The following is a 54533-nucleotide window of genomic DNA, read 5'->3' on the forward strand; positions in this document are numbered from 1 at the left end:
GGATTAGTCATTTTCCATTAACTCTACGTTTACTAGTTACTCGAAATGCTTCAGATTCCTAAAATCAAAAAATCAGCAAAAATGAGTGTGTGTATTGAAAAATACATACGCTGAGGTGCCGAGTAATGTGTAAAAAATCCTTAATTAAAAGTAATCAAGGCCCAAATATTAATAAATTGAAGTGATATGTGTTAGCCGCTGTTTACTCATTAATGAATGTTCATAAGATCAATGAGTCGCTTGATTTTTTCAATGTCGCTTGGATCAACGTATACCTTTTTTGCATTTTTAATGATATTCTCAGTCACTTCCTGCATGACGCCTTGATCTAAATCATCGGCGGAATCCCAACGTAAAGGGACATTGTATACATGAATCGTGCCATCTCCATTTCCATGATAAGTGACTGATCCATCCACTAATCGAGAACCTGCTAACTGGATCACATCTTCTGGATAGCTGGCACTGGTGTCATCATGAGGATTGATCAGTTCGCCAGCTGAAATGTGTCGAACATTCAATTCATCTATCTCTTGATTTGGCCCAAGCTGCAGCCATACTCGGGCATATTCGATTTTCTCGGAAGAATATGCTGCCAATACATTGTTTTCTTTGCCTTTCTCCGCGTTCTTTACTTCTTCTGAAGAGATTTCGCTTGATGTATCTGTTGCGGATACTTCTGATTCTGTTGTTGGCTCTGATTGAGCTTTGCCTATTATGTCGCTGTCTTCAGTCTTATTGTGATTTTCTTCAGATTGTACAGCAGAATCAGTATTCAAAGGTTGTTTTGATTCTTCATTCTTACTGCCCGTACATCCAGCAAGCAATAAGGCGATCAGCAGCAAGGCAGCATTGCAGTAAAATATCTTTCCGAGTTTCCTCATTCTTTCATTCCTCTCCATCAACTAGCTTTCAGCTTCATATAAAAGTCATTCATCTAAATATTACCATCAAATAGTGATGATCGTTTGAAATTTGTTAAAAAAAAGAACCGTTTTTGGATCAATCTTGTCCATGTTACGGAGGCATCGCAGGAAGTGACAGCAACTCTATTAGAATAACCAATCTTAATTCGTTTTTTTTCTTGATGAAAGAGTTGCCATTTTTCATCAAGGAACTACCATTTAGAGCTGTGCAATGTTTGTTGTTTTCTTGTTTCATCAATAATTTGACATGTAGCTAGTGCACCATTAGGAGTCAGTGTATGAACTTCAAAGTTTTGGAACGAGTGGGATAGGATATAAAAAAGAGACCAAGCATTGCTTGATCACTAAGTAAAAATGATTTTCTTATTTCTCTCACTAGCTTTTTCAGGCAGAAACGCCAAACTGACGGAGAATGTCATGCTCAACGGACATTATGCCCCCTGTCCTTAAATAAACATTTAAAATGAATATGATTCGCCATCATCAGGCACTAAGACATGAGAGGGGATTCCTTTTTCATGAATAAACATTATTAATTCTTCTCTTGATAATCCCCAATGGTTTACAGCTTCCATGTGGCTTACGATGATTTTTGCGTTTGGAGCAGCCTTATACGTTTCATAGATATCTTCTTTACCCATGACGAGAGAACCGCCTTCATAGAATTGATTATCGCCGCCGTTCACTACAATGATGTCCGGCTGATGTGTTTCAATCTCTTCTTGAACCGCATCATACCAGACTGTATCTCCGGCGATATATAACGTTTTCTCACTTTCGTGTTTGAACACAACACCGCATACAAGCCCTGTAAGTTTTAATATTTCTCCTCTTCCGTGTTCGCCTTTGGTTTTGATTAATTGAATGCCTTCAAAGACTGTGTCTTTTGTTAACACTTCGACATTTTTGAAACCGGCATTTCGGATTTCTTTAGCATCTTCTTCATTTTGGGAGAACAGCTTGATATCTTTTGGCAATAAGTCTTTAGCTGCCTTATCCCAATGATCATCATGTAAATGAGTGACAATGACAGCATCAATATGATGAATAATATTGTCGGCAGAAGTCGGCAAATCAACCAAAGGATTGTTTTGATCCTGCCTTGGCGCATTTGGGAATGGAGGATAAGCACCTTTCTCAGCTAACATTGGATCTATTAAAAACGTTTTGCCTGCATATTTGATAACAAGTGTCGCATTACGAATTTGTTGAATGTTCATGTATAGTACTCCTTTTCTTTAATATGCGTATAGTTTACATGTAGCCGCTGTATAAATACATGGAACAAACCAAGTCTTTTTGTCGATTGACTTGATTTTTGAAAATATGTATTTTATCTTGTATAAATTGTCACTAAGGCAGAATAGGGGTACATTAAAAAAAGCGAATTGAAAAGTCATGTGCTGGATTGCGCCTTTATAGAAAGATGATGAAACAGGATGATTTTTTTAATTGGATATCGAAGGGATTTGATTTCATGTTGGATCACACAGACATGCAAATACTAGAAGAGTTATCTAAAAATAGCCGTATTACGATGAAGGAACTAGGCGAGAAAGTTCATTTAACAGGGCAAGCAGCTGCCTTGAGGGTTGCTAAATTAGAAGATAACGGGGTAATTGAGGGATACACAATCAAAGTGAACCAAGTGAAATTAGGGTGTTATATACATGCTTTGCTTAATATCTATACGAAAAGCACCCATCATCATCCATATCTGTCATTTATCAAAACACAAGACAAATATGTCATCAATAATTATAAAATTAGCGGGGATGGCTGTTATCTTCTTGAATGCAAATTTCCGTCTAATGAAATATTAGATCAATTTTTAGTGGAATTAAACAAGCATGTCAATTATAAATTATCGATTGTGATTAACAAATAAAAGACCCTTTTCACTTTTATAAGGGCTAAGCGGGGATAACCTGTGGGGATCAAGTCCTCTCTTGAGTGATACCAAGGGTTACTGGCCCTTGGTATTTTTTGCCCTCATGTATTTTTGAAGTTTACTCTAAAGGTTTGCCTTACTTTGCAAATCGCCGAGCAGCAGCCACGCACACGATAACAGCGATATTCACTGCAACGAGTGTCCAGCCCACCTTCTCGTGCAGAAGCACTGACGCAAGCAACAGTCCAAAGAAGGGCTGGAGAAGCTGTAGCTGCCCAACCGCCGCAATTCCGCCTTGGGCAAGACCTCGATACCAGAACACGAAGCCGATCAGCATGCTGAATAAGGATACATAGGCAAGACTGAGCAGCGCAGGAACGCCAATGCCTGACCATGAGTCCGGTGTAAAAAAGAACGACAAAGGCAGCATAAGAGGTATCGATAGAACAAGAGCCCAAGAGATTACCTGCCAATTCCCCAGACGCCGAGAAAGCCTAGCACCTTCTGCATAACCAAGACCGCATACGACGATAGAAGCCAGCATGTATGCGTCGCCGATCGGGGATGATCCTCCCCCTTGGATCAGAGCGAATCCTGCTACTAGTAAGCTGCCAGCCGCAGAGAAAATCCAGAAAACTGGGCGGGGGCGTTCGCCTCCGCGCAGGACGCCGAAGATCGCCGTCGCAAGCGGTAGAAGCCCAACGAAAACAATGGCATGTGCAGATGTGACATACTGAAGCGCTAAGGCTGTCAGCAACGGGAAACCGATCACCACGCCGAATGCTACCACCAGTAGTGAAATGATGTCTCTTTTGGCAGGATGCTGCTGCCGGAAGATGAGAAGGAGACCTCCAGCCAATATACCAGCGATCGCAGCACGGCATACGGTGAGGAACAGCGGGTCGAAGTCCGACACAGCTAAACGGGTTGCAGGCAGCGAGCCACTGAAAATAAGTACGCCTATAAAACCATTTATCCAGCCATTTGTAGTTTTGTTCATTGCAATCACCCCAAATTTATGTCTTTTTCATGATCTGGATTTTCTTAACAAAACCAGTATCTAAGGATTACAATGACTATAAACTGGAATTGGCCTTTTATAAACAGCCAGTTTTCATAAAAAAATACATACCAGTTAGGAGAACAACGTGCAAATGGATATCACGCCTTTTTTGAATAGAAATCTGGATATTCCGCTTTATCAGCAGCTTTACCGCTATTTCAAAGAAAACATGCATCAGGGGCGTATTCAAAAAGGAATGAAGCTCCCTTCAAAAAGACTCCTGGCGAGTCAGCTTTCCATCAGTCAAACGACTGTAGAACGTGCCTATGAACAGCTTGCTGCTGAGAGCTATATCGTGAGTAAGCCAAGAAGCGGTTGGTTTGCTGATTATCATGATTCTGATTTTGCCTATCGTAAAATACCAAGCGCACCAAGTAAAGAAAAAGCACAAGAACTTACACAATGGATTGATTTTCATTATGGAAATGTAGATTCTTCTTACTTCCCTTTTTCCGCATGGAGAAGAAGCATGGTCAATAGTTTAGACCAATATGGCCACGAGCTTTATCGGCCGGGACATGTTTTAGGAGAGTTTGAGCTGAGAACGCTCATTACAGAGTACCTGTATCAATCACGCGGTGTTCATTGTGCCCCTGAACAAGTCATCATAGCTGCCGGGAACCCTATTCTCCTGCAAATCCTGTGCCAGGTTTTTGAGCCGAATATTTTGATAGGATATGAGGACCCAGGTTATCCAAGAGCACGCAGGATTTTTGAAGCCAATCGTATGAATATTCTTCCTATACCAGTCGATGATGAAGGAATCTGTATACAGAAGATTAAAGAACAGCAGCCACACCTTGTATATGTCACGCCTTCTCACCAATTTACGCTGGGAACCATTATGACGATTAACAGAAGAATTGAACTGCTCAAATGGGCGGCTGAAAATCAATCATTCATCATAGAGGACGATTATGACGGGGAATTTAGATACACAGGACAGCCGGTCCCATCCTTGCAAGGGCTTGACCAGCATCATCGTGTCATTTATATGGGCACTTTTTCTAAGTCTCTTCTTCCCTCGCTGCGTATCAGCTATATGGTTCTTCCTTCGCCTCTTATAAAAAAAGGCCATGAGATCACGTCCTTATATAAGCAAACGGTGTCCTGCCACAGTCAGCTCACGCTAGCCGACTTTATAAAAAATGGAGAGTGGCAAAAACACATCAACAGGATGAGAAAGCTTTACCGTAAAAAAAGAGCCATCTTACTAGACACGGTGCAAAAAGAATTGGGGGAGCATGTCAGAATTCGCGGAGAAAACTCTGGACTTCGCATCTTACTTGACGTTTATTTGCCATTTAGTGAAAAAGAGTTAATTGAGAAGGCAAAGGAATATGGAGTGAAAATTTATCCTGTATCTCTTTCCTACAAAGACCATCCTCCTACAAAAACGGTCTCACTTGGATTTGCGGGGGTTTCTGAATTCAACATACGAGAAGGCATCAAAAAACTGAGAGTTGCTTGGGAGATATAAGGAGCTTTCAGCTACTTTATTCAGGAGGAACGTTAATGGCCCTCTTTTTATGTATTGATTAGAAATCTTTTCACATCGAATTATTTTGTTACAATAACTATAAAAATAAAATAATACTGCTTCAAGTAGCGTAGAATTTAATGAACACGGTTCTCGCGGAACTGAGATTGGCTGGCATGCGTGGGGTTTAAAAGCTTATACTACAGTTGGTAGCAACCGTGGTATGCTTTTGATGTAAAAATAAAAAAGGGCAACAAATGAATGTTACCCTTTAGGAAAACGGAATCACGTAAGAAAAGATTAACGGGGGTTAATAACCACCTGTGTTTCAGCAGATGTGCTGCCCAACTCTAGCCCTTTTGTAACAGCAGCTGTAATAGTATATGAGCCTGCCCGCGGAAGTGTCTTGCGAACCATGACTAGTTTGAATTCAGTAGCTGATAACAGGTCAAGCGTAAGTGGAAGTATAATTTTTTTCCCGTTATTTAATATTTGAGTTTCTTTAAGTGTTCTTCCGTTAATGGAATCTCTTGTATTCGCATGGAAGCCCTCAGGAAGAATAAATTCTACAGTACCAAGTGAGAGAAGAGCATTTGGTTTATATGTCACTTCAATATCCGAAGTTGTCCATTCGGTGCTGCTGTCAATCGTTTTTGCTTCGATAGATGCGTGCAAATTCGTTTGATAATCTGTGTTAGATGAAGCCTCTACATGTCCTCCTGTTTCTAATGACACTTGCGCATTGGCTTGTCCAGGGAACAAGACTGAAACTAGGACTGCTGAACTGATGAATAAAGAAGAAATTAATGAAGTTCTTTTTAACATGACATTTTTCCCCCTCAAGATCACTGTTGAAATTAGTCAGAGCGTCCTCTGCAGAAAAAGAGTAGTTTGTCATAATTCGCGAATTACCTTATCTTTTTCTTAAAATTAATCTAGCATTATTTTCTATGAAAGTAAATTATTTTTTTGGAATTTTATAATTTTTATTTCTCTGGTAATGCGTATGAAATTCGAAAGGTGCAAAATACCTGTTTTTGAAGAAGAAATACCTCTTTAGAAAGCATAAAATAAGTTAATGGTCTTGTTTGTTGGTTGGGTATAAAGATTCAGTGCGAGGTGATATCTGATATCAATTAGAGTGTCTTTTAGTGAAATTTTACTTTGTGTAGGGAAAATATAGCAAATAAATTAACTTAGCTGAATATTTTCTACTGTATTATTACGGAAATTAAATAAAAACACAGATAATAAAATTAGAAAGAATGGGGCATTTGAAGGGTCAATATTGACTGCCCTTCATAATTAGGATTCGGATAAACCATAATATACAATATTGTAAGCATGCTGATGCATATCAGAAAGATATCAGAGAAATTCCACAATTAGTGAAAAGGTATCCGTGTTGAATCCTTCAGATAAAAATTAAATGTATGGTATATTTAAAATAAGAATATATTTGAAATGAGGTATCGCATGAAGACAACAAAAAAACAAAAGCAATTCAAAATAAAAATGATATTCCAAATCATTATGGTTATCATCGGTGGGATTATAGCGGCATATGGATTAGAAACAGTCTTAATTCCAAACAGTGTCTCTGATGGAGGGGTGACAGGTCTAAGCATTGTTGGATCACAACTATTTAATCTACCGCTGGGAATTTTAATTGCTGTTATTAACATTCCATTTGTCTGGTTAGGGTATAAACAAATTGGCAAAGGCTTTGCACTATTATCTATTATTGGAATCATATCACTCGCCGCGGGGACAAGTGTTTTCCACCACACAGCAGCTATCATTGAGGGAGATACCTTGTTAATTACCGTTGTCGGCGGGATTATCCTAGGATTCGGAATGGGGTTGGCGCTGCGAAATGGCGGCGCGTTAGATGGAATTGATATGCTGGCTGTGCTGTTATCCCGAAAACTGCCATTCGGAACAAGCGATCTCATTCTGTTCTTAAATCTTTTTGTGTTTATTTTTGTTTCCATAGTATTTGGCTTACAAGGGGCATTACTTTCGGTCATCGCTTACTACATTGCATCAAAAGTCATTCATGTCGTTGAGGAAGGCTTAAGCGGCTCTAAAATGTTCCAAATTATTACAACTCAGCCTGAATTGATGGTAGAGACCATACGTGATCAATTAGGCCGAAGCGCCACATACAAAGAAGCTTACGGGGGATTTTCCCACGAGAAATTTAAAGAAATCACATGTGTCATTAACCGCTTAGAAGAAACCAAACTAAAGGAAATTATTAATGATATTGATAAAACAGCGTTTGTTACCGTTTATGACGTAGCTGAAGTGAAGGGCAGCAATTTTAGAAGAGTCAATCATCATTAAAAAAATAATCTTTTTAACGATAGCTCTCGGAAGATTAGACATGACACCAGTCATGTTCTCTACGGATAATCCTTATTTTCAATAAGTGAGTTGGCAAAAAGCATATGCCAAAATAGTAGGCATTGCATTTCCGCCTTCCTATGCTGAATATTGCACTAATGGAATTAGTGATCAAGGCAATAGTGAAAATCCTGTTCTTATCGGACAGGATTTTTTTCATTTTGTAAACTGCCTGGTTTATATAATAGAGGAATAAATGAATGCGGCTATATGCCGTAATGGCTAAGGGATATACAAAGTGAAGATTTCATCTTTAATTCGACATAAACAATTGTTTATATAAATAAAAACTTATATAATGGCAGAGTAATCTAAGGAATTGAATTGCTGATCTTTATGATTTCAATATATTGATTTGAAGGAGGGGGTCATTTGATTAATGGTTCAAAAATAGGCGTTGCAGCGATGACCCGTTGTTTAAAAACACTTAGTGATCCAACAAGGCTTGTGATGATGAAATTATTTCTTGAAAAAGAGTATTGTGTCTGTCAATTGGTTGATATGTTTGAAATGAGTCAGCCTGCCATAAGCCAGCATTTGCGAAAATTAAAGAATGCGGGATTTCTAAATGAGGATAGAAGAGGGCAATGGCGGTATTATTCAATAAATAGTTCATGTCCTGAGTTTGCTACATTGCAATTTCTTTTACTTCAAATCGATCAGGATGACGAATTGTTAAAGCGCATCAAACAGAAGGAAACACAATCGTCTTGCCAGTAAGGAGGTATTAGATTGACTTCAGTCATTTTGGCGGTATTGATATTTTTAGTAACTTTGGTCTTGGTCATATGGCAGCCGAGAAATTTGTCTATAGGGTGGTCAGCTTGTGGAGGCGCTGTTTTAGCTCTAATAGCCGGAGTTGTCAATTTTCATGATGTCTTAACTGTGACAGGCATTGTTTGGAATGCGACATTGGCATTTGTGGCCATCATTATTATATCGTTAATCCTCGATAATATCGGTTTCTTTGAATGGGCAGCGCTTCATATGGCGAAGGCTGCAAAAGGAAACGGTGTGCGGATGTTCGTTTATGTATCTATATTAGGAGCTATCGTCGCCGCATTTTTTGCAAATGACGGTGCAGCACTTATATTGACACCGATTGTATTAGCGATGGTCAGAGCATTACATTTCAATGAAAAATTAGTTTTTCCTTTTATCATTGCCAGCGGGTTTATTGCAGATACGACTTCGCTTCCATTAGTCGTGAGCAATTTGGTCAACATCGTTTCAGCAGATTATTTTCATATTACGTTTATTGATTATGCATCCAGAATGATTGTCCCGAACTTGTTCTCGTTACTGGCGAGTATCATTGTACTTTACCTTTTCTTTAGAAAAAGCATACCAAAACGTTATGATTTGACAGAGGTTAAAAAACCTGTTGAAGCCATAAAAGATCAAAACATGTTCAAACTATCATGGTATATCTTAGGCCTGCTGTTAGTTGGATACTTTGCAAGTGAATTTTTCTCTATTCCTGTATCAGTTGTAGCGGGTATCATTGCCATCTTTTTCTTAATTGCAGCACAAAAGAGCCCAGCCGTTCAGACAAAGAAAGTATTGAAAGGAGCACCATGGGCTATCGTGTTCTTTTCCATTGGCATGTACGTTGTCGTGTATGGTGTCCGCAATGCTGGATTGACAGATGTTCTTTCAGATGTGATTCAAGCCGTCGCTGACCAAGGGGTGTTCGCAGGTACAATTGGAATGGGCTTTATCGCGGCGATTCTTTCGTCCATTATGAATAATATGCCAACTGTCATGATTGATGCACTGGCTATTGCAGGCACAGATACACATGGGGTGATGAGAGAAGCGCTCATATATGCAAATGTCATCGGTTCAGATTTAGGACCTAAAATCACGCCAATTGGTTCCTTGGCGACACTATTATGGCTCCATGTCCTTTCACAAAAAGGTGTGAAGATTTCCTGGGGCACGTACTTTAAAACAGGAATCATTCTGACAATCCCAACATTATTGATTACACTTGTCGGCTTGTATCTATGGCTGATGATTATCCATTCTTGTTTCTAAAAGGAGAAGATAAATATGTCAAAGAAAACAATCTATTTTTTATGCACTGGAAATTCTTGCCGCAGTCAAATGGCTGAAGGGTGGGGAAAAGAATACCTTGGTGACAAGTGGAACGTGTACAGCGCAGGAATCGAGGCTCATGGATTAAACCCTAATGCTGTCAAAGCAATGAAAGAAGCGGGTATTGATATTTCCAATCAAACTTCAGATATCATTGATCCGGACATTTTAAACAATGCTGATTTAGTTGTTACTCTCTGTGGTGATGCAGCTGATAAATGCCCAATGACGCCGCCGCATGTAAAACGCGAGCATTGGGGATTTGATGATCCGGCAAAAGCACAAGGAACAGACGAAGAAAAATGGGCATTCTTCCAAAGAGTCCGTGATGAAATTGGAGAACGCTTAAAACAGTTTGCTGAAACAGGGGAATAAAAAATAGATATACTCAGCTTTTCCTTTGGTTTATATAAATGTGTTGTTTAACAGGTGTCTGCGGGCTAAGCGCAGGCACCTGTTTTTTGGGTTTAACTTGTCTGTGATCCATGAGCTGTCCGTTTAAAAGCGAAGTTATTTAGCTTGTGGTAGAGGGAATTTGATGTTGGTAACAGAACCTTGAAGGAGACGCTGTTTGAAGGGAGTTGTCAGTTTGCAGGAGTTAACAAAAGAAAAATATAACGGCTTAAAAACATTGATTGATGAAACATGTTGCCCGACATTTTGTCTATTCAATATTAGAACAAACCATTCCGGGAGTCGTTTATGTCGATGACCAAACATTCCCTAGATCGTTTTTTATAGGGACTGAATCAGGAATTTATTTTATTGCAGGAGACCAAGGGAATCGAGCTTTTAATAATTTCATTGCAGGATATTATGAAGAACAAGCGAAATCAACAAGACGGTTTACCCTGTTTTCTTCTAACGATATATGGGATAGGGTCATGAAAACAATAATGAGAAAGAAGGAGTAAGATTCGTTACAATCTTACTCCTTCTCATTATCTTGAAGTTGCTTGATTCCCCATTGCAATAGAGATGCGATTCCAACTGTTTATCTGATTGATGATGAGAACTAGGTCAACATATTGTTTTTCATCATAATGTTCCCGCACTCGATGATATAGCTCATCAGGAACCCTTTTAGATGGAATGAGCGTGATGTGTTCAGATAGTTCGAGCGCTGCTTTCTCTTCAGGTGAATAAAAATCACATTCATTCCAAGCAGGTAAGCAGTAAATTCGCTGTTCCGTTTCCCCCATTTTGCGGGCATCAGAAGTATGCATATCTAAGCAGAACGCACAGCCGTTTATTTGAGAAACTCTGATTTTAATTAGCTCTCTCGTCGTTCGGTTAATTGAAGATTGTTTCGTGTATTTCTCCATATCCATCATCATCTTCATACCTTCAGGTGCAACATCATAGTAGGATACTCTTTGACTCATAAGGCAAGACTCCTTTCCTTAAGATACATAAATTGTATCCCGGCATTGATCATTTTACCAATGTACAGTTCGTATGGCGTCTATTTCACGATCTTTTGGCAAGAAGCTGCTTAGAAAAAAAGTAAGGATAGCCAACAATGATGAGAGGAGCTGCTAATGCAAGGAGTATCCATGAATCTGAGTGACTGTCTCTAATGACCCCAATGAATATACAAGTACCAATTAGAAAATATAAAAAAACACCTAAAAACCAATACATATTCATTCCTCTTTTTCTTTACACGTTCTCTTTGATTGAGCATTTTTGTTTCTATGCTCGTCTGTTTTTTCGTTCACATTGCTTAATCGATCAAGGCACTGATTTCTTAATACTTTCTCAGTTCGAATTCCTTTTCTTTTTAATGATAAAATGGTGAGATCAATCGATTTCAATGATGATCATTCCTTCAATGAATAGTGAGTTCCTCATTATTTTAAATGTAAAGTTGAAAAGATAAAACGTACATAAAGGCAGAATGCTTATGTACCTTTGGGCAATGCGAACATCTAATGGTTCACAGCACCTTGGTATTGTTGTGTTCCTTCTCTTCCTATAAAATGATTGGATAAATGTATGTTGCACGTTCAATGAAATGGGTTCGATTTTCATTAGTCTTTGTTCGGTTAAATTGGTAAAGGAAGTGGATGAGGTTTGCAGATAATGAATCCTATCAAAGAAAAATACTACCCGCATGATAGGCGGGCATTAAATATGCTTGCACTCAGAGTGCCGGGCCTGGCTTTTATTCTCATGATCTATATAGCCTCTATCGTGCTGCAATTTCTTAATGAGGGCTGGTCTATTTTATTGCTTCATGTGTTTACAATATTGACCGCCATTTTTGCTTTGCTGCATTGGCACTCATACCGCTGGGTTAAGAAAAGGGTGATTCTGTATTTCGTCGTACAAGGTTTTATCACTTTTACACTTGCTAATCTCATGACTGGCTTTTTAGTGCTGATCCTCATTGGCCTTTATGCATTTTTGATTGGACAGATTATAGGAATGGCAGACAGAAGAAAGACGTTCCTCATTCTTTATTTATTGCTTCTGCTGTCAATCAATGTACCAAATCAGATTCACAAAGGTGAATACTTGCATTTTCTTGTCATTGCCGTACCTATTATGATCGTGATTATTACTTATGCTGCTACATTTTTTTCCCAAGTTGATGAAAAGATAAAAGCGCAGCTGACTCTTGAAAGACTGGAGCTGGCTCATCAGCAGGTAGAACAGCTGACGCTGCAAAACGAGAGACAGCGTATGGCCCGGGACTTACACGATACGCTTGCTCAAGGGCTGGTCAGTTTAAATATGCAGCTGGATGCGATTCATGTTCATCTCGCCAATGGCAACATAGAGAGAGCAAAAGAAATCATTCAACAATCAATGAAAAGAGTGAGAGGTACATTAGCGGACGCGCGTTCAGCGATTGACGATCTACGCAGCAAATCAGAAGAAATCGGTTTTTTAAAAGAAAGAATTACTTCACTATTGGATCATTTTCAAGAGTCGACAGGCATGGGTGTGTTTTTAGACTACAGATTACATCAGGTGTTAGACGTTCGTACAGCTGAAAACTGTTATTACATCATTGGGGAGTGCATAACGAATGCAGCAAAGCATGCTGAAGCAGATACGATCTCGGTATCCATTTGGGATGATGATAAGAGAAGGCTCCATTTAACTGTGAAGGACAATGGCAAAGGATTTGATGTAGAAAAGGGCAAGAAAAAGAGAGGACATTATGGGCTTCTCGGCATAGAAGAACGCGTCAGAGCAATGAAAGGCCAATTCAATATAAAGAGTGCAAAATCTAAAGGAACACAAATTGAGATCACTGTACCAATTCAGGGAGAGATGCAAGATGAATAAGGTTTTAATCGTTGATGACCACCTTGTGGTGAGGGAAGGTCTGAAGCTTTTAATTGAAACGAATGATCACTACACCATCATAGGAGAGGCGGAAAACGGCAAATCAGCAATCCGCCTTGCAGATGAATTAAAACCGGATGTTATTCTCATGGATTTGTATATGCCAGAGATGAGCGGGTTAGAAGCCATTAAACAAATCAAAGAAAAACACGACATCCCCATCATTATTTTGACTACGTATAATGAAGATCATCTCATGATCGAAGGAATTGAATTAGGGGCGAAAGGATATCTATTGAAGGATACGAGTTCAGAAACCCTTTTTCATACAATGGATGCAGCAATAAGAGGAAACGTGCTGTTGCAGCCTGATATCTTAAAACGTCTGCAAGAAATCCAACTGGAGCGGATGAAAAAGCAGAGCAGTGATACGCAGCTGACAGAAAAGGAAGTCATTGTTTTAAAAGCAATTGCTAAAGGCCTCAAAAGCAAAGCGATTGCCTTTGACTTGGGTGTCTCAGAGAGAACTGTAAAGTCCAGGTTAACGTCCATTTACAATAAATTAGGCGCGAATTCAAGAACGGAAGCCGTGACGATTGCCATGCAAAGAGGCATTCTGACATTAGACACATAACATCAAATTTGAAATTTGCCCAAACGTACATGCCCGAATGTACGTTTTTTTTATTTCATTGTCCGCTACAATGAGAAAGATTATGATCAAGCAATGTGTTGAAAGGAGATTATTATGTCAAAAATGTTATATAAATTAGGAGGATGGGTTGCTTGCCATCGCATAAAAGTAATATGCGCGTGGATCGTTGTGTTAGTTGCTTCGATAGGTCTTGCAATTACGTTAAAACCAAGTTTTTCTGAGGATATGTCCATACCTGACACACCTTCGGAAAAAGCGATGGATGTCATTCAAAAAGAATTTCCTCACGGCCCTGATAAAGGGAGCATACGGGTGATCTTCGGAGCTGAAGATGGAGAGAAACTTACAGCAGAGCCAGCCAAAAAAGCAATCGAAAATACGCTCAAGGAAATCAATAAAGATGATTCCGTAGACTCAATTGCAAGTCCTTTTGTGACAGGAACAATCGCGAAAGGCGGCACAGTTGCCTATGCTGACATCAAGTTTACATCTTCAGCAGATGATATAAAAGATTACTCTATCGAACATGTAAAAAACAGTTTGAAAATAGCTGATGCTGAGGGCTTGCAGACGGAGCTAAGCGGAGATATACCAGGAGCCGAGATGGAGATAGGCGGCGTATCTGAAATTGTCGGCATTATCTTGGCCTTTGTCGTTTTAGCCATTACATTCGGCTCCTTATTAATAGCAGGTTTGCCGATTTTAACTGCGCTAATTGGTTTAGGTGTAAGTATTGGACTGGTGTTGATTGGGACACAAGTATTCGATATTGCTTCCGTCAGTCTATCATTAGCTGGAATGATTGGCCTTGCTGTTGGGATAGATTATGCTTTATTTATTTTTACGAAGCACCGCCAGTTTTTAGGCGAAGGCGCACAAAAAAATGAATCAATTGCGAGAGCGACAGGAACAGCTGGGAGTGCAGTTGTTTTTGCCGGACTTACTGTGATCGTTGCACTTTGCGGATTGACTGTCGTTAACATTCCTTTTATGTCTGCAATGGGGCTGACAGCAGGGCTTACCGTACTGATGGCTGTTCTCGCTTCAATCACGCTTGTGCCTGCCGTCTTGTCGGCAGCGGGAAAAAGGATGGTTCCGAAATCAAACAAGAAAAAAGAAAAACAAAAAGCTGAAACAAATGTCTGGGGACGCTTTGTCACAAAAAATCCTATCATGTTAAGTGTATGCAGCATTCTCATTTTGCTTATTATTAGTATCCCATCTATGCATTTGGAGCTGGGCTTGCCTGATGCAGGGATGAAAGCGAAGGATAATCCAGATCGCCGGGCTTATGACATGCTTGCCGACGGTTTTGGCGAAGGATTTAATGGCCAATTAACAATCGTAGCGGATGCCACAAGTGTGACAGAAAATAAGGCGGAAGCCTTCGCAGATGCAGTGAAAGAAATAAAGGAACTGGACCATGTATCAAGTGTCACTCCTGCAAGGCCTAATAAAGAAGGGAGCTTTGCCATCATTACGGTAGTTCCAACAACAGGCCCAAATGATGTGGCAACGAAGGACCTGGTAAAGGATGTACGCAGCTTATCAGATAAAAACGGGGTAGATTTGCTCGTTACTGGATCGACTGCAGTGAATATTGATATTTCAGACCGCCTTAATGACGCGATACCGGTGTTTGCTGTGCTCATTGTTGGGTTTGCGTTTGTATTGCTGACAATCGTATTCCGTTCGTTGCTTGTGCCTCTTGTTGCTGTTGCAGGATTCATATTGACGATGACAGCCACACTTGGAACCTGTGTATTTGTTTTACAAGACGGTAATCTCATCGACTTTTTCAAAATACCTGAAAAAGGGCCGATACTCGCGTTCTTGCCAATTTTATCTATTGGGATACTGTTTGGATTAGCCATGGATTATCAAGTATTCCTTGTAAGCAGAATGCGTGAAGAATATGTGAAAACAAAAAATTCAGTCCAAGCGATTCAAGCTGGTTTAAAACACAGCGGTCCTGTTGTCACCGCAGCCGGCCTGATCATGATATTCGTTTTTGCAGGATTTATCTTTGCTGGTGAAGCGTCTATTAAAGCAAACGGATTGGCTCTATCCTTTGGTGTGCTCTTTGATGCATTTATTGTACGAATGACACTGATTCCAAGTGTCATGAAGCTGATGGGGAATGCAGCCTGGTATTTGCCGAAATGGCTAGACAAGATTATTCCGAATGTGGACATAGAAGGGCATCAACTCACGAAGGAAATACAGCCAGAAATAGATCATGAACAAAAGAAGAAACAAATCATGTAATAGAAAAAGCAGATCTTTTATGATCTGCTTTTTTGCTTAACGTTTATTCCCTGATATGATGTAGGCGATTTTATAGCCTTTCAATATGGTAGTATTTAGGGTGTGAAGCCGGCAGTTAAAAGGAGAAGACGTTATGGCACAATCGCTCATTTGCGATATGGTTGAAACTTTGTATCAAACTGAAAAATTAGAATGGTCACTAGAGATGCTTTCGATTATGTAAGGACACTTGGCAAATGGGATATGGCCCTCCCTATCGAGAAATACATGAGGTGTTCCTTTTATTTGAAAGGTTAGTAGCTAATATCAATCAGGGGAAAGGCGTATTATATTCTCATGTTAAAGGATGTTCGGTTATTTTAAAAACAATTATTCAATTTTATAGCGAGTATTGGCTTAATAGAATATCATAAAGCAATTGTGAGTTTACAGGGAGGAACTGAAACATTTAGTATTCAACAAATACATACACTGAATAAAAGTGATTTCTTTAATACTATTCTGCAAAAATACGTCATTCAACATGCAGTTGTCGGAGACCGTCTATCTGACATAAATGCGGCTAGGCTAAAACATTATGAATGCCAAAAAAACATACCAATGGTTTGGTATGTTTTTGGGTTACAGCATTCATTTTAATATCTTTTAACACATAGCGATCCAAACTAGCCTAGATAATGTTATTCTTAAATATCTAATGATTCTGTTGAAGAAAGCGTAACACTCGTAAATGGGTCTCTATTTATTATACACAGGATTATTGGGATCCTTACAGCGATCTTGTTTTTTGTATGGATTTTGTATGGTACATTAAATATGTTGCTCAAAGGTGTGAATCAAATTTGCGGAATGTGTTTCGAGGTGGATTATGTTATTTGAACTTAATAAAAATATGTAAGACTGAAACAAGCTTATGATTTTAGAATCAACGCCGTGCCAATGCAAATAGCACGCAATGTTTGCTGGTCATTTAAAAAAGTATTTACGGTAATCGGAGGATTTATCATGTCAAAGAAAGTTTCTTCTTCCTATATCATCATTATAGGATTAATGCTATTTGCATTGTTTTTTGGAGCAGGAAATCTCATTTTCCCGCCTATGCTTGGTCAAATGGCCGGAACAAATGTATGGATCGCAAACGCTGGCTTCTTAGTGACAGGAGTTGGCTTGCCGTTGCTGGCGATGACAGCATTTGTTTTTTCAGGTAAACATAATTTACAATCGCTAGCCAGCCGTGTGCATCCGGTGTTTGGAATTGTGTTTACGACGATTCTTTATCTGGCAATCGGGCCTTTTTTCGCAATCCCGAGATCTGGGAACGTATCGTTTGAAATTGGAGTGAAACCTTTTTTATCAGATGATGCAGACCCTGTTCCATTAATCATATTTACAATACTATTTTTTACAGTTGCATGTCTGTTATCGCTCAACCCTAACAAAATCATTGATGTAGTCGGGAAATTTTTAACGCCTATTAAATTGACATTTATCGGATTGCTTGTAGTGGTAGCTGTTGTCCATCCAATCGGAACCATTCAAGCACCATCAAAAGGGTATACATCACATGTGTTTTTTAAAGGCTTTCAGGAAGGATACCTGACTCTGGATGCCCTTGTAGCGTTTGTGTTTGGAATCATCATCGTGAATGCAATTAAAGAACAAGGTGCTGCCACCAAAAAACAGCTGGTATTGATATGTGCAAAAGCAACTGCGATTGCTGCGACACTTTTAGCCCTTATCTATACTGCCCTTTCATATATGGGGGCCTCCAGCGTTGAAAAGCTGGGGCTTTTAGAAAATGGAGCCGAGGTTTTGGCTAAGGTTTCATCCTTTTATTTTGGATCCTATGGTTCCATCTTTTTGGGCTTAATGATTACAGTAGCCTGTCTGACAACAAGTGTCGGACTGATTACAGCGTGCTCTTCCTTTTTTCATGAATTATTTCCAAACATTTCGTATAAAAAAATTGTTGTGATTTTAGCGGTGTTTAGTACGCTTGTCGCAAATATAGGGTTAACACAGCTCATTAAGGTATCGATGCCTGTCTTAATGATGATGTATCCAATCGCGATTTCCTTAATCTTTTTAACGTTTTTACATTCTGTATTTAAAGGGAAGGCTGAAGTGTATCAGGGCAGTTTACTGTTCACGTTTATCATAAGCCTATTTGATGGTTTGAATGAAGCTGGGGTGAAAATTGAAGTCGTGAATCGTGTTTTCACTCAGATTCTTCCTATGTACAGCATAGGGCTCGGATGGTTCATTCCAGCTATTATAGGGGGATTAGGCGGCTATATACTGAGTATGTTCCGAACAAAAAACTGTGATTAGCGCTGTGATAAAACGAATCAAGGATAAGCAGCGCCACTCATCTTCATAGATATTATTGATTTCCCTGGTCGGGGAACTAAAAATTGAACAATCACTCAGATCTGCAGGTGGAATAAAGCTTTTGTCCGCCTGCTTAATTGGGGGGAAGAAGATGGCTGATCAAAGAAAAGCTTTGTGTATGAGATTAGCACAAATAGACAAACATGAAATATCGATACTTCGTGAGTTCCAGTTGGAACGGGAGAAGATCTTTTCAAGCTTAAGAGCATTAGAAAGGTCTAGTAAAGAAAAGCAGCGCCCATCTCAAGTCGCGCTCGTTGAGCAAACAGCAAATGATGTAAAGACATATCATATAACATCAAAACCAATCCAACAGAAAAAAAGAAGGCAGGGCAGAGCTGAATCAAAAGCTTCTCGTGAAGCAGCGTTACACATATTAAAGCAGCAGGATAAGCCAATAAGCAGTATTGAGCTGAAAAGAAAGATTGAGAACGAAACCGGTGTGCACATCTCTAATATGACATCATTTATGAATACTTTAATGAGAATGCACCCAGAGGTGAAAAAACCTTACAGAGGACAATATAAAATGATTTGATTCTTGCACGGTATTCGGTTTCTGAATTCGAAAAACTGCATAATCTTGTCTAGTGCGAAATCGCATCATGAAACTTTTTTACAATCAAAGAACATTTTCATTTTGATACCAAGGGTTGTGAATACCTTGGTATTTTTTGTGCGCGTGTTGTAGAGTGAACGGCTGTCCGAAACCTGCCGCCTAGTCATTAGGATTGGTTCATGTGAAAAAATAGTGCCCCATTACAGAGGCTCTATTTTTGTGAATATCAAATACGGATCCACCACTCACCATCTGTTTCACTGATAAAGCATGACGGCATTAGTGAGTGTTAATTTATTGAAGCATGTGTTGAAGGCCGCCATTAAAAGCGCAATCCACATACATGAATCACGAAAATAACAACAGGCGGAATCAACATAGAGGGCAGCAGATTTAGCGTTTTAAACTTCTTAATTCCAAGAATGCTTAACCCTGAGCTGAGGATGAGTATGCCTCCAACAATTGTGATTTCATTTATGAGATCTGTATTGATTGCGCTCTCCATCACTTTAGCAAATAAATAGATCGAGCCCTGCCAGGCAAACAATACAATGGCAGCCGCTGCGATTCCAAAACCAAAAGTCGAAGCGAGCACAATGGAGGTAATCCCATCTAACATCCCGTTTGTCAGGAGATACGTATAGTTTTCATTCAGAGCCGCTTCAACAGGGCCCAGTATTGACAGCGAACCTATACAAAATAATAAGATCGCAGTTGATAAACCCTCCGCTAAATTGCTTTTAGAGAATTTATTCACCAGATTGTTGAATCGTAATTCCAGATTGATGCTCTGGCCAAGCAAACCTCCAAGGGCTAAACTTACAATAAAAAGAATGGGGTAGTTACTATCAGGCAAATGCTGTGTAATCGCGTTGATCCCCAGCGCAACTGCAGCGAAACCCATTGCCTGCATCAGGATATCCTGGTATTCATCTTTAATGCCTTTTTTGAATACCCCGCCAATTATACTTCCTGCAATGATCATCACTGTGTTAAAAATGGTCCCAAACATAAGCTTTCTCCTCCAATATTGATTACTGAATAAAAAATAAACCCTCAAGTTAGTAGAGAGTCAAGGAGATTAAAAACATATTCATGAAATTTATTTGATGGGCAGCAGGATTTCAGTCACATAATTGTCTAGGTGATTTGTAATCCCATAATCAATGAGTGTAATTTCGATTGAATCTCCCGCTATATCATAATGATGTTCGTTCATATATGCCAGTAACTCTCTGTAATATGGTTCGGCTTCTGAATGTGACCCTTTAAACCTGATTTGCAGATAGTCTCTTGAAGGAAAAATGATTTCGGATGAAGTTTCTTCATTTTCATCTTCAAGAATCATGAATATGCTGGAATATTTGTCGAACAGATTTGCTTTTACATTTGCTGCTGAAATAGATAAACCGATCTTGCCTATAAATATATCCTCGTTCACATTCAGATGAGTTCTTAATTTGGCTAATGAATGTTCGATATCATGGCCGAGAATATACTCATGCTGTAAATAAGCCACACGTAATGCGGGAAGTTTGATTTTTGTAATGTGCTGTAACGGCGTGTGGACGGCATCTTCTATTTGCATGATACGGCGGGAGATCTTTTTTTCTATGCGTTCCAATTCTCTCTTTTTACGATCAATTTCAGTTTGCTGGCTTTTCAGTAAGTGAAGCAGAGTGTTTGTATTTTGAGAATTATAAAAATCAAGAAGTTTATTGACGGGCAGGCCTAAAGCCCTCAAATACTTGATGGTATCTAACCGCTCAAACTGTTGGGTAGAATAATATCTATAGTTCGTTTGCTCGTCTTTATATTCCGGTTTCAAAAGGCCGATCTCATCATAATACCTAAGCGCAGAGATTTTTACATTGAATAGCTTTGAAACTTCTCCAATCGAAAAAAAATCCTTCATTTTAACAACCTTTCTGTTTATATGATTTTTACATAAACATTATATAGTATGGCCAGTCCTAAAGGAAAAGTTTGCAAGGATTAGAGGAAGGGGATAAGGCGTGAACAAATTGACGTTCCTGAGGATAAAAACCGTTTCTGAACAAACTGCATAAAGAAAAAGCCCCTTTTGAAAAGGAGCTTTTTCATTCCTCAAAATAAGGATTCACATGGATGAGCACTTCTTCAACATCTGAAAACTGTCTTTTGATTTCATTTCGGATATCGCGGGCAATATCGTGACCCTGTTTAATCGTCAAATCATGATCCAAAGATAGACGGACATCAAGCAATTTATAGTGGCCATGTTCTCGTGCGCGGATTCTATCGATTCGCTTTACTTGATCACATTGAAAAATAACAGCTTTATATTCTTCTATCAGCTCGGGAGCAACACTTTTCTCCATAAGAACATCAACAGATGGCCTGATTAATTCCATTGAAATCTTAAAAATAAGGTAAGCCACGATTGCACTGGCAATTGCATCGGCGTACAACAGATAGGACCATCCGCGTGTGTTTCCGATAATCGCCAATAGGACGCCGATAGAAGCGGCAAGAGAGGCAACGATATCGCCTTTATGATCGTATGCAATCGCTATAATCGCTTTGCTGTTCCATTTTTCCCCCTGCTTAATGGAATAGCGATATAGGATCTCCTTGGCCACGTACGAAATCAGAGCGGCAAACAATGCGCTGTATTGTGGAACGCTTGGCCCTTCAACAAAGGACAGAATCGCTTCTATTAGGATATAAACAGATACGATCATTAAGATAATTCCTACAATAGCCTCACTAATGACTTCAGCTTTTCCATGCCCAAAAGGATGGTCTTGATCAGGCGGTTTATTTGAAATGCCGATCACTGCCAAGACAGCAATCGAAGCAACGACATCCGCTGCGGAATGGATTCCGTCCGCAAAAACCGCTTCACTATCGCCTATCAGCCCAAAAAAGACCTTTCCTGCCATTAAGATCAGATTGGCTATCAATGCAATCAAAGCAACCTTTTTGCTTATTTGTTCTCTTTCACTTGCCATTTTTTCCTCCTGTAAAACTGCACAAAAAAATAGGAGTGCTTTTTTATTCGCTCCCCGTATCCTTTCTTGTGTAATCACTTTGCTTATCATACCAATTCCATTTCGAGTGGGTCTATAGCAACGTTGTTTCCTGTTTACTAATAAATAAGGTGAAAGAAAAAAAGTTGGAGCCGGGCTAAAAGAGCACACAGCAAACATAACAAACGGTGATGGCCCACCAATTAATATTCCACTTCAGTGAAATCCCCACTCCTTTTTCAAAACTGTTGACAATAGAACAGCCATAATTTATTATTATCTCATATTCAAGATAATTTAATTCAAGATAAATTAGTAACACCCAAGCGTAAACCTTCATGCCAATGTATTTTTTTATAAAGTGATATCTCGAATTCAAGATAAATAGTTTAGGTCATAAAAAGCTGGAAATTTTCACAGCTAGCCAAAGCGATCTGCAAGTAACTTCCTTCCCAGATTATCCAATCACGAAAGATGAACTAAATGAGATGTTTGAATGGGTTGCCTTGGCTCCATCGGCTTTTAACTTACAGCATACAAAATATGTGACGGTTCTAGACCGGATGTAAAAAGCCGATACAGGCCGCAAACGGTCAATATAACGTGTTAAGCTCATCTGCGGTTCTATTGGTATTAGGGGATAAGCAGGTTGGCCGTGTGGTTCAAGACACCGTTTCGTTTAATAAAAGGGAGAACTATTTAAGAGGGATGAGGCGATAAGGAACGCTTCACTTTCTGCAATGATGTTTATGCTGAGTGCTAAGGATGCTGAAACCGTGGAACAGATTTTGAATATAGATGATCAATTTGAGGTTGTCATGATAATTACACAGAGAGCAGAAGCCCGCGCGGCTACCGGAAATCTATAAATGTGTTTGTTGAATATCTCTAAATGAACATGTAAAGGAGCAGATAAAAATGGCAAAAAAAACGATGGGAATACATCATATTACAGCAATTGTCGGTCACCCTCAAGAGAACGCAGATTTTTACGCAGGAGTCCTGGGGCTTCGTTTGGTCAAGCAAACTGTCAATTTTGATGATCCTGATACGTATCATCTTTATTTTGGAAATGAAGGCGGGAAGCCGGGAACAATCATCACCTTCTTTCCGTGGGCGGGCGCCCGCCAAGGCATCATTGGAGACGGTCAAGTTGGCGTGACTTCTTATGTCGTGCCGAAGGGAGCTATGGCTTTTTGGGAAAAGAGACTTAAAAAGTTTAACGTTCCATACACCAAAATCGAGCGTTTTGGAGAACAATATGTAGAATTTGATGATCCGCACGGTCTGCATTTAGAAATCGTGGAAAGAGAAGAAGGAGAAGCCAATACGTGGACGTTTGGAGATATAACACCTGATGTTGCCATTAAAGGCTTTGGCGGTGCAACCCTGTTATCAGCACAGCCTGATAAAACCGCTGAGCTATTAGAAAATATCATGGGGCTGGAACAAGTCGGCAAGGAAGGAGACTTCGTTCGTTTTCGTTCTGCCGGTGATATCGGAAATGTGATTGACCTTCAAATCACGCCTATTGGACGCGGGCAAATGGGAGTCGGCACGGTGCATCACATCGCTTGGCGTGCTAACGATGACGAAGATCAATTAGATTGGCATAGATATATCGCTTCTCACGGATACGGTGTGACTCCTGTTCGCGATAGAAATTATTTTAATGCGATTTACTTCAGAGAACATGGGGAAATTCTATTTGAAATCGCAACTGATCCGCCGGGCTTTGCACATGATGAATCACCAGAAACAATGGGTGGAAAGTTAATGCTGCCTATTCAGTATGAACCACATCGAACACAAATTGAACAAGGGCTGCTGCCGTTTGAAGTGAGAGAGTTAGACTAATTGTAATCACGTATGAAGAGAAATAAAGAGACATATATTCAACAGGTAATTGCTGAAAGTTGCTGGCGGTAAATAACTAGACGTGCTGCCTTTCAGCGCAACATGTTATATCAAAAATAAGGAGAGATAAAAATGGAAGATGCAGGACTATTGCTTATTCGTATTCTGATTGGTGTGGTGTTTCTGTTTTATGGATCACAAAAATTATTCGGCTGGTTTGGCGGATATGGGATTAAAGGAACCGGACAATGGTTCGAGTCAATTGGGTTGAAACCAGGTAACGCCGCGGCCGCTTTAACAGGTCTTGGGGAATTAGTAAGCGGAATTTTATTTATTTTAGGTATATTCCTTCCGCTTGGAGCTGCTATCATCACGATCATTATGTTAGGTGCCATCGTAAAAGTCCATGGAGCGAAAGGATTTGCGAATGGCGCCGGCGGTTTTGAATATAACGTGGTGCTGATTGCAGTCTCCATCGGGGTTGCACTCATCGGTTCAGGGGCTTATGCTTTGCATTTTTAATACGAAAGTATGTTAGAACAGTTACTGGCAAGCGGTAACTGTTCTTTGTTTTCCATATTCGTGCAAGCTTGCAGGTAAAAACAAAAAGCGGATATCATTCATATAAATGTGTATAGTGAATAATACGTATCGATGAGCTTGGTCATGAAAGACAGACCAATTTGAAGGAGTAAATGGATGAAAGAGATGACAGAATTACAATCATTAAATGCTATAGAGAATTTTATTAAACAGCATCCATTCAGTTTTATCTATATATCAAGACCCGGCTGTACAGTATGTCATGCTGTTCTGCCGCAGCTCAGAATTTTATTGGATCAGTTTCCAAACATCACATTGGCGCATATCAATGCTGACGATGTAGAAGAGGTCGCCGGCCGATTTTCAGTCTTCACCGTTCCTGTGCTTCTTTTGTTTATCGATGGAACTGAGTTTCTGAGAGAAGCCCGGTTGTTCATTTTGAACAGCTTGAAGAAAGGCTGAAAAGGGTTTATCGGTTATATGAATAAAAGCCCGCTTTAAGGGGGTTTTTTTCATTAGAAAGGGAATAATGTCATGCCATTCCCCATGCTTGTTGTAAAAGTTGGACACCATGTGTGATTTCCTCCATATTGTGCGAGCGCATCAATCATTTCTCATGACGATATCCGCAATGATCTGTTTGATTGTTTCGATCATGATTATGATTAGGGAGTTCACGTAAGCTTTTATTTCCACAGCCTTTTATTTTGGTTTGCAGGAAATCTATTTCTCTTAACGAATGATAGAGAGTCAGAGGCTTAACCAGCTTATTTTTTTCATTTGTACGCAGTGATGTTCGGCATTGGCTGGACTTTTTTCATAGGGAGGAATACAGGATGACGTTAACCTTTGAAGATATGACTGTGGAAGAGTTCGAAGCATTTCGCGGGATGTCCGTGCAAAATTATGCGAAACAAAACATAAAATCGGGAACTTGGACAGAAAAAGAGGCAATTGAAAAATCGGAGCAGGCGTATGATAACATGATTCCGGATGGACGACACAGCAGCAACCATTATTTTTGGAACATTACAAATGAACAAGGAGAAAGGATGGGCTGGCTCTGGCTGTATGCTGATCCGTTTCATCCGCAAAAGGAAGCATTTATCTATTCCTTTGGATTGTATGAAGCCTTCCGCGGAAAAGGGCTTGCTCAATTGGCCCTTCAAACGCTGGATGAAAGAGCAAGAGAGCTTGGTGCGGAAAGACTTGCTCTTCATGTGTTTGCGCACAACGAGACAGCCGTCTATCTTTATCAGAAGATGGGATATGCCATGACCAACATACGTATGCGGAAACAGCTGTGCTGATCAAAGCCGCTTACTTAAGCGGCTCTCCGAACACAATATGCCAATGTAGATGTTTAGAGTCCTGGTAAGCTCCTAAGTTGGTGATTACACGGCATGCGCCTTTTTCTTCCGTCACCATGGAAGCGACCTTTTGAATGACACTCATTAATTCAAGAAGCAACTCATGGTCGTTCTCTTCCAGGGTGATCAATGAGGAAATATGTTTCTTAGGGACAGCCACAATATGGACTGGATAAAAAGGCTTTGTATGATAGTATGCCAATACGTTATCTGTCTCTATTACTTTATTCACTTTCGTTTTGCCGCTAAAAACCTCATCACAGTAAAAGTCTTCAGTCATATGATCCATCCTCACTTTTTTTGTTTCATTTAATAATCTTCTGCATTTCTTCATCACCTCCCTTCTTTTGTGGGATTTCCATTTGGGGGCCGCATGCCCATGGAGAGAAAAGGACAACAGCTGTTGGTCTTTTTTTTATGCAATGATTTGGAGCTGTTAAGGTTATATGGATCTTCTCACGTGTGAAGGCAAATCAAACGTAATAATCTGACTATTGTCAGTTTATTAGTTGAAATAATTAAGGAATGAACGATTTCCATAATCTTTTTATAGATTAACAGTTTACAGACTGACTATAGTCAGGTAAAGTGAGTGTGATGAAATTAAACAATGAACAGAAAAAGGAGAAGAAACCTGATGGAGGTACAAGTAGAAAAAACACATACTGTAAAAATGTGGTCCTTATCATTTGTTTTTGTCACGCTTTCAAATGCGTTTTTATTTATGGTGTTTGAAATGTTATTGCCGACATTGCCTTTGTTTGTTACTGCTATCGGAGGCGGGGCAAAGCAAGTCGGGTTGGTTACAGGTATTTTTATGATATCTGCCATTGCCATACGTCCTTTTGCAGGGGTTTTGGCTAAACGATTCAACAAAAAATATTTACTTATATTTGGAATTGTTATTAGTGCTTGTTCAACCGGTGCATATTACTTGGCGTCAGATGTGAGCGTCCTATTGCTCATTCGCTTAATACATGGTGCCGGTTTTGGGTTAGCAACTACTTATTTTGCCACGATTGCCGCGGAAATTATTCCGAAGGAGCGCCGAGGTGAGGGGATTGGATATTTTGGGGTAGGCGAAACGATTGCGGTTTCGGTTGGGCCTATGATTGGTATCATAGCGCTGGAGCTTTATGATTTTGAGAGGCTTTTTCTTGGCGGGATGTCCATTCTTTTACTGGCTGTGCTTATGGCTGTACTGGTGCGGAGGCGGCCTGAAGCGAGAGACACAGCTGAAAAGGGAAGGGTAAAGGTAAAGGTGTTAGAAAGACGTGTGCTGTTTCCTTCGTTTCTCATTTTATTAGTCGGCATTGCTGCATCTGGGATCATGTCCTTCTTTTCACTCTATGCGATCGAAAAGGGTTTCCGAAGTGTCGGAATGTTTTTCTTTCTGATTGCGGCAGCCAGTTTTTTGATACGTCTTATCTCCGGGAAAATATTTGACCGATTCGGAGCGGGAGCCATCCTTATCCCCGCCTCAATATTTTCAATAGCAGGCCTTTCAATAATATATATTGCCCAAACCAATGCAATGTTTTTTACTGCGGCGATATGTTACGGATTTGGATTCGGCTCAATATTCCCGGCTATCCAGACATGGTGTATCAATTTTGTAGAAGAGCATGAACATGAGGACGCTATGGGAACATTCTTTAATTTTTTTGATATGGGAATTGGAGGAGGCTCATTGTTATTAGGTGTGGTGGCAACGATCTATTCGTATCAGACGCTTTATATCGCTTCCGTTTTGGTGTACCTGCTGTTTCTTTTATTATATATTTTATTTATCTGTTCCAAGAGAAAACGGATGAAATAATGTGGGGAGGTCAGAACAGTGACCCGTGAGAATATAAAACGCACAGCTGTTCGCCAATTTAATGAACTTGGCTACGAGGGAGTCAAAATGGCGCATATTGCAAAAGAATTGGGAATTCGGAAACAATCTCTTTCCTACCATTTCTCGTCAAAAAAGGATCTGCTGATGGAAGTATACCCCGAGATTGTTGAAGAAGAAGTAGCGTTTATCAATGATTTTTTTGAATCCCGAAAGCATATGCCAGCCAAGAATCTTATATATAATTTTTTAAAAGAAACGCAGGTGCGCTTTCATGCTATGCCCAATGTAGCCTTTTTACAGGCGATGTCGTTTAAGGCTCCTGCTGAAGTAAGTGATTTTATTTCAGCCCAGTACTTGATGTTTCTTCATGCTTTGAAAAGCCAGGTTGCACTTGTGTTTAAGGAATCGGGCATCACCTATCCGCCCGAGAAGTGTGCGATAGCCTTCATCACTCTTTTTGACGGGTTGAACATTCAGCTGGTTTACGAGAATAAACAATCATTTGAGCGATCTTTAGAGATTTCCTTCGATATTTTTTGGCGAGGGCTGAAGGCGGAAACTTAAAAGATACCAAGGGCGAACCGCCTTTGGTATCCCTTACACGCTAATGATCCAGCTCTTTCATTCGTTTCGTAAGCTCATTGAAAGCCTGATCAAGCTCCTTGTACCCTTTATCATTCGGCGTCATAAAACTGAGCTTGCCCAGCACTTCTTGTCTTTCTGTTTCAAGTTTTAAACGAAGCTCCTCCCGGTCATTTCTTTCTGATGAAACGTCAACCAATTGCTTTTCGATGCCATTGTCCGAGATGACGAGTTTGCTGTTTGTTGTTTTTTCGAGAAAGTATCGGTCATGTGAAACCGCCAGCAATGTGCCGCTATAGTGTGACAGTGTTTCTTCCAGCTGTTCGCGTGATGGCAGGTCGAGATGGTTTGTCGGCTCATCTAAAATCAGCACGTCTTTCTCCTCCAGCATATATGCCATCAGCTTGACCTTTACACGTTCACCCATACTCATATGCTTGATTGGCTCAGTCCATTGGGAGGCTGTAAAACCTAAGTGCTTCATCAGATTTTGAACGTGCCCTCTTGCCTTGTATGTTTCTTTCTCAAATAACTCTTCCGGAGTTTGTTCTAAAGGTAAATCAAACACCTCCTGCGTTAAATAGCCGATATTTGCCGACGGCGACACCCACACACTTCCCTCAGCCGATTCCTGTCCCAGAATAATTTTCAGTAATGTTGTTTTTCCGCTGCCATTGGGGCCTATGATCGCAACCTTTTCGCCGTGCTGAATTGTAAAATGTGCGTTTTTAAACAGTGTTCTTTCGCCAAAGGCCTTCGTTACATGCTGAGCTTCTAAAAAGCGTTTACCTGTTTTTTTTGTTGTATCAATTGAAAAGCGGACAGTATATTCAGGCTCAACGGGTTCCGCCTTTGCTTTTTCCAGTTCTTGTTCAAGCCGCTTCCGCTTGGATTTAATCTGGGCATCCGTACGCTTCGCTTTTACGCGGTGATATTCTTTAAACCCTTCCTTTTTCGTCGATTGAGCGTGGGCTTTTTCCGACCAAGAAGCAAGCTCATTCATTTGTGCTTCAATCCGTTCAACCATTTTTTGCTGCTTTTCATACTCACGCTGCTGGGTGAGTCTTTTCTTCTCCCGGAACTTCATATACCCGGAGTAATTCCCTTTGAATTCGGTCAACGTTTGATCCTCAAGCGACCATATTTTTGTTGCAGCTTCGTCTAAAAAATAACGATCGTGAGAAACGAGTATCACAGTGCCTCTATAACGTTTCAGCTGTTGAATAAGAAATTTCAAGCTTTCTTCATCAAGGTGGTTTGTCGGTTCGTCTAATAGTAAAAGGTCTGCATCCTCTGATAGTCCTTTCGCCAGCCGTGCTTTCAGTTTTTCACCGCCGCTTAACTGTTGGAAATCCCGGATGGGCACACGCCATTTCTCCAGTAATTTCTTTTCGGCAAGCGTCTGATCCGCAAAGGAATACGACGCGGTTTCCTGTTCAACCAACGTCATTTTTAAATCCTGCCGAAGGATTTGTCCTTGTGCAGGAGCTAAGTCATTTTGTATGAGGTGCAGCAGCGTAGATTTCCCAGCGCCGTTTTTGCCGATAATCCCAATGATATCTCCCTGCTGAACACTGGCGTTTACGTTTTTAAAAACAGTCAGATCCTTCACTTCATAGCTGACATTTGTTAAAGTCACAATCTCTTTCATTCATATCCCTCGCTTTAAAGGGAGAATAAAAAAATCCTCCCAAATGTGTTGGAAGGATTAGCCGCGCATGTGCATGATCAAATAAGCTATTACTTATAAATAGCACTGTCGTATATATAGAAAATGGGCAGACTAATCCTATTTTTTCTGATTTGAAATATTGATTTCAAACAACGGTAAAAATAAGATTAGTTAATCATTGTCCACCCATCATCCCTTCTTGTTTTAATTACGCACACTATAGCATAACTTCAAATTCAAAAGCAAAGGGTATTTGTCATTATTTTCATTAAAAAAGCTCCTGCTCTCATTTTTGTGCAGGAGCTGCAAATCTTATTGATGCTTCGCTTTTCTCACTTTATAAATCACAATCAGCAAAATAAACCAAACCGGCGTGACAAATAAGGAAACACGAGTATCCTGAGCTAATGCCAGCACAACCAGGATAAACGCCAGGAACGCAAGAATCAGGTAATTTGTAAACGGATAAAGCGGAAGCTTAAACTTGTTTGTTTTCGCTAATTCAGGTCTTGTTTTACGGTATTTCATATGGCAGATGACCGTAATACCCCAAATATAGATAAAGCAGACGGTTGAAATGCTTGTGATCAGGGTGAATACGCCTTCTGGCATGATGTAGTTTAACGTTACACCAATTAAAATCACGATAGCTGAAAAGAACAACGCGTTTTTAGGTACCTTACGCGGAGTCAGTTTTGCCATTGATTCAGGCGCATTGTTATCTTTTGCCAGAGAATAGACCATACGGCTTGTACTAAATACAGCACTGTTGCATGCTGAAGCAGCGGAAGTCAACACAACAAAGTTGATAATGCTTGCTGCCCCGACGATGCCAACCGCGACAAACACCTGTACGAATGGGCTTTCGCTAGGGTTGATGACATCCCAAGGATAGATGCTCATAATCACAAGAAGAGCCCCAATATAGAAAAGCAGTATCCGGACAGGGATATTGTTAATCGCCTTAGGGATTACTTTTTCAGGGTTTTCTGTTTCACCGGCTGTCAGTCCGACCAGCTCAATGCCGACAAAGGCAAACACAACCATCTGGAACGATAGGATAAACCCGTGCATGCCATTCGGGAACATGCCTCCGTGGCTCCAGAGATTTGTGAAACTGGAGACCCCAGAGCTTGTGGAAAAACCTTTAAAGATCATCACAAGGCCAATAACGATCAGTGCCAAAATGGCAATGACTTTAATTAACGCAAACCAAAATTCTAATTCTCCAAAAAGCTTGACGGTTGCCAGGTTCATAATCAGTAATATAATCAGAGCGATTAAGCCGGGCACCCATTGCGGCACACCCGGGAGCCAATATTGAGTGTAGAGCCCGACGGCTGTCAGATCAGCCATTGCAATCGAAATCCAGCAGAACCAATAGGTCCAGCCGGTGATAAAGGCTGCCATATCGCCTAAATAGTCTTGTACAAAATCAACAAAAGAGTGATAGTTCAAATTCGATAAGAGCAGTTCACCCAGAGATCTCATAATTAAAAAGCAAATGATCCCTGTGATCATGTAAGCAAATAGAATCGACGGTCCAGCAAAATGAATCGATTTTCCGGAGCCGAGAAATAAGCCCGTTCCAATGGCCCCGCCGATGGCGATGAGCTGGATGTGCCTGTTTTTCAAGCCTCTCTCCAATTTTTGCTGCTTATTGTCTTTCGTCATGTCGTCTGTCACTTTGTGTGTTCCTCCATTGAAAAATTGTTTATTGAGTCAGCGATATATTTTTAATGAATATTATAACACTAAAATTTATATCTTTTTTACTATACAGAAAATATGAAAAGAAATTTTAATGTTTTGAACGATCCATCATAAAAAAAGCGGCACCTAAATTGAGCCGCTTTTTTTATCCCATTTCAGCTTTTTTCAGATACAGGTAGAGCCCATAATCTGTCGGAGCGGATGCGTATCCTGTCTGCCGCAGCATTGCTGTGATATTGCCGCGGTGGTATGTCCCGTGATTGACAACGTGGGGAACCAGCTCAGAAACAGTCGTTTTCATGATTTTGCCTGACGGGTTTTTAATCTGGAGGGGCTTATGGAGCTGTTCTTTTTGCTGTAAAAATGATGTATAACGCTCGGACAACGTCAGAAACAGGGCTTCCATTTCCTCCATCTCTTTTGCCTCTGTCTGTTCTTTGAGCTGTTCAGCTAGCGCCAAAGCATCGGCCATGCTTCGGCCGGAAAACACTTCAATCCAGCCCAGATCCGAAAGATAAACATGAGACAGCACATGGGATATCGACGGAAACACACTTTGAATCTCTTCGCGGTACACCTCTTTTGGGAGCTCTTTTAATCGGTTGAATATTTGCTGATTGGCCCAAACGTTATAATCGTGCAATGTTAATGAAAAATCTGACATGTTCATTTTCCCCTTTCATTTTGCTAATGTCTATTATACACGAACGAACGTTCTTATTAATTTGTTCGTAAATAAAATTTGTTGACAGATATAGTTTAGGGGAATAAACTATTTGACATTGATCATAAAGTTTAGAGGGGTAAACTATAATGAGGAGGGGAAGATGTTGAATGAACAAAAGCTATGTCAGGCGATAAACCTGTTTGTGGAAGTATTACTTGAAGGCACAGAGTTTGTGCATCATGAAATCAATCAGGATGTCTTCAAGAATATTTCAAGGGAACAGGCAGACTTGTTAAAAATTTTAAAAGTCAAGGGCCCAACCTCTCCCGGCAGCCTAGCCATGTATCAAAATGTACATAAAAGTGCGATTTCTAATAGACTGAGAAAGCTGCTTGATAAGGGATTGGTTGAATGGGATGACTGTCCTACGAAAAGTGATAAGCGCTCTAAGCTTATTAAGATCACAACCAGCGGTGAAACCATACTGGAAGAATTAGATTCAGCCATTTTTAACGCTCTCAAAGAGTTGATCGATGATATAGATGAGAAACACTTAAATTCTATCATAGAGATATTCACCATTCTAAAAAGCAAATTTAAAGGAGGAGATTCTGCAAAATGAGAGCAATCATCAAATTCAAGTGGGCCATTGCAGCGGTTATATTAGCACTTACCGTCGTTTTGAGTTTGTTTTCTCCGAACTTAACGGAGCTGGCCAATCAAAAGGGGCAGGCCCAGCTTCCTGCAAATGCTGTTTCAGAAAGAGCAAATGCCACTTTAAAACAAGCAGGAGAAGACAATAATTCGATCAGTATCGTCTTTACATTAGATCACGCTTTGAAGAAAGAAACAGAGGATCGGCTCCGGACAATGATCGATAAAGTCAAAAAGATCGACGGTGTAGAAGGAGTAACGTCTCCTCTAACAGCGGAAAAAGAAGTCAAAGACCAATTGATTTCAAAAGACAAGAAAACGGTTCTCATTCCTGTCACGATTACAGGTTCTGATAAAAAAGCGGAAAAAATCGCGGATGACATTTATAAAATCGTTCCTGATGATTTGACTGCATATATTACGGGAGCCTCTCTCATCAATCAGGATTTCGCCTACAGCTCAGAGGAAGGGCTCAAGAAAACGGAAGTGATCACAGTCTGCTTGATCATCGGTTTACTGCTGATCGTGTTCCGGTCTGTTGTGACGCCTTTTATCCCAATTGTGGTTGTGGGTTTCTCTTATCTGATCAGTCAATCTATACTGGGCGTCCTTGTGTACAATGTTGATTTTCCTATCTCGACGTTTACGCAAACCTTCTTAGTCGCCATCCTGTTCGGTATCGGTACAGATTACTGCATTCTGCTTCTGACCCGATTCCGTGAAGAATTAGCAAACGGGCATGACAAAAAAGAAGCGGCGCTTATCGCTTACCGTACAGGGGGAAAAACCTTATTTATCAGCGGATTTGCGGTATTGATCGGATTTTCCGCCTTAGGATTTGCGAAGTTTGCGATTTTTCAATCCGCAGTAGGGGTCGCAGTCGGTGTAGGGATCTTAATGATCATCCTCTATACACTGCTTCCATTATTTATGGTAACGCTGGGTGAAAAATTATTTTGGCCTTCTAAGAAAGTGCTGTCGCACAGTGACAACAAATTATGGGCGTTTCTCGGCAGGCATTCTGTTGTGCGTCCGTTTCTGTTTATTGCCATCACGGTAATGATCACGCTACCGTTCATTTTGACCTATGATGACCAGATTTCATTTGATTCGACTGCGGAAATCAGCAGTGATTATAAATCAGTAAAAGCTCTCGAAGCCATCAAGGATGGATTCGGTGAAGGGAAAGCGTTCCCGATCAATGTTGTCGTGAAAGGAGACAAAGATCTTACAACAGCTGATACAATCCCTTATCTCGGAAATATCAGCAAAGCGATCGAGAAAGTCGAACATGTTGACTCTGTCATGACCATCACGCAGCCGACTGGTGAAAAAATCAAAGATTTATATATTGATAAACAGCTAGGCTCGGTTTCAGACGGACTGGATAAGACGGTAAAAGGAATCGCTGATGTCCAAAGCGGTTTAACGGATATAGAAAACGGGCTGAATCAAATGGCGGGGCAAACCAGCTCAGCCTCAAATAGCAGGTTCGGCGGTTCGCTGGGCGATGCGGCAGAAGGATTGGGCAAAATCAATCAGCAGCTCCAGCTCGTGAGCAAACAGATTTCCCAAACCGGCAATACTGCACAGACTGTGCAGCAGCTTACGGCAATCAGCAGACAGCTTGGACAGATTCAAACCGGACTTGAACAAGCGAATCAGCAGCTCTCGGGCCAGCAGGCACAAGCCGGAACGCTGACAGAAAGCCTGCAGCAGCTTGCAGGGGGCGTGAAGAGTGCAAATGATGGCCTGACGAAAATCTCTGACGGCATGACAGCTTCCAGTGATATGTTAGAGAACATGAGCAAAAGCTCAACCGTAAGAGATACAGGCATATTCATTCCTGATCAAGTCATGAAGGATGAAGACTTTAAGAAGTCAATTGACCAATATTCCTTTGCAGACGGCAAAGGCGTACAATTAAGCGTCGTCCTGGACGCTAATCCTTATTCAGAACAAGCCATTACAACAATAAACCAAATCAAAAAAGCTGTAGCAAACGAAGTTGACGGCACTCCTCTCGAGGATGCACAGATCGTATACGGCGGGGTCACGAGTGTGAATGCAGACTTAAAAGAGCTGTCCACAACGGACTTCTCCAGAACAATGGTGATCATGATTATTGGGCTGTTTATCGTGTTAACGATTTTGTTCCGTTCAATGATCATGCCGATTTATATGATTGCGTCACTGCTGCTGACGTACTATACGTCGATATCCATAACAGAATTAATTTTTGTAAATGGCTTAGGAAACGCCGGCGTCAGCTGGGCAGTACCGTTCTTCAGCTTTGTCATCTTGATCGCGTTAGGCGTGGATTATTCGATCTTCCTGCTGGACCGATTTAAGGAAGAGGTGCACCTCGGCATTGCACAAGGTGTTGTCAGATCAATGAGCAAAATGGGATCCGTCATTATTACGGCGGCCATTATTTTGGCCGGAACGTTCGCGGCGATGATGCCTTCAGGCGTCAATACGCTGATGCAGGTGGCAAGTGTCATCATTATCGGGCTGCTGCTTTACGGCCTTGTCATTCTCCCGCTCTTCATTCCGGCAATCATCATGACTTTTGGCGAAGGCAACTGGTGGCCGTTTGGCAGGAAGAAAATCAAAGAATAACAGAGAGAAGAGTGATTGGACAAAAAGAGCCCAGAAAATAGGTCTGGGCTCTTTGTTTTATTTCCATTCTGCAATTGTATCAATCGGCAGACGGTAGGAAGCATAGCCTTCGTCTGCTGCTTTTCCAATAGAAAGAAGCATGACCGGTACATAACGTTCCTTATCTAAACCGAACGTTTCTGCGATGTTTTCTTTATCGTATCCGCCGATCGCGTTTGTATCATAGCCGTGCGCACGTGCAGTCAGCATCAGCTGCATGGAAACAAGACCTCCGTCAATCAGGATTGTTTCGCGGTTCACCTGTGCCGGAAGCTTTTCAAAATGAGCGGTCAGCGCGGCGATTTGTCTGTCTTTGACTTCCTGCGGCATGTAACCGAGTTCCACGGCTTTTGAATAGATTTCTTCTAGGTAATCTGCATTGTTCATATCTGCAAATACAGCGATGACGGCAGATGATGTTGTGACTTGCGTTTGGTTAAAGCTTGCAAGCGGTGCGAGCTTTTCTTTTCCTTCCGGGCTGTCAATGACGAGAAAACGCCATGGCTGCGCGTTGACAGAAGATGGAGCAGTTGTTGCTTCTTCTAAAATTTCTCTCATTTCTTCTTTGCTGATTTTCACTGTCGGATCATAGTTGCGAATAGAACGGCGGCCTTTCATAATCTCCATAAAATCGTTTGTTTTGATCATGTTGATACACTCCTCTTATGCTTCAATATTGTCTATGTTGTTCCGCATGCGCGCCAGCACATCAATGAGCAGGCGGCGCTCGTCTGCACTTACATTTGCAAGCATTTCCTTCATGAAACGCTCCTTTTCTTTCTTTGAAGATTCAATTCGCTCTCTTCCCTGGCCTGTTAACCGGACAAGGGTGATGCGGTTGTCTTCAGGCTTACGCCGCCTTGAGACCATGCCTTTGGCTTCCAGCTGTTTCAGGTGTCTAGTGACGGCTGCGCTATCAATATTTACTTTCTTTTGAAGGTCGCTTTGACTAATCTCATCTGCATGATAAAGCAATGTCAGCAATTCCAAACGAGATTGGCTGATGCCCGTGCATGCCTCGAACTTCATGCCAATCACCTTGTTCACGCCTTGCAGCTGATATAAAATCTCGGCTTCCTCTGAACAAAATGACGCCAAAACCCATCCCTTCCTTCTTGTTAAAACTATTAGTTGATATATCAATGATTGACACATCAACTAATATACAACGATGGATTTCATCTTGCAAGCCATTTGCATATTTGAAAACCCTCCCAGCGTTAACTGGAAGGTTGTTAGTCATCCTTGCGGCTCCGGATAGTACATCAGCAGAAAAAAACTGGCCGTTTCTTCAGATGAATTAATGTAGTTGTCCCTGTAAACTGCAAGGCGTCTCCAGAGGCGAGTGCACACCTGACCGTTATTCTGATTCCCTTTTTGTTGCACTTTGCCGGAGCCTGTGCTCAAGTGGCTTTCCTATGTGCCGGTGTGTATATTGACAGCGCTTGTCGTAAAGGATTGTATGATTCAGTCTAATAGTACTGTGCAATTGAATTGGCCTGCAGCCGTCATCTTGATCCCGACTCTCTTGATTGCGATGAAACCAAAAAGCTTGTCCATTACTGTGATCAGCGGTGTACTTCTTATGGCGGGTTTGCGATTATGGGCATAAAACAAGATCGGCACATACTTGATCAGGGCAGAAGACCCTGATTTTTTTGTATCTTTCGTTCAAGCTTTAAAGCTGCTTTCACAGGCTGAGAGTTATGATACAATATACAAATGTTTCACAGCTTCAATCCATCGTTGGAGTTGACATCGATTTGACATAAGAGACTAGGTTGAAGGGAAGGTTTGATAACATGCTGCATAATCCAACTGGAAAAGAACGCTTGGCATTGGCTTTTCTGCTCGGCATGCTGGCTATATTGGGCCCGCTTAATATAGATATGTATTTGCCAAGTTTTCCTGAAATAGCGAATGATTTATCTGCAAGTGCGTCACTTGTACAGTTAAGTTTAACAGCCTGTCTGGTCGGGCTTACGATAGGCCAGCTGATTGTAGGGCCGGTCAGTGACGCGCAGGGAAGACGGAAACCGCTATTAATCTGTATTTTTTTATTTGCGTTATCTTCTCTGTTTTGTGCGCTTTCGCCCAATATTACAACATTAGTGGGTGCGCGTTTTTTACAGGGATTAACCGCTTCCGCAGGGCTTGTGCTGTCTCGCGCAATCGTCCGCGATGTATTTACTGGAAGAGAGCTTTCTAAATTTTTCTCACTGTTAATGGTCATTACAGCTGTTGCGCCAATGGTTGCGCCAATGACAGGCGGTGCTATTTTGCTATTGCCATTTGCAACGTGGCATACAATTTTTCACGTATTAACGATCATCGGATTTTTACTGGTTCTTTTGATTGCTTTACGTTTAAAAGAGACACTGCCGCCGGAAAAACGGATTCCAAGTTCAATCGGAACATCTGTTAAAACGATGGGCAGCCTGCTGAAGGATCGATCCTTTATGGGGTATGCGTTAACGGTCGGGTTTATTCACGGGGGAAGCTTTGCCTATGTGTCCGGTACGCCTTTTGTATACCAGGATATCTATGGAGTGTCGCCGCAGGTGTTTAGTATTCTTTTCGGCATTAACGGCCTGGCGATTATATCGGGCAGCTTTATAATCGGGCGCTTTGGCGGAATCATTCATGAGAAGAGCCTGCTTCGCATCGCAGTCATTACAGCCATGATAGCGACCGCTGTGCTTTTGACCATGACCATGATTCACGGCCCTCTCACTACATTAGTCATATCCATTTTCATTTACATGATTACGATCGGGATGGTTCTGACCAGCACGTTTACGCTTGCCATGGAGAGGCAGGGGCACCGTGCCGGAAGTGCAAGTGCGCTGCTCGGCATGCTCCCGCTGCTCCTCGGTTCGATCGTGTCGCCGCTTGTAGGCATTAACGAGACGACAGCCATTCCGATGGGAGCGATCATGTTTGTGACAGCGGTCATGGGCGCACTGGCGTTTTTTGGATTAACGAAAGAACGAGCGAAGCAAAACTGATAAAAAGAACCTGACATGACGTCAGGTTCTTTGTTTTTATTTAGAATAACAACAGCAGGCCCGCAATCGCAGGAGTCAAGAAAATGGCCGATTTTAAGACCACCTTTGGCATGAGGTTGGTGAACTTCGCGCCAATATAGGCACCGCACATAGTGCCGACCAAAACTTTGATCAGCAATACATAATCGACAAATCCTTCTGTGATATATCCGATGCCTCCGCCTACAGCGAGAGGGATGATCACAAGCATTGTCGTTCCGACAGAATGGCGGATGGACAGGTTCAGCATAATCATTAAACCGATTTGAATAAAAGGGGCCGAACCGATGCCGAATGTGCCGGAAAGAACACCGGCTGCAATTCCTAAGATAACCGCTCTCGTATACATTGAAAGAGAGCTTTGATTTACTTGTGCCTTCTCTTTTAAAAGAAACAATCTGATTAAAATGAGAATCGCAGATAAAAATAACATCCCAGCCGTCAAGTAATGAAGCAAATCGGCCGGAATGAAAGCTGTCAGCTTGGCGCCGAAAAATGAGCCAACCGCAGCAAAGCATCCGACTGTCAATCCGATTTTCAGTTGAATGTTGCCCTCGCGATAGTGGCTGTACGCACCTGATAAACTGGTGAAAGCCATTCCGGCGAGGGAAGTACCTAAAGCCGTATGAATCGGAACATGGAATAGAAGAGTTAAAAGGGCAATGACAAAGCCAGCTCCTCCGGCACCAATAAAGCCTAAAATAATACCGAGAAGAAACATAACAAAAATGATAAGCATATTTTTTTCCTCCATTGAAGATCTAAAAAAAGTAATAGTGCGCTATTCTGGCGGAGGTATAGTGCCCTGCTGCCGATGAAAAACATGCGGTTTTTCATCGGCAGTAGTCCGTCGACCGTCGTTCAGCAAACTTATCGTACCTCAGATTCTGAGATCTGACAAGGCAGTTTGTTGCTTCCCACTACCATCTGTTATATGATTTTGATGAAGAAAAGCCTATTCAAAAGAGGTATTATATATGGACGATTTTAAATTACACAAACCGACTCCTTACTACCTGCAATTTTATAACCAGCTGAAAAAAATGATCTTCAACGGGACTTTTAAGCCGGGGGAACGGATAAACGAAACACAGCTGGCGAAAAGCTTTGGCGTCAGCCGCTCTCCGATAAGGGAAGCCATGCGACTGCTTGAGAAAGACGGTTTGTTAAAAGCGGATGACCGCAATGGATTTTCCATCACATCGTTAACGGCAAAAGATGTAGATGAGATTTATAGAATCAGAATTCCGCTGGAACAGCTGGCAGTCGAGTTAGTCATAGACGAAGCGAATGAGGAAGAGCTGGCCATGCTTGAAAAACAGCTTGAAGTAACAGAAAAAGCCATTCACGACGGCACGGAAGATACACACATTATCCATTTAAACCAAAAATTTCATGAGCTGCTTGTTGATTTCAGCCATAACAGACATTTGAAAAATTTGCTTGAACATGTAAATGATTTAATTCACTTTTGCAGAATCCTTAATTATACTGGCGACCATCGTGCAGAAACAATACTGAGTGAGCACCGCAAGATATTGGAAGAAGTGAAAAAGAAAAACAAAGAAGCGGCCAAACAGTATGTGATGGCTCATTTCAATCATGACTGTGAGCATTTGAAGCATGTGCTTGAACAAGGAAAAGAGAATTGATCAGCGTGATCCGGTACCAAGGGGAGTTGTCCTTGGTATTTTTTTTGTATTCACAAACATATAAATGGGCTCCCATTAATAACATTTTATGATGGAATTATTAACAATAATGGGGGTTAAACATGTTTATCCATATCGTCCGGCATGGTGATTCTTTGTTTTCCATAGGCAGAAGTTACGGTGCTTCTGTTGATCAAATCCGGGGTGTGAATGGGTTAGACGAAACGAATATCGTGCCTGGGCAGGCTCTTCTGATCCCTCTATATGTGTATACAGTCCAGCCGGGAGACACCCTGACCGCGATTGCGGCAAAATCGTTTGTTCCCTTAGAGCGACTGCGGGCCGCAAACCCTGGCATCAGTCCAACTACATTACAAGCTGGAGCGAAAATAACAATTCCTTCTATCTCAAATTACATTGCGGGAACATTAAGTTTTTACGTGCTCCGAAACCCTGACCTCGATCGGGAATTAATCAATGATTATGCACCATACTCGTCTTCAATTTCAATTTTCGAATACCACATTGCACCTAACGGCGACATTGCAAACCAATTGAATGATGCGGCCGCTATTGAGACAACATGGCAAAGGCGAGTGACGCCGCTTGCCACCATAACAAACCTTACATCAGAAGGCTTCAGTACAGAACTCGTTCACCAAGTCTTGAACAATCCGACAGCAAGGACCAATCTGGTCAACAATATTTATTACTTAGTCTCCACAAGGGGATATGGCGGTGTCACAATCGATTTTGAACAGGTGAGCGCAGCAGATCGAGATCTTTTCACTGGGTTTTTACGTCAGCTGAGAGATCGTCTTCAGGCGGGAGGATATGTGCTGACGATAGCTGTTCCGGCAAAAACAAGCGATAATATCCCATGGCTGAGAGGCTACGATTACGGAGGAATAGGTGCGGTTGTCAATTATATGTTTATCATGGCTTATGATTGGCATCATGCCGGAAGCGAGCCAGGCCCTGTAGCACCGATTACTGAGATCAGGAGAACCATCGAGTTTGCGATTGCGCAGGTGCCGAGCAGAAAAATCATTATCGGAGTTCCGCTCTACGGGTACGACTGGATCATCCCGTACCAGCCGGGCACAGTTGCTTCAGCTATTTCAAACCAAAACGCAATCAAAACAGCGATGAGGTACCAAACCCCGATACAATATTCAGACGAATATCAATCACCGTTTTTTCGGTACAGTGATCAGCAGGGACGAACGCATGAAGTATGGTTTGAAGATGTCAGGAGCATGAGCCGGAAGATGCAGATCGTCCGCGAATACAGGTTGCAGGCTATAGGCGCTTGGCAGTTAACCTTGGGCTTCACGCCAGGCCCATGGCTTCTGCGGAAATTTTTTACGATCAGAAAGGTTTAAAAAAAGGCACCAGAGCTCGGTGTCGTTTTTTTGATTCATTCCAGAGGAGCAGAATAGTTCAATCATTTGTCCCTTGCGTGGGATTATGTCTCCATTTTACGATTAGTAGTAGTCTGATCAACAAAGATTCAGAATACGATTTGAGAGGGAGTTGTCTAAATGAAGACAGTATTGATTTTAAATTTTCCTGCGGAAGGCCATGTGAATCCTACATTAGGCATTACGAAAGCCTTTGCCGATAGAGGATATGATGTACATTATATCTCCACTGAGAAGTATAAAGAAAGATTGGAAGCAGTAGGAGCGACTGTCCACCTTCATCAGGATTTACTGAGAACTACACCTATTAATATTGCTTCGCCAAATGGTATTCTTGATTTCCTGAAAATACATATCAAAACCTCCTTGGACATCCTATATATCGTAAAAGAGTTGTCGAAAAGCATCCAGTTTGACTTTGTCTATTATGATAAATTTGGTGCGGGGGAATTGGTAAGTGATTACTTAGATATCCCAGGGATTGCTTCATCAGCGTCCTTCCTTTTTGGCGAAGAGCAACTGAAAATTCTGCCCCTGCATCCTGAGTATGGAGCGCCGATTGAATTAGATCAAGAGTGCGAAGACCTCTTGGCAAAAATGAAAGAAACGTACGGTGTTGCCCCGAAAAATCTGGTACAATTCATGAACAATAAAGGGGAATTGAATGTAGTGTATACAAGCCGTTATTTTCAGCCTGAAAGCGATCGTTTCGGGGATGATTGTCTGTTTATCGGTCCTAGCTTTCCAAAGAGAGCGGAAAAATCAGATTTCCCGATTGAACAGTTAAAAGATGAAAAGGTTATTTATATTTCAATGGGGACTGTTCTGGACAATACGGAGGAATTCTTCAACCTTTGTATAGATGCATTTTCTGGCTTTAATGGAAAAGTCGTTATCGCTACCGGAGAAAAAGCGAACCTGACCAAATTAAAGCAGGCGCCGGAAAACTTTATCATTGCCCCGTATGTCCCTCAGCTGGAGGTGCTGGAGCATGCTGATGTGTTCATTACACACGGCGGAATGAACAGCGTAAATGAAGGCATCCATTTCAATGTGCCTCTGGTTGTAATGCCTCATGACAAGGATCAGCCGATGGTGGCGCAGCGTCTTTCTGAACTCCATGCAGGCTATGTCATCTCTAAAGATGAAGTTGATGTACAAAAATTAAAACAGGGCGTAGATGAGGTTTTGCATCACGATCAATATAAGGAAGGCATCAAAAAAATCAATCAAAGCTTTCAAGAGTCTATGAATATGGACGAAGTGATGGAGAGGATTGATGAATTGATTCGTCAACAAAACAAATGAGCAAAGAACTCCCGTATCTGGTACGGGAGTTCTTCATTTAAAACTTGATTTTGATCTTTTGAGCATCACTAATCTTCTTATGAGTTTGATCAAAAACGTCACTTGTTGTGATTTCAATCCACTTGATCTCTTTTTCTTTCTTTTTATCATCAGCATCTTCATCATGAGCATGGCCGCTTGATGCGTTCACAATAAAGCCGAGATTTCCGGACTTTTCGGCTCCGCCTTCCAATTCGCCATTTAACTCTTCAAGATAAATATCTTTGTTCCAATCAAACGTTTCCCCTGTGTTTGTTTTCATCAAGGCAATCGGCGCAACATTTACTTTCTTTGAAGATGTGTTCTTGATGTCAACGAAGACCTTAACGAAATCAAACTCTTCATCATGTGTTAACACATGAAAATAATCAATCATGCTGTAATCCGGACGCAAATGGATCAGCTTCATTTCTTTTATTGTTAATTCCACGTCGCCAATCTTGTAGGTTTGATTCACTTGCTTGATATCCTTTAAAACAGCTTTTCCCTTGTCATCAGAAAACGTTTGGCCAACCTTCAGCAATGACCGGTCATCGGTTACTTGGGAATTAGGCTGATACTCATCTATACTGTCTTTTTGAGATGATGTGCTTTGCGGAGTGGCTTTTACCGCTTGCTCTCCGCCCGCATTCTGTTTTTCTGTATTGGCGTTTGATGAGCAGCCCGCAAGCACAATGGCAATAACAAAAATTGAAAGAATTTTTTTCATGATGATTCCTCCATTAAAAAGAGATCCCGTTGCTTCATACAAGCAACGGGCAACCTTGTATCCTATTACTTATCGTTAATCTTAATGTTGTATTGTAAAGCCTTGAAGACATTTTTAGCGATTTGTGTATTATCAATTTGGCCGGCAAATGTCTCACTAGACGGCCCGTACGCATAGACGGGAACATCTTCACCAGTATGTCCGCCTGTCGTCCATCCAGTGTGAGATCGTTTATTGAAAATCTCCTCAATCGCATTATCGATTTCAAGCACTTCTTTTGATGTTGCGGCTTTTTTAACAGATTGAATTTCTGATTCAGTTAAAGCCAATTTCTTTTGGTCAATATACGTTTTTAATGTTTTTTCAACATCCGCGCCGTCAGCAATTTTTTCTGCCATAAAGTCAGGTGTGCGTTTTGCGGCTTTAATTGGTTCACTGAACCAGTTGTAGATGCCGTCTGCACCGATGGAGTATCCGCCGGTTGAGTGGTCAGCCGTTGCGACAACCAATGTATGCTTGTCCTTTTTGGCGAAATCAATAGCCGCCTTATAAGCTTGTTCGAAGTCTTCCATTTCACTCATGGCACCGACGATATCATTGTCATGCCCCGCCCAGTCAATCTGACTGCCTTCCACCATGAGGAAGAATCCGTCTTTATCCTTGCTTAATTTTTTAATCGCTGTGTTTGTCATATCTTTTAATGAAGGAATATCCTTCGTGCGGTCAATCTTTTTAGGCAGGCCGCCGTCAGCGAATAAGCCGAGAACTTGGCTGTCGTTATTTTTCAGCATGTCCTTGCGGTTATCCACATAGCTGTATCCCGCTTTTTTGAATTCCTTGATCAAATTGCGGTCCTTGCGGTCAAAGTTGCTTTTTCCCCCGCCTAGAAGGACATCAATTTTGTGCTTGCCGTTGACCATTTCATCAAAATAATCATCGGCAATCGAGTTCATATTTTTTCGACTGTGATCATGTGAACCGAAAGAGGCCGGAGTGGCATGTGTAATTTCTGAAGTGGCCACCAGTCCTGTTGATTTTCCTTTCTCTTTCGCCGCTTCAAGTACTGTTTTGGCTTCTGAACCATCGTTATCCACAGCAATCGCATTGTTATATGTTTTGATCCCGGCTGACATAGCCGTTGCTGCAGATGCAGAATCTGTTACATTTTGTTCTGGATCTTCAGGATAAGTCGTTTGCTGGCCGACAAGATATTGATCAAAAGCGGTAGGCTCTACAAACTTTGTCTTTTTATTATCTTTTAAATAGCGATGGGCAGATGTATAGGACACACCCATACCATCACCAATCAGAACGATAACATTCTTTATTTCGTCTTGATTCCCCTTTTTCTTTTCCTGGGCGCTGGCTTCAGGCACACTGCCGCTGGCTAAGCTGCTGAACGCTATAGATGATAAAACTGCGATAGGCAGTAGTTTCTTCGGGAATTTTTTCAACTAGATAACCTCCTAAAAATAGATGAATCTCATTGACAACCCCATTATATTTTTAAACTGTTAAGCTAGTATTAATTGATTTTAAAGATTGGATTTACAAGAATAAGAGGCAATGACGGAAATGGGAGAGGGTTAACTGCATATGATTTGTGAGTTGAAAAAAGTGGATTATCCCCCAACCCACGATAAATGCCGCGTAACAGCGGCTTTTTTCATGTTTGACTATGTAAACCAAGGGGAATAGGACAAACTGCGGGACCGTTTTATGAGAATATCAGCGTATTTACATACCGTTCGGGGGTATAGTATTCTCAAAAGGGCATGTTTGCTTGCAGATATGCGTTTTTACTTTATTGTTTGCAGGCAAAATGAAAGTAAAAAATGAAGCAAAGGAGAATGAACATGAAAGTTTCTAAAAAAGCACTGGGAATTCTGATGTTATCTCTTATTTTTGTTTTATCAGCTTGTGGAAATAACAGTAGCACGAATGAAAACAATCATGAAAATCATTCAGGTTCGTCATCACATGAAGAAATGGAGCATTCCGGATCGGCTGACGTACCAGAGGGATTACATGAGTCTAAACATCCGAAATATAAAGTAGGCAGCCAAGTGGTCATCAATGCATCTCATATGAAAGGCATGAAAGGTGCAGTAGCTACAGTGACAGGCGCCTATGACACAACAGCGTATGTAGTCTCTTACACTCCGACAAACGGAGGGCAGCGCGTAGATCATCACAAATGGGTGATTCAAGAAGAAATTAAAGATGCCGGAGATAAAACATTAAACCCCGGAGATCAAGTGATCTTAGAGGCTTCTCATATGAAAGGCATGAAGGGTGCAACAGCCGAGATCGACTCCGCCGAAAAAACAACCGTATACATGGTTGACTATACATCGACAACGAGCGGTGAAAAAGTGAAAAACCACAAATGGGTGACCGAAGGCGAGCTTTCAGCTAAGTAATAAAAAATCCTCCTTTTACAAGGAGGATTTTTTTGCTGTCTGAACAGGTCTTGTTAAAGAAATGAAAGCAAACAGGACAGCGATAATGACAATTGATCCGCCGCACCAAGCATTTAATACCACAGTGCCTGTCTGATCCAAAACAACACCGCCAATGGCTGAGCCAAGGGCAATTCCGACCTGAAGGGCAGATGTGTTAAAGCTTTGCTGAATATCAGACGAATCTGGCGCAATTTCAATTAAATAGCTTTGCTGAGCCGGGGCGAGACTCCAGCTTAGCAGACCCCAAATGACCATAACAGGCAAAAAGAAAATCATAGACGATGTAGATAGCGGCAGTAAGAACATAATGATGGCAAAGGAACCGGTCACCAGCAAAATGCTCTTAAAGGAACCAAGCCGGTCAGAAAGCGCTCCTCCGAAAGGGCCTCCGCATACGGCGGATATCCCGAAAAGGAAATAACAAATGCTGACCCAGAAAGAGCTCAGGTGAAGAGTCTCTTCTAAAAACGGAGCGAAGTAAGCGTATAGCGTATAATGCCCCGCCAATGTAAACATCGTGACGAGATGGGAACTCGCGATTTTCAGATTGCCAATCGTCTTGAGCTGATCCCTGAAAGGAATCATTTTTTCCGCTGGTATCTTTTCTAAGAAGATTGAAATAATCAGCATAGAGACCAGCGCCAACAGGCCGATGCCAAGGAACAAAATGCGCCATCCGAAAGAGTCACTGATTAAGATTCCGAGCGGCACGCCTAATGCAATAGCGGAGCTGAATCCCATAAAAATAATTCCGATTGCGCGGGCTCTGTATTCAGGCGCCACAATTTTCGGGGCGATCGTTAAAGAGAGCACAACAATCAGCCCTGTACTCATTGCTGCTAATACCCGAGATACCATCAATGTTGCAAAATTAGGGCTGAAATAGGCAACAAGGTTGCTTAGGAAGAAAACAAATAAGGCAATTAAATATAAACGCTTCCGTTCAATCTTCGCAGTCAATGCCATAAGCAGCGGCCCTGACACTGCATATCCCAGCGCGAACACACTGATTAGCTGCCCGGCTGAGACAATGGAAATGTCTAAATCATTTGCGATCTGAGGAAGAATTCCTCCCACAATTAACTCAACCAACCCGACTGCAATCGTAGAAGCTGCAAGCAGGAAAACTTTGAAATTCATAACAAACTCCTTTACTTAAATGTTTTGACAAATAAAAAAATCCTGATTACAAAAAATGTCATAAACATTTTTGTAATCAGGATTTTACGGTTCCTGGTAGACACCCTCAAACCATATTATTGAGGTTATACAAGTGATAATTGCTATTTAATTGATTCGTTGCTGTTGATGAGTGTATCACATTATGAATGAATCTTCCATAGAAAAATTTACAAAGCAATGAACCGGACAAGAATATGATTATATTTATCTGATAAAAGTATAGACGTTTAATATTTAATGTCTATAATAACAGTTGTAAGCGTTTTAATCAAAAAGGGGGGAAAGCAGTTGAAAAAAATATTACTGGCGTGCAGTTCAGGAATGTCTATCAGTTTATTGGTGACAAAAATGAAGGAGTACGCACAATCCATCGGAGATGAAGCGGAAATTTGGGCAGTCAGCCAAGATAAGGCGAAAGAAGATATGAGAAATGCGGATGCTGTTTTGATCGGTCCGCAAATGAGCTTTCTGAAAAGCGAACTCCAAAAAGAGGCGAATCAATACAACATTCAGGTTGAAGTCATTGACATGATGGCCTACGGAATGGCGGACGGCAAAAAAGCGTATGAGCAGGCATTGTCTTTAATGGGGAATCAATAATGGAACAGATGAACATCACGGATTTAACAGATGAACAAATCAGTTTTCAGCTTATCCTGTACAGCGGCAATGCCCGAAGCTTCATCATACAATCTCTGCGCGCCTATAAGGAAGGGAACAAGGAGGAGGCGGATGCCCTCATTGAGAAGGCTGAGCAGGATTTATCCGCGGCCCATGACATTCACTTTCAAATGATACAAAAGGAATTCGGCGGAGAAGCACAAGCTTTCTCATTGCTGCTTATGCATGCAGAGGATCATCTGATGTCAACATTATCCATGAAAGAATTAGTGAAAGAGATGCTTGATCTCTTTAAAACCAAGAATCTATAAATAATCGGGGTGGATAGGGTGTTCGAGAAAATCAGCCAATTCCTTGTTCCAATTGCAGGGAGGTTAAACAATAATCGTTATTTGCAAGTGCTGCGTGATGCATTTATACTGGCTTTCCCGCTGACGATATTCGGGTCCATTTTTGTCGTGTTAACGAATTTGCCGTTTCTAAACAAAATCATGAACGCCTCAATGCTTACATCGTTTCAGTCTCATTTCGGCATTGCCTCCACGGCGACAATGGGCATTATGTCTGTCTTTGTTGTGTTCGGGATAGGCTATTACCTGTCAAAAAGCTATCAGGTCGAAGCTGTATTTAGCGGCGCGATCGCTTTGGTTTCCTTTTTGCTCTTAACGCCATTTATCATTCAGCCAGAAACAGGAATGGGAGTTGAAGGCGAGGAACGCTTCAGGGATGATCAAGGCATTATTCAAGATGATTACCGGATTGAATTTATTAAAGAGCACCTCAAATGGATTCACCGTGCAATCCAGGAAGGATCAAATGTAAAAGGCTATCACTTATGGACATTCATGGACAACTGGTCTTGGACTAATGCCTATAAAAACAGATACGGGTTTGTATCAGTCGATATCGAGAAAGACGGAGAAAGGACCGTCAAAAAGAGCGGAAAATGGTTTAAAAAGATTGTCGAGCAAAACGGTTTCTAGATTTACAGATTTTCCGGCAACCATCATGAAAATTAGAGTTCACAGCAAAGCCGCAACATTGATGAAACAGGGAAAAGAACTTATGATATCCGTAATAGCTTATGTGATATCAAACTCTAACAGCTGCCGGAGGATACCAATGAACAAATACGAAATCATTGCAAATGAAATGAGAAATAGAATCAAAAATAACGTCTATCCGATCGATCAGCCGATTCCTGATGAAGTATCTCTTGCAAAAGAATTTAACTCAAGCCGCATGACAATGAAGAGAGCCTTGGATAATTTGGTTGCCGAGGGTCTGTTGTTTAGAAAACGAGGCCATGGCACATTTATTATTCAATCAGCAATCCAGGATGACCATGTCCATGTAGTCAGCAATGAGATTTTGGGATTGACCAACTTGCTGAAAGATAAAAAAATCAAAAGTAAGGTCATTCAGTTTGAAGTGCAATTTCCTACTGAGGAAGTGGCCGCCCATTTGTCTATTGATCAGAAAACACCGGTTTATTATGTCGTAAGGCTGCGCATTGTAGAAGATGAACCCTATGTATTGGAAAAAACATATATGCCGACTCATTTAATACCGGGCATTAATGATGATGTCCTTCATGATTCGATCTACAATCATATTACCAACGTGCTGCAGCTCAAAATCGCCGGAACGCATCGGAAAATCAGAGCCTGCAAATCTGATCATATTGACCAGCAGCATCTGGGCTGCAAACAGGATGATCCAATTCTTGAAGTTGAACATGTCGGCTTCTTAGACAACGGCATTCCTTTTGAGTATTCCTTTTCACGTCATCGGCATGACAAATTTGTTGTTACTTCTGTAAACATACGGCGCTGATTGCGGAGACAACAAGGAGGCCATCTGCATGCTTGGCGGTATTGAAGCAGGCGGCACAAAGTTTGTTTGTGCTGTCGGTAAACTAGATGGAACGATCATTGACCGGATAGAGTTCCCCACAACGACGCCGGATGAAACGATAGAGAAAGTGATTCGGTATTTTCGCCAATTTTCTTTACAGGCAATCGGCATCGGCTCCTTTGGTCCCGTTAATAACGATAAAACCAGTAAAACATACGGAACCATTACGGCGACGCCGAAAGCGGGCTGGGGACACTATCCCTTTTTGCAAACCGTTAAGAATGAAATGAAAATCCCAGTCGGTTTTAGTACGGATGTCAATGCTGCGGCGCTGGGTGAATTCCTTTTCGGTGAAGCGAGGGATCTCAACAGCTGCCTGTATATCACAATTGGCACTGGGATAGGTGCGGGTGCAATTGTAGAGGGCAAGCTCCTTCAGGGGCTGTCACACCCAGAGATGGGCCATATTTATATCCGGCGGCACATATACCAAGGAAAGTGCCCGTATCATAAGGACTGCTTTGAAGGCTTAGCTTCCGGTCCCGCTATAGAAGCACGCTGGGGAAAAAAAGCTGCTGATGTATCAGATATGAATCAAGTCTGGGAACTGCAAGGATACTATATTGCCCAAGCGTTGGCTCAGTATATTTTGATCCTGTCACCCAAAAAAATTATTCTTGGCGGCGGCGTCATGCAACAGAAACAAATATTTTCTTATATTTATCAGTATATACCGAAAATCATGAACAGCTACTTAAACTTTTCTGAATTATCAGATAATATAGGCGGTTATATTGTACCTCCAGGTTTAGGCAGCAACGCCGAATCATCGGCACGCTTGTCTTAGCGCATCAAGCCTTACAAGCACAATCAGCATCCGGGGAGGTGCGGTCATGAAACACCCTTTATTTTTGGAGCCTGTCTTTAAAGAAAGAATATGGGGGGGAACAAAACTTCGAGATGCCTTCGGCTATGCGCTACCCTCAGAAAGAACAGGTGAGTGCTGGGCCGTTTCTGCACATGCCCATGGCTCGTCGGCTGTTAAAAATGGCCCGCTGGCAGGAAAGACACTTGATCAAGTATGGCAGGATCACCCGGAAGTTTTCGATTTTCCAGATGAAAAGGTGTTTCCGCTGCTGGTAAAGCTGCTGGACGCCAATATGGATCTCTCCGTGCAGGTACATCCTGATGATGATTATGCGACACTTCACGAAAACGGCGATCTCGGAAAAACGGAGTGCTGGTATATCATTGATTGCAAGGATGACGCCGAACTGATTTTGGGCCATCACGCAAGCACAAAGGAAGATTTTAAACGGCGAATGGTAAGCGGCGATTTGAAAGGGCTGCTGAGGCGAATCAAAATTCAAGCCCGGAGATTTCTTTTATGTGCCAAGCGGTACGCTCCATGCCTTATGTGAGGGCACCCTTGTCCTTGAAATCCAGCAAAACTCTGATACAACGTATCGCGTTTACGATTATGACCGTTGTAATGACCAGGGCCAAAAAAGATCACTTCATATAGAAAAAGCCATGGATGTCATAACAATACCGCATATCGATCAAGTGTATGCACCGGAAGTGAAGAAGTTGATAACGCGGTGATCACTGCTTATGTACAATCGGATTATTTCTCAGTGTACAAATGGAAGATTAGCGGGCGAGCTGTTTTTCCTTCTCATCAAACCTATTTGCTGGGGAGCGTTCTGTGCGGATCAGGACGAATCGTAAAACATGGTATTCAGTATGAGTGCAATGCAGGCTCACACTTTATTTTGCCTGCGCATTTTGGCGAATTTTCAATAGAAGGAACATGTGAGTTGATGATATCTCATCCTTAATGAATGGGGGAATGACATTTGTTTAAGAAACATACTCTTTGCTCATTTTCTTTTTACTTGCGTCTTTTATTTTAGCAAAACCAATTGAAGCGCACACTGTGTCGCCTGTAAATCCTCATGCACAGCAGACAACAAAAGCAGTGATGAATTGGCTTGCTCACTTGCCCGTCGAACGGAAAACAACGTCCTTTCCGGAGCGTTCGGAGGATATAGTCATGATACATTTTCTATGGCTGAGGCTGATAGAATCAGACGCGCTGCCGGACAATCACCTGCTGTTTACGGCTGTGATTATGCAAGAGGCTGGCTTGAAACAGCAAATATTGAAGATTCGATTGATGTAAGCTGCAACAGCGATTTACTTTCGTATTGGAAAAGCGGAGGAATCCCGCAAATCAGTTTGCATCTGGCGAATCGGCTTTTCAGTCAGGGCATTTTAAAACACCGACCACAAACGAACAGTATAAAAACATACTAGATTCATCAACAGCGGAAGGGAAGCGGCTGAATGCCATGCTCAGCAAAATTGCTGACGGACTTCAAGAATTGGAGAACCAAGGTGGGCCTGTTCTGTTCAGGCCGCTGCATGAAATGAACGGTGAATGGTTTTGGTGGGGACTTACATCATATAATCAAAAAGATGATGAAAGAATCTCCCTTTATAAACAGCTCTACAAGAAAATCTATCATTATATGACCGATACAAGAGGACTAGATCACTTGCTCTGGGTTTACTCTCCCGACGCCAACGAATTTTAAAACCGATTTTTACCCGGGGGCGTCTTACGTGGATATTGTCGGATTAGATGCATATTTTCAAGATGCCTATTTGATTAACGGCTACGATCAGCTAGAAGTCGGCCCGCAAAATGCAAACGGCAGCTTCAATTACAGCCTGTTGATCAATGCAATAAAACAAAAATATCCGAACACCATTACTTTCTGGCTTGAAATGATGAATGGAGCCCAGCTGCAAACAAGGGTGCTTCAGGTTTATATAACGACAGCTGGGCACTCAATAAGGGTGAGATATGAAATGGTGATTCTTTAACGCCTATCGTCGAATGAATCCAAAGCTGAAGGTGCTCAAGACATTTCTTGAGTACCTTCATACATGGATTAGGCTAGGCATTCATATCGCCTAACCCAGGACTGTGTTCATTCGCAATTTCCGGAAGCACTGGTACAGGGAACCCTGCCGGAGGCTCTATTACTTGTAACTCTCCGCCATTTCTGCTCGGAGATGTTCCTTGAAAGATTTCGCCGATTCTTGTTTCATCCAATCTGAAATTAAACTGTGCATTGTGGTAGCCTAATTCAACATACTTTCTGCACTCAGGATATTTATTAATGTCGTAATTCGGCACAGGTAAGAGCTTCGCCCACTCAACACCCAATGTCTCGAGCGCTTTCGCAAACGCATTCTGGTGAGCATTGTCACGCACAATCAGAAAAGCAAGAGTCTCCCGAAACGTCTGATTAGAACTCATTTCATAAATCCTTGTTTTCTGCAGCACGCCTGTTGACTCAAGAAGCAAGTTATCCAACAGGTCGGTAATTAAGTTTCCATGGTTATATACCCATGACCCATTCCACGGATTGCCCCCTGCATCAACTGGAAGGGAACTCTGCGCCCCAATAATGTAATGATGAGGATTAGCATGTTTAACGGCTTCATCAAGTGGTGCCTGATCTGCACCTTGACTGCCGACACCTGCACCTCCTGATTCATCTAATAAAGCATTAATTGTGTTTTGAACCAGTTCAACGTGTGCGATCTCCTCTAAAAAAATGCCACGGAGCAGATCACGGTACTGTTTCTGTTTTCCTCTGAAATTGGAGCTTTGGAAAAAAAACTGCATCATCGTACGCATTTCTCCGTAATGGCCGCCTAATATTTCCTGGAGGACCTTAGCAGCTGACGGGTCTGGCTTGTCCGGTTTAATGATATTGATCAGCTCTTCTTTGTAGTAATACATAACAAACCTCATTTCATTTCTAGTAATTGTCTTCTTATATACTTTTGTAAAAATAGATAAAATATACGCATCACTAAGCCCGTAAAAGAATCCGATAAAAAAATATAGAAAAAGTGTTGACCTCAGAAATTACACATGGTATATTATTAAACGTCGCTGATGAACAGCACGAAACAAAACGAAAACAAAAAAGTTTTCTCAAGGTGTTTACAAGTTTTTAAAAATGTGTATAATAAGAAAAGTCGAGTTGAAAAAGATTCGATCTTCGAAAAAAACATTTTCAAAAAACTTCTTGACTTCAACATCAAATGATAGTATGATAGTTAAGTCGCTTGATAAGCGCCCGTAGCTCAATTGGATAGAGCGTTTGACTACGGATCAAAAGGTTAGGGGTTCGACTCCTCTCGGGCGCGCCATTATAAAATACCACGCGGGTGTAGTTTAGTGGTAAAACCTCAGCCTTCCAAGCTGATGTCGTGAGTTCGATTCTCATCACCCGCTCCATTGTTTATTGAATGATCTTTGAAAACTAAACAAGACAAAACGTACCTGTTAATTCATTTTTAATAAAATCGCACAGCGATGTGCGTAGTCAGTCAAACTAAGGCCTGCACGACGCAGGTCACACAGGTGTCACCGCAGGATGCGGTGAACTTAACCTGTGATCCATTTTATCGGAGAGTTTGATCCTGGCTCAGGACGAACGCTGGCGGCGTGCCTAATACATGCAAGTCGAGCGGACAGATGGGAGCTTGCTCCCTGATGTTAGCGGCGGACGGGTGAGTAACACGTGGGTA

Annotated in this window: 51 protein-coding genes, 2 tRNA genes, 1 rRNA gene, 7 pseudogenes and 1 riboswitch (1 of these 62 cut by a window edge); of the genes and pseudogenes, 40 read left to right on the plus strand and 21 right to left on the minus strand. The window is 41.4% G+C overall.

The features are described 5' to 3' along the window. A protein-coding gene (locus tag Q3W56_RS13690) for a YdeI/OmpD-associated family protein (RefSeq protein ID WP_302895867.1) crosses the window boundary here: on the plus strand, nucleotides 1-7 show its 3' portion. It extends 587 nt beyond the left edge of the window; 7 of the gene's 594 nt are visible here — the last part of the coding sequence; the start codon falls outside the window, past its left edge; the stop codon is at nucleotides 5-7. Between the two features lie 202 nt (nucleotides 8-209). Here the strand turns inward: Q3W56_RS13690 and Q3W56_RS13695 are convergent, their stop codons facing one another. Next, the gene (locus Q3W56_RS13695) at nucleotides 210-884 is read right to left on the minus strand and encodes a hypothetical protein (protein ID WP_302895868.1); all 675 of its coding nucleotides are present in this window, start codon (nucleotides 882-884) and stop codon (nucleotides 210-212) included. A gap of 500 nt (nucleotides 885-1384) precedes the next feature. Continuing rightward, the gene (locus tag Q3W56_RS13700) at nucleotides 1385-2146 is read right to left on the minus strand and encodes an MBL fold metallo-hydrolase (protein WP_302895869.1); all 762 of its coding nucleotides are present in this window, start codon (nucleotides 2144-2146) and stop codon (nucleotides 1385-1387) included. Between the two features lie 257 nt (nucleotides 2147-2403). Between Q3W56_RS13700 and Q3W56_RS13705 the strand changes: the two genes are divergently transcribed. Then, the gene (locus tag Q3W56_RS13705; protein WP_302895870.1) at nucleotides 2404-2814 is read left to right on the plus strand and encodes an Lrp/AsnC family transcriptional regulator; all 411 of its coding nucleotides are present in this window, start codon (nucleotides 2404-2406) and stop codon (nucleotides 2812-2814) included. Between the two features lie 139 nt (nucleotides 2815-2953). Here the strand turns inward: Q3W56_RS13705 and Q3W56_RS13710 are convergent, their stop codons facing one another. Then, on the minus strand, nucleotides 2954-3817 hold the full coding sequence (locus tag Q3W56_RS13710) for a DMT family transporter (RefSeq protein WP_302895871.1): 864 nt from the start codon (nucleotides 3815-3817) through the stop codon (nucleotides 2954-2956). Between the two features lie 154 nt (nucleotides 3818-3971). On the opposite strand from Q3W56_RS13710, the gene pdxR reads away from it, so the two are divergent. Beyond that, nucleotides 3972-5360, plus strand: a complete 1389-nt coding sequence (gene pdxR / locus Q3W56_RS13715) for a MocR-like pyridoxine biosynthesis transcription factor PdxR (RefSeq protein WP_302895912.1) — start codon at nucleotides 3972-3974, stop codon at nucleotides 5358-5360. A 300-nt stretch (nucleotides 5361-5660) separates the two neighbouring features. On the opposite strand, the gene bslB is transcribed toward pdxR, so the two are convergent. Then, nucleotides 5661-6185 carry a biofilm surface layer hydrophobin BslB gene (bslB, locus tag Q3W56_RS13720; protein ID WP_302895872.1) on the minus strand — a complete coding sequence of 175 codons (525 nt, stop codon included), beginning with the start codon at nucleotides 6183-6185 and terminating at the stop codon, nucleotides 5661-5663. Between the two features lie 651 nt (nucleotides 6186-6836). Here bslB and Q3W56_RS13725 point away from each other — a divergent pair. From Q3W56_RS13725 to Q3W56_RS13745, 5 genes and pseudogenes are all read left to right on the plus strand, one after another. Then, nucleotides 6837-7709 (plus strand): YitT family protein, encoded by an 873-nt coding sequence (locus Q3W56_RS13725; protein WP_302895873.1) that lies wholly within the window; start codon nucleotides 6837-6839, stop codon nucleotides 7707-7709. 465 nt (nucleotides 7710-8174) lie between these two features. After that, nucleotides 8175-8489: a metal-responsive transcriptional regulator AseR gene (locus tag Q3W56_RS13730; protein WP_302895913.1), complete on the plus strand. Its 315-nt coding sequence runs from the start codon at nucleotides 8175-8177 to the stop codon at nucleotides 8487-8489. Between the two features lie 12 nt (nucleotides 8490-8501). Beyond that, on the plus strand, nucleotides 8502-9809 hold the full coding sequence (locus Q3W56_RS13735) for an arsenic transporter (RefSeq protein ID WP_268399316.1): 1308 nt from the start codon (nucleotides 8502-8504) through the stop codon (nucleotides 9807-9809). 15 nt (nucleotides 9810-9824) lie between these two features. Then, the gene (gene arsC / locus Q3W56_RS13740; RefSeq protein ID WP_302895875.1) at nucleotides 9825-10244 is read left to right on the plus strand and encodes an arsenate reductase (thioredoxin); all 420 of its coding nucleotides are present in this window, start codon (nucleotides 9825-9827) and stop codon (nucleotides 10242-10244) included. Nucleotides 10245-10458: 214 nt separating this feature from the next. Beyond that, nucleotides 10459-10771: pseudogene (locus Q3W56_RS13745) on the plus strand (GNAT family N-acetyltransferase); the annotation flags it as partial. 39 nt (nucleotides 10772-10810) lie between these two features. Here Q3W56_RS13745 and Q3W56_RS13750 read toward each other — a convergent pair. The 3 genes from Q3W56_RS13750 to Q3W56_RS13760 all read right to left on the minus strand — a co-directional run bounded on the left by Q3W56_RS13750 (nucleotide 10811) and on the right by Q3W56_RS13760 (nucleotide 11686). After that, nucleotides 10811-11254 (minus strand): carboxymuconolactone decarboxylase family protein, encoded by a 444-nt coding sequence (locus Q3W56_RS13750; RefSeq protein ID WP_302895876.1) that lies wholly within the window; start codon nucleotides 11252-11254, stop codon nucleotides 10811-10813. Between the two features lie 85 nt (nucleotides 11255-11339). Further along, nucleotides 11340-11519, minus strand: coding sequence for a hypothetical protein (locus Q3W56_RS13755; RefSeq protein WP_302895877.1), 180 nt, complete (start codon nucleotides 11517-11519; stop codon nucleotides 11340-11342). After that, nucleotides 11516-11686 (minus strand): hypothetical protein, encoded by a 171-nt coding sequence (locus Q3W56_RS13760; protein WP_302895878.1) that lies wholly within the window; start codon nucleotides 11684-11686, stop codon nucleotides 11516-11518. The genes Q3W56_RS13755 and Q3W56_RS13760 overlap by 4 nt, the downstream gene beginning before the upstream one ends. A gap of 259 nt (nucleotides 11687-11945) precedes the next feature. Between Q3W56_RS13760 and ydfH the strand changes: the two genes are divergently transcribed. The 5 genes from ydfH (at nucleotide 11946) to Q3W56_RS13785 (ending at nucleotide 19021) form a co-directional block, all read left to right on the plus strand. Continuing rightward, nucleotides 11946-13169 (plus strand): two-component system sensor histidine kinase YdfH, encoded by a 1224-nt coding sequence (gene ydfH, locus Q3W56_RS13765; protein ID WP_302895879.1) that lies wholly within the window; start codon nucleotides 11946-11948, stop codon nucleotides 13167-13169. After that, a complete protein-coding gene (gene ydfI / locus Q3W56_RS13770) occupies nucleotides 13162-13803 on the plus strand; it encodes a two-component system response regulator YdfI (RefSeq protein WP_302895880.1) in 642 nt (213 codons plus the stop codon). Before ydfH ends, ydfI begins: the two co-directional genes overlap by 8 nt. Nucleotides 13804-13917: 114 nt before the next feature. After that, the gene (locus tag Q3W56_RS13775; RefSeq protein ID WP_302895881.1) at nucleotides 13918-16092 is read left to right on the plus strand and encodes an MMPL family transporter; all 2175 of its coding nucleotides are present in this window, start codon (nucleotides 13918-13920) and stop codon (nucleotides 16090-16092) included. A gap of 1005 nt (nucleotides 16093-17097) precedes the next feature. Then, nucleotides 17098-18423, plus strand: coding sequence for a branched-chain amino acid transport system II carrier protein (gene brnQ / locus Q3W56_RS13780; protein ID WP_302895882.1), 1326 nt, complete (start codon nucleotides 17098-17100; stop codon nucleotides 18421-18423). Between the two features lie 151 nt (nucleotides 18424-18574). Beyond that, the gene (locus Q3W56_RS13785; RefSeq protein ID WP_302895883.1) at nucleotides 18575-19021 is read left to right on the plus strand and encodes a Rok-like winged helix domain-containing protein; all 447 of its coding nucleotides are present in this window, start codon (nucleotides 18575-18577) and stop codon (nucleotides 19019-19021) included. 343 nt (nucleotides 19022-19364) lie between these two features. Here the strand turns inward: Q3W56_RS13785 and Q3W56_RS13790 are convergent, their stop codons facing one another. From Q3W56_RS13790 to mneP, 3 genes are all read right to left on the minus strand, one after another. Beyond that, nucleotides 19365-20054 (minus strand): DUF554 domain-containing protein, encoded by a 690-nt coding sequence (locus Q3W56_RS13790; RefSeq protein WP_302895884.1) that lies wholly within the window; start codon nucleotides 20052-20054, stop codon nucleotides 19365-19367. A 90-nt stretch (nucleotides 20055-20144) separates the two neighbouring features. After that, on the minus strand, nucleotides 20145-20957 hold the full coding sequence (locus Q3W56_RS13795) for a MerR family transcriptional regulator (RefSeq protein ID WP_302895885.1): 813 nt from the start codon (nucleotides 20955-20957) through the stop codon (nucleotides 20145-20147). Between the two features lie 184 nt (nucleotides 20958-21141). Continuing rightward, entirely contained in the window at nucleotides 21142-22035 is an 894-nt protein-coding gene (gene mneP, locus Q3W56_RS13800; protein ID WP_302895886.1) for a manganese transporter MneP, read from the minus strand. A 445-nt stretch (nucleotides 22036-22480) separates the two neighbouring features. Here mneP and Q3W56_RS13805 point away from each other — a divergent pair. The 6 genes and pseudogenes from Q3W56_RS13805 to Q3W56_RS13830 form a co-directional block, all read left to right on the plus strand. Beyond that, nucleotides 22481-22945: pseudogene (locus Q3W56_RS13805) on the plus strand (nitroreductase family protein); the annotation flags it as partial. A gap of 26 nt (nucleotides 22946-22971) precedes the next feature. After that, complete coding sequence (locus tag Q3W56_RS13810) at nucleotides 22972-23910, plus strand: ring-cleaving dioxygenase (protein ID WP_302895887.1); 939 nt, start codon at nucleotides 22972-22974, stop codon at nucleotides 23908-23910. Nucleotides 23911-24042: 132 nt separating this feature from the next. Next, complete coding sequence (locus Q3W56_RS13815) at nucleotides 24043-24432, plus strand: DoxX family protein (RefSeq protein ID WP_302895888.1); 390 nt, start codon at nucleotides 24043-24045, stop codon at nucleotides 24430-24432. Nucleotides 24433-24609: 177 nt separating this feature from the next. Continuing rightward, nucleotides 24610-24941, plus strand: a pseudogene (locus Q3W56_RS13820) (thioredoxin family protein). A gap of 98 nt (nucleotides 24942-25039) precedes the next feature. After that, nucleotides 25040-25135 (plus strand): annotated as a pseudogene (locus tag Q3W56_RS13825) (DoxX family protein); the annotation flags it as partial. A gap of 154 nt (nucleotides 25136-25289) precedes the next feature. Next, entirely contained in the window at nucleotides 25290-25763 is a 474-nt protein-coding gene (locus Q3W56_RS13830) for a GNAT family N-acetyltransferase (RefSeq protein WP_302895889.1), read from the plus strand. Between the two features lie 10 nt (nucleotides 25764-25773). On the opposite strand, the gene Q3W56_RS13835 is transcribed toward Q3W56_RS13830, so the two are convergent. Next, nucleotides 25774-26157, minus strand: a complete 384-nt coding sequence (locus Q3W56_RS13835) for an HIT domain-containing protein (protein WP_268399290.1) — start codon at nucleotides 26155-26157, stop codon at nucleotides 25774-25776. A 303-nt stretch (nucleotides 26158-26460) separates the two neighbouring features. On the opposite strand from Q3W56_RS13835, the gene Q3W56_RS13840 reads away from it, so the two are divergent. Continuing rightward, complete coding sequence (locus Q3W56_RS13840; RefSeq protein ID WP_302895890.1) at nucleotides 26461-27642, plus strand: MFS transporter; 1182 nt, start codon at nucleotides 26461-26463, stop codon at nucleotides 27640-27642. 18 nt (nucleotides 27643-27660) lie between these two features. Further along, nucleotides 27661-28227: a TetR/AcrR family transcriptional regulator gene (locus Q3W56_RS13845; protein ID WP_302895891.1), complete on the plus strand. Its 567-nt coding sequence runs from the start codon at nucleotides 27661-27663 to the stop codon at nucleotides 28225-28227. Between the two features lie 40 nt (nucleotides 28228-28267). Here the strand turns inward: Q3W56_RS13845 and vmlR are convergent, their stop codons facing one another. The 3 genes from vmlR to dinB form a co-directional block, all read right to left on the minus strand. Further along, nucleotides 28268-29896: an ABC-F type ribosomal protection protein VmlR gene (vmlR, locus tag Q3W56_RS13850; protein ID WP_302895892.1), complete on the minus strand. Its 1629-nt coding sequence runs from the start codon at nucleotides 29894-29896 to the stop codon at nucleotides 28268-28270. Between the two features lie 333 nt (nucleotides 29897-30229). Continuing rightward, nucleotides 30230-31603, minus strand: a complete 1374-nt coding sequence (locus Q3W56_RS13855; protein WP_302895893.1) for an amino acid permease — start codon at nucleotides 31601-31603, stop codon at nucleotides 30230-30232. Nucleotides 31604-31775: 172 nt separating this feature from the next. Further along, a complete protein-coding gene (dinB, locus tag Q3W56_RS13860; RefSeq protein WP_302895894.1) occupies nucleotides 31776-32294 on the minus strand; it encodes a damage-inducible protein DinB in 519 nt (172 codons plus the stop codon). Between the two features lie 166 nt (nucleotides 32295-32460). On the opposite strand from dinB, the gene Q3W56_RS13865 reads away from it, so the two are divergent. Together Q3W56_RS13865 and Q3W56_RS13870 are read left to right on the plus strand one after the other, a co-directional pair. Further along, nucleotides 32461-32919, plus strand: a complete 459-nt coding sequence (locus Q3W56_RS13865; RefSeq protein WP_302895895.1) for a MarR family transcriptional regulator — start codon at nucleotides 32461-32463, stop codon at nucleotides 32917-32919. After that, on the plus strand, nucleotides 32916-35573 hold the full coding sequence (locus Q3W56_RS13870) for an MMPL family transporter (protein WP_302895896.1): 2658 nt from the start codon (nucleotides 32916-32918) through the stop codon (nucleotides 35571-35573). Before Q3W56_RS13865 ends, Q3W56_RS13870 begins: the two co-directional genes overlap by 4 nt. 57 nt (nucleotides 35574-35630) lie before the next feature. Here the strand turns inward: Q3W56_RS13870 and Q3W56_RS13875 are convergent, their stop codons facing one another. After that, the gene (locus Q3W56_RS13875) at nucleotides 35631-36260 is read right to left on the minus strand and encodes a nitroreductase family protein (protein WP_019713447.1); all 630 of its coding nucleotides are present in this window, start codon (nucleotides 36258-36260) and stop codon (nucleotides 35631-35633) included. Nucleotides 36261-36275: 15 nt separating this feature from the next. Then, a complete protein-coding gene (locus Q3W56_RS13880; RefSeq protein WP_080010243.1) occupies nucleotides 36276-36770 on the minus strand; it encodes a MarR family transcriptional regulator in 495 nt (164 codons plus the stop codon). Nucleotides 36771-36996: 226 nt separating this feature from the next. Here Q3W56_RS13880 and Q3W56_RS13885 point away from each other — a divergent pair. Further along, a pseudogene (locus Q3W56_RS13885) lies at nucleotides 36997-37224 on the plus strand (AzlD domain-containing protein); the annotation flags it as partial. 190 nt (nucleotides 37225-37414) lie between these two features. Continuing rightward, nucleotides 37415-38620, plus strand: a complete 1206-nt coding sequence (locus Q3W56_RS13890; RefSeq protein WP_302895897.1) for a Bcr/CflA family efflux MFS transporter — start codon at nucleotides 37415-37417, stop codon at nucleotides 38618-38620. A 40-nt stretch (nucleotides 38621-38660) separates the two neighbouring features. Here Q3W56_RS13890 and Q3W56_RS13895 read toward each other — a convergent pair whose 3' ends face one another. Beyond that, nucleotides 38661-39398, minus strand: a complete 738-nt coding sequence (locus Q3W56_RS13895; protein WP_302895898.1) for a sulfite exporter TauE/SafE family protein — start codon at nucleotides 39396-39398, stop codon at nucleotides 38661-38663. Nucleotides 39399-39636: 238 nt separating this feature from the next. On the opposite strand from Q3W56_RS13895, the gene Q3W56_RS13900 reads away from it, so the two are divergent. From Q3W56_RS13900 to Q3W56_RS13910, 3 genes are all read left to right on the plus strand, one after another. Beyond that, complete coding sequence (locus Q3W56_RS13900) at nucleotides 39637-40311, plus strand: GntR family transcriptional regulator (protein WP_302895899.1); 675 nt, start codon at nucleotides 39637-39639, stop codon at nucleotides 40309-40311. Between the two features lie 122 nt (nucleotides 40312-40433). Beyond that, nucleotides 40434-41696 (plus strand): glycoside hydrolase family 18 protein, encoded by a 1263-nt coding sequence (locus Q3W56_RS13905; RefSeq protein WP_302895900.1) that lies wholly within the window; start codon nucleotides 40434-40436, stop codon nucleotides 41694-41696. Between the two features lie 159 nt (nucleotides 41697-41855). Next, complete coding sequence (locus tag Q3W56_RS13910; protein WP_302895901.1) at nucleotides 41856-43043, plus strand: macrolide family glycosyltransferase; 1188 nt, start codon at nucleotides 41856-41858, stop codon at nucleotides 43041-43043. Nucleotides 43044-43080: 37 nt separating this feature from the next. Here the strand turns inward: Q3W56_RS13910 and Q3W56_RS13915 are convergent, their stop codons facing one another. Further along, nucleotides 43081-43791, minus strand: a complete 711-nt coding sequence (locus Q3W56_RS13915) for a membrane lipoprotein lipid attachment site-containing protein (RefSeq protein WP_302895902.1) — start codon at nucleotides 43789-43791, stop codon at nucleotides 43081-43083. Nucleotides 43792-43856: 65 nt separating this feature from the next. Beyond that, a complete protein-coding gene (gene phoB / locus Q3W56_RS13920) occupies nucleotides 43857-45245 on the minus strand; it encodes an alkaline phosphatase family protein (RefSeq protein WP_302895903.1) in 1389 nt (462 codons plus the stop codon). A gap of 402 nt (nucleotides 45246-45647) precedes the next feature. Here phoB and Q3W56_RS13925 point away from each other — a divergent pair, with 402 nt between their 5' ends. Next, entirely contained in the window at nucleotides 45648-46214 is a 567-nt protein-coding gene (locus Q3W56_RS13925; protein WP_302895904.1) for a YdhK family protein, read from the plus strand. A gap of 15 nt (nucleotides 46215-46229) precedes the next feature. On the opposite strand, the gene pbuE is transcribed toward Q3W56_RS13925, so the two are convergent. Further along, a complete protein-coding gene (gene pbuE / locus Q3W56_RS13930; RefSeq protein ID WP_302895905.1) occupies nucleotides 46230-47396 on the minus strand; it encodes a purine transporter PbuE in 1167 nt (388 codons plus the stop codon). Nucleotides 47397-47449: 53 nt separating this feature from the next. Further along, a riboswitch (purine riboswitch) is annotated at nucleotides 47450-47549 on the minus strand. A gap of 177 nt (nucleotides 47550-47726) precedes the next feature. Between pbuE and Q3W56_RS13935 the strand changes: the two genes are divergently transcribed. The 8 genes and pseudogenes from Q3W56_RS13935 to Q3W56_RS13975 all read left to right on the plus strand — a co-directional run bounded on the left by Q3W56_RS13935 (nucleotide 47727) and on the right by Q3W56_RS13975 (nucleotide 52792). Next, nucleotides 47727-48038, plus strand: coding sequence for a PTS sugar transporter subunit IIB (locus tag Q3W56_RS13935; RefSeq protein ID WP_302895906.1), 312 nt, complete (start codon nucleotides 47727-47729; stop codon nucleotides 48036-48038). Next, entirely contained in the window at nucleotides 48038-48370 is a 333-nt protein-coding gene (locus Q3W56_RS13940) for a PTS sugar transporter subunit IIA (protein WP_302895907.1), read from the plus strand. Before Q3W56_RS13935 ends, Q3W56_RS13940 begins: the two co-directional genes overlap by 1 nt. An 18-nt stretch (nucleotides 48371-48388) precedes the next feature. Next, nucleotides 48389-49042 (plus strand): family 1 glycosylhydrolase, encoded by a 654-nt coding sequence (locus Q3W56_RS21190; protein ID WP_483298530.1) that lies wholly within the window; start codon nucleotides 48389-48391, stop codon nucleotides 49040-49042. A 139-nt stretch (nucleotides 49043-49181) separates the two neighbouring features. Next, nucleotides 49182-49895 carry a transcriptional regulator GmuR gene (gmuR, locus tag Q3W56_RS13955; protein WP_019713466.1) on the plus strand — a complete coding sequence of 238 codons (714 nt, stop codon included), beginning with the start codon at nucleotides 49182-49184 and terminating at the stop codon, nucleotides 49893-49895. 28 nt (nucleotides 49896-49923) lie between these two features. Next, nucleotides 49924-50813 (plus strand): annotated as a pseudogene (locus tag Q3W56_RS13960) (ROK family protein). Further along, a complete protein-coding gene (gene manA / locus Q3W56_RS13965; protein WP_302895908.1) occupies nucleotides 50810-51337 on the plus strand; it encodes a mannose-6-phosphate isomerase, class I in 528 nt (175 codons plus the stop codon). The pseudogene Q3W56_RS13960 and the gene manA overlap by 4 nt, the downstream one beginning before the upstream one ends. A 180-nt stretch (nucleotides 51338-51517) precedes the next feature. Next, nucleotides 51518-51757: a cupin domain-containing protein gene (locus tag Q3W56_RS13970; RefSeq protein WP_302895909.1), complete on the plus strand. Its 240-nt coding sequence runs from the start codon at nucleotides 51518-51520 to the stop codon at nucleotides 51755-51757. A gap of 38 nt (nucleotides 51758-51795) precedes the next feature. After that, nucleotides 51796-52792: pseudogene (locus Q3W56_RS13975) on the plus strand (glycoside hydrolase family 26 protein). 89 nt (nucleotides 52793-52881) lie between these two features. Here the strand turns inward: Q3W56_RS13975 and Q3W56_RS13980 are convergent. Continuing rightward, the gene (locus tag Q3W56_RS13980; protein ID WP_268399247.1) at nucleotides 52882-53736 is read right to left on the minus strand and encodes a manganese catalase family protein; all 855 of its coding nucleotides are present in this window, start codon (nucleotides 53734-53736) and stop codon (nucleotides 52882-52884) included. A gap of 339 nt (nucleotides 53737-54075) precedes the next feature. On the opposite strand from Q3W56_RS13980, the gene Q3W56_RS13985 reads away from it, so the two are divergent. The 3 genes from Q3W56_RS13985 to Q3W56_RS13995 form a co-directional block, all read left to right on the plus strand. Then, a tRNA-Arg gene (locus Q3W56_RS13985) sits at nucleotides 54076-54152 on the plus strand. Nucleotides 54153-54166: 14 nt separating this feature from the next. Then, nucleotides 54167-54240, plus strand: a tRNA-Gly gene (locus tag Q3W56_RS13990). A 167-nt stretch (nucleotides 54241-54407) separates the two neighbouring features. Continuing rightward, nucleotides 54408-54533, plus strand: a 16S ribosomal RNA gene (locus tag Q3W56_RS13995); the annotation flags it as partial.

It is taken from the genome of Bacillus sp. C28GYM-DRY-1 (assembly GCF_030519405.1).
Lineage (GTDB): Bacteria > Bacillota > Bacilli > Bacillales > Bacillaceae > Bacillus > Bacillus spizizenii_A.

Coding starts and splice junctions, on each gene's coding strand:
- Q3W56_RS13915 (WP_302895902.1), bottom strand. CDS start 43,791: ATGAAAAAAATTCTTTCAATTTTTGTTATTGCCATTGTGCTTGCGGGC.
- pdxR (WP_302895912.1), top strand. CDS start 3,972: ATGGATATCACGCCTTTTTTGAATAGAAATCTGGATATTCCGCTTTAT.
- Q3W56_RS13755 (WP_302895877.1), bottom strand. CDS start 11,519: ATGAATATGTATTGGTTTTTAGGTGTTTTTTTATATTTTCTAATTGGT.
- Q3W56_RS13870 (WP_302895896.1), top strand. CDS start 32,916: ATGAGAGCAATCATCAAATTCAAGTGGGCCATTGCAGCGGTTATATTA.
- Q3W56_RS13925 (WP_302895904.1), top strand. CDS start 45,648: ATGAAAGTTTCTAAAAAAGCACTGGGAATTCTGATGTTATCTCTTATT.
- Q3W56_RS13835 (WP_268399290.1), bottom strand. CDS start 26,157: ATGAAGAAATGCAGAAGATTATTAAATGAAACAAAAAAAGTGAGGATG.
- Q3W56_RS13895 (WP_302895898.1), bottom strand. CDS start 39,398: ATGCTTATCATTTTTGTTATGTTTCTTCTCGGTATTATTTTAGGCTTT.
- dinB (WP_302895894.1), bottom strand. CDS start 32,294: ATGTCAGATTTTTCATTAACATTGCACGATTATAACGTTTGGGCCAAT.
- Q3W56_RS13700 (WP_302895869.1), bottom strand. CDS start 2,146: ATGAACATTCAACAAATTCGTAATGCGACACTTGTTATCAAATATGCA.
- Q3W56_RS13815 (WP_302895888.1), top strand. CDS start 24,043: ATGGAAGATGCAGGACTATTGCTTATTCGTATTCTGATTGGTGTGGTG.
- Q3W56_RS13980 (WP_268399247.1), bottom strand. CDS start 53,736: ATGTATTACTACAAAGAAGAGCTGATCAATATCATTAAACCGGACAAG.
- Q3W56_RS13840 (WP_302895890.1), top strand. CDS start 26,461: ATGGAGGTACAAGTAGAAAAAACACATACTGTAAAAATGTGGTCCTTA.
- Q3W56_RS13890 (WP_302895897.1), top strand. CDS start 37,415: ATGCTGCATAATCCAACTGGAAAAGAACGCTTGGCATTGGCTTTTCTG.
- Q3W56_RS13750 (WP_302895876.1), bottom strand. CDS start 11,254: ATGAGTCAAAGAGTATCCTACTATGATGTTGCACCTGAAGGTATGAAG.
- Q3W56_RS13830 (WP_302895889.1), top strand. CDS start 25,290: ATGACGTTAACCTTTGAAGATATGACTGTGGAAGAGTTCGAAGCATTT.
- manA (WP_302895908.1), top strand. CDS start 50,810: ATGAAACACCCTTTATTTTTGGAGCCTGTCTTTAAAGAAAGAATATGG.
- Q3W56_RS13730 (WP_302895913.1), top strand. CDS start 8,175: ATGACCCGTTGTTTAAAAACACTTAGTGATCCAACAAGGCTTGTGATG.
- Q3W56_RS13695 (WP_302895868.1), bottom strand. CDS start 884: ATGAGGAAACTCGGAAAGATATTTTACTGCAATGCTGCCTTGCTGCTG.
- vmlR (WP_302895892.1), bottom strand. CDS start 29,896: ATGAAAGAGATTGTGACTTTAACAAATGTCAGCTATGAAGTGAAGGAT.
- Q3W56_RS13795 (WP_302895885.1), bottom strand. CDS start 20,957: ATGAAGGATTTTTTTTCGATTGGAGAAGTTTCAAAGCTATTCAATGTA.
- Q3W56_RS13725 (WP_302895873.1), top strand. CDS start 6,837: ATGAAGACAACAAAAAAACAAAAGCAATTCAAAATAAAAATGATATTC.
- gmuR (WP_019713466.1), top strand. CDS start 49,182: ATGAACAAATACGAAATCATTGCAAATGAAATGAGAAATAGAATCAAA.
- Q3W56_RS13775 (WP_302895881.1), top strand. CDS start 13,918: ATGTCAAAAATGTTATATAAATTAGGAGGATGGGTTGCTTGCCATCGC.
- Q3W56_RS13905 (WP_302895900.1), top strand. CDS start 40,434: ATGTTTATCCATATCGTCCGGCATGGTGATTCTTTGTTTTCCATAGGC.
- Q3W56_RS13785 (WP_302895883.1), top strand. CDS start 18,575: ATGGCTGATCAAAGAAAAGCTTTGTGTATGAGATTAGCACAAATAGAC.
- Q3W56_RS13900 (WP_302895899.1), top strand. CDS start 39,637: ATGGACGATTTTAAATTACACAAACCGACTCCTTACTACCTGCAATTT.
- mneP (WP_302895886.1), bottom strand. CDS start 22,035: ATGGCAAGTGAAAGAGAACAAATAAGCAAAAAGGTTGCTTTGATTGCA.
- Q3W56_RS13910 (WP_302895901.1), top strand. CDS start 41,856: ATGAAGACAGTATTGATTTTAAATTTTCCTGCGGAAGGCCATGTGAAT.
- Q3W56_RS13705 (WP_302895870.1), top strand. CDS start 2,404: ATGTTGGATCACACAGACATGCAAATACTAGAAGAGTTATCTAAAAAT.
- Q3W56_RS13790 (WP_302895884.1), bottom strand. CDS start 20,054: ATGTTTGGGACCATTTTTAACACAGTGATGATCATTGCAGGAAGTATA.
- Q3W56_RS13710 (WP_302895871.1), bottom strand. CDS start 3,817: ATGAACAAAACTACAAATGGCTGGATAAATGGTTTTATAGGCGTACTT.
- brnQ (WP_302895882.1), top strand. CDS start 17,098: ATGTCAAAGAAAGTTTCTTCTTCCTATATCATCATTATAGGATTAATG.
- bslB (WP_302895872.1), bottom strand. CDS start 6,185: ATGTTAAAAAGAACTTCATTAATTTCTTCTTTATTCATCAGTTCAGCA.
- Q3W56_RS13875 (WP_019713447.1), bottom strand. CDS start 36,260: ATGATCAAAACAAACGATTTTATGGAGATTATGAAAGGCCGCCGTTCT.
- pbuE (WP_302895905.1), bottom strand. CDS start 47,396: ATGAATTTCAAAGTTTTCCTGCTTGCAGCTTCTACGATTGCAGTCGGG.
- Q3W56_RS13810 (WP_302895887.1), top strand. CDS start 22,972: ATGGCAAAAAAAACGATGGGAATACATCATATTACAGCAATTGTCGGT.
- arsC (WP_302895875.1), top strand. CDS start 9,825: ATGTCAAAGAAAACAATCTATTTTTTATGCACTGGAAATTCTTGCCGC.
- ydfI (WP_302895880.1), top strand. CDS start 13,162: ATGAATAAGGTTTTAATCGTTGATGACCACCTTGTGGTGAGGGAAGGT.
- Q3W56_RS13940 (WP_302895907.1), top strand. CDS start 48,038: ATGGAACAGATGAACATCACGGATTTAACAGATGAACAAATCAGTTTT.